Consider the following 50480-nt stretch of genomic DNA (forward strand, 5'->3'; position numbering starts at 1 on the left):
TGAAGGGACTGACCCCAAATCAAAAGTGCAGACTGCTGAAAGAAAATGCCGTGAAAAAAGAAGAGTTAACTATTACAATCAACAATAAAATCTAAATCGTCGCCGCTCTAAAAATGGGAAGCCTACAACATCAAATCATCGCATCGGCAATAGACGCGACTTTTTAATTATTTCAGGAAAGCCGTACAGCCGTTTTTGAGTTGGAATGTCATTGATACTTTGTGTTATGTCTTGGAAATTCATTAATCTAGCCTTTAGTATATTTCGAACTTCTTTATGAAAAGTAAATCGTATATCCATATTATCCTGAACTGATAGCACGACAGATTTTTTTACAGCATCATATTTGAAAAAATTGAAGGAGTTGTGAGGGTTTAGGTACCAGTAATTTGTAATAAAGCTACGTCCATGTTCCTTATAAAAAAGATCCCGATTTTCTCTATCACTTACAAGTTTTATTAACGTGATTTGTATTCTGTCCACTCCAAATCTTCTTTGTAACTTTTCTTGAATAATTCTTCCATATTCAACAATATCATTATCAATATTTTGCCATTTATCTCCTACTTTTGCAGTTCCTTTCAATTCAGATATAATGAAAATCTCGAATTGAAGTTCCCTAATATTTTTGCATATCAGCTGTTCAAAAATTTGGAATAGATTGTGTCTAAATGTGTGTTTATCCTGTAGAATATATCGATCACATATTAGTATTGAATTCAGTGGGTGCTGAAAATGCCGCAAATAGCTCCAGTTATCAAGGCGAGGCTCGCAGTCAGTATTGGTCGTTATAGGAAAGGTGCCGATTTCTTGGATACGGGCTCTTGAAAAATCTTTCCAATCGGTCACTATTTTCTGGATATTAAAATATAGGTATCCAAAATCATCTTTCAGCACATCAATATCCTCACGTTCTACAAAAAAAAGCTTATATCCTGTAGTACTCGAATAAAATGATTCCAGTGCTAAAAGCATGTTGAGTTCTGGTAGGGATTGAAATATTGGCCCACCATTGGCGTTAATAGATCTAAAAAAAAATGACTCGTTTCTTTTAGAGGATATTTTGTCCACTGACATATCTGTGTAGATATCTACCTCACCGCCTTGAAACTTTTTACAAAAAGCTAAAAAATCAGCAAGGTTTTCATCCTGAGTATCTATTTGATCGTCAATTGCATCGATAAATTTTTCGTCAAAATAAACTTCAAATCTCACAGAAGCCATATCTTAATTATTACGGTATTTACTATTTTTCAAACGTATCAATTCTAATTCCCAGTTGGCAGCTTCGTCAAAGAAACCCGGACCAAAATCGTCGGACAGGCTGCCATCTTCTAGAATTTGGATTTTCTTTACCTGCTTTTCGTCTTTTGGAATGCCGTTGGGATCATGGAAATAGTAAATAACCGTGTCTTCGGTGTTAATCTGCCTTTTTGCAGTGAGATATTGTACTTTGCGGATTAAGTATTCGCTATGAGTTTCAATTACAAATTGAATATTGAACGTTTCCGCTGCTTCAAAAAACATGTCCGCAAGCAGGCTTTGATATTTTGGATGAAGGTTTGCCTCTGGCTCCTCTAAAATGAGGACATGGCCCGGGTTAAAAAAATGCAAATACCCACTTTCAGCAATAGAAAGAATTCTTATTATTATTGCAATAATCTGAGTAATTCCATATCCAACATCTACATGAGACATTCCATTGACTAAATAAGAATTTGCATCCAATTGATCATTTCTATTCATGGCCAATGAAATCCCAAACTTACCGAACCATTTATAGTAAAACTTTCTTTGAAGATCATCTTCCTCGACAATCTCAGATACCTGATATCTTTCCAGATATTGGCGAAACAAGCTATTAAGTATATGATTATCTTTTGATCTGTATGAGCGCTCATTAGCGCCCTTTATTGATGGAAGGTAGTGTATGCTACGGAAATTCGGAAGATGGAGATTAACGATTGACTTGCTATCATTGGAACCAAATACTATTTTTAAAAAATTGCAAAAAGATTCGATAGCGGAACTTGTTATGTTTGAAAATTGAGAATCTATATCTTTGTAGTATTGAAACCTTTCATCATTTTGACAGAGTAAAAATCCTATTTTTTTATGAAAGTCTCCATCAACAAGCGATACAAACATTGATTGATCTATGTTTTTATCATAGTGTATAACTTCCTCTGTTAAATTATCATAGACTATATCCTCTTGAATAAATGGTCCACTGTTATTATATAAATCATTAAAATTAACGTTTTTGGTAGTCCATCTTATATTACAGAAAGTATTAGTGAAATCGTCCAGTATTTTGGTTATATCAGAAAATGAATAATCATAATAATGAATATTGTCCGCAACAATGCTTTTTAACTCTATCTTAATATTCTTACATATATCAAGTAAAAGAGGTAAATCACAATAAATTGAAGAACTGTGATTTGTGTTTACGCCTAGGATGACTTGCCCATTTAGATGTAATATTTCTAGAAAATTAGACATTGCTAGAAGTCTTGCAATCTCGTCATTCTCCTTATATTTTGCAACGAACTTTTCTTTTACAATTTGATGAAATTTCACCAATAAGTGATTTCTGTCAAAGACATTTCTAAGTGGTATACAGTACGAAATATAAGGATCGTCGGAATCTTGGGATATACTATTGTTAGCACTACTTAGATTATGATCTCCACCATTATAGTCGAACCAAAATTTATGTGTAATGGGATAAGTAATGTATTTCTCTAACAATTCTGATTCTTTATTCAAATTATCCTTCATTAACAACAGGGCCTTATTTAAGGAGCTTTTTCCCGAACTGTTTGGCCCGGTTAAAATTGTAATAGGTGCAAAATCGAACCAGGTATAATTCTTAAACACGCGAAAATTTTGAAGACCGAAGCCTTTGAGGTGGGTTTGCATGGGATTTCGAAAAACGTAGACTTAAATTAGTAATATAATTTTAACTATAATTCCTTTTTTAAATAGTATTTTTAGATAAAGTGTAGCTGGACCCGTTGGCCCTTGACGGTAACTTTAATCTCAGGGAGAATCAATTTAAAACCCTCCAACTACTATTAGTACTCATCGACGTGTCCTGCGGGAATCATAGCATTAGACAAATATCGCTTATGTTAATCCCAGAGCCTGTATTTATGGCCTTAAATGTTATATTGGGATCAACAGTATTTTTAGAGATACCAGATTGCATTATACTGATGATTTCTGTCAAATATAACAATTTCACTTTTGCCACCAACCGCTTTGTTCCCAGCTGGTCACACTCTCACGGGCGCGCGTTATTGCTGTATATGCATACCGGTAATCGTTCTCATGAAACCAGGGATGCAGCAATACGTGGTTCCATTCACCGCCCTGGGCTTTGTAACCCGTAAGGCCGTGACCATAGCGTAGACGCATGGCCCCCATGTAAGGATCATTAGCCGGGTGTTGATTGGCACGATAATCGAAATTTTTTGCCATTCGGTCCGCTTTCAGGTTTCGGAGCATTTCACCCGGTATCTCGCCTTTCTCACTTTTAAGAGTATCCAGCAATACCTTAGTAGTGATAACCAGAGGTTGGTGATCTGGATCTTGGAATTCTATTTTGGCCGTGATAAATTCCAGATTAGCTCTTTTCTCGACACAACCTTCAATTTCACGAACCAAGCCGGTTTCACCTTTAACAATTAGGTTTTGGCTATCTATCCAGTTTTCATTCACTATCACCTGGTCACCGATCGCCAGTGTTCCGGAAAGTCCTAGCCGATCTCTTACCAGTTTGTTAAATGTGTTTACATTCTTATTGGCAGAGCCAATCATCACCACGTTGTCGGGGCCATTGGAGTCATACAGGTTCACATACCTGGTCACGCCGGCGGTAAAATTATAAAGCCTGTTTACATTCAATTTCCCCAAGGCATTTCCCGCATCACTTTTACGACGAATGTCGTGAGCAAGAGCGAGCACAGGTGAGCGACCTTCCTGACGTTTCACTTCTGTGAGTTCTGCCTGTTGACCAGTAAGATTGTATTTCTTCATGAAGTGGTTCAGGCTTAATGCCACCGATTCGGCTTCGTTTATTGGAGCGAGCTGATAACGGTCGCCGATGAAAATGATTTTGTTGGCAGGATTCCCCTGCTTCACATAAACCAGTAGATCGAACAACAAAGATCCCGGTGTCTGAAAGTTACCGTCGGCTCTGTTATTGTCACTGATCATTGACGCCTCGTCAATTACAAAAACACTATAAGCATCCTGCGTATTGACTTTTCGTTCCATAACGATTCGCTCGTCATCAGTAGGAATTACCTTGTAAATGGTGTGATGAACGGTATGTGCAAGGCTGTGCGTTTTGAAGCCCAATACTTTCGCAGCACGCCCAGTCGGTGCAGTTAAATAACAGCCAATTTGCTGCCCTTCCAGAAAGTCAACCACAGCTTTTACCAATGACGTTTTTCCTGTACCTGCGGCACCGCGCAGAACAAATACATCCTCTCCACATTCAGGGTCGAGGAAGCCCTCCAGTCGATAGAGCGCTTTTGCTTGCTCACGAGTTGCTTCGAAAGAAAGAAAATGAAAGATGGTAGAGGAAGTAGTCGCTGTCATATGGAGTGGATTTTTGTTTGGACCATGACAAAAGTAGTTGAGCATTAAACGTGGTAAAAATGTCAAATACATTTATATTGTATTTGATAAACATTAATAAAACTTTTTTACATGCCAAGAACCTCTTCATCGAGCTCCGATAAACGTCTCCGTCGCATTTTCTTTATTCATCAAAACCTGCGGACGTTACAATCCTTTTCTGCGGAAGAGCTTGCGGAGGCTTGCAAAGAAATAGATCCTGCGATCAATGAACGTACCATTCGGGCGGATATTCAATTTTTAAGGGATTTGGGAGCTGTGATACCGAAGGGAAACAAACATCAGAAGTTCTTTTACAAATTACCGTTTTCGCTCATTCATTCTTTGGAAGGCGTTAAATCTGGTGATATTTCAGAAATGCTTGCGTACCTGAATCAGCTATATCAAAAGGCACCAAAAGCTGCCTTCCTCGAACTGGATAAGGTTTTCCTAGCTTTGGAGCAAAGGGTACGTACAACGGACGCAAAAGGAGATGCCCGATTGCAATTTGAAAAAACAGAATATTCAGGACAAAACAAGATTTCAGAGCTATACGACTACATTGTCAAAGAAAAAACCATCGAACTCTTATATACACCATTTGCTCGAGAACAGCAGAAGAGAACAATCTTTCCCGTGTTTTTGAAAGAATATAATCAAAGATGGTTTTTGATTGCCTTTGATGGAGATAGATTAACCTACCAGAATTTTGCTCTTGACCGGATTGATAGTATCAAGTTATCTGACAAGAAACTGTCATTAGACAAATTCCCAGATCCGGAAAGCTACTTCACGAATTTAATCGGCGTCAGTTTAGAAGGAGAACTTACGAATATTCAGATTAGGATAAAAAAGCCTAGAGCTTTTTACGTCAGAACAAAACGTTGGCACAGCACCCAAAAAGAATTGATGGAAACGACAGAGTTTATAGATTTCCAGTTGGTAGTATATACCAATCGCGAACTCAAATCAAAGATTTGGGAGCTTGGGCGCGACGTAGAGGTTTTGTTTCCTGAAGCCTTGAAAAGAGATTTGGGAAGTTGATAGCTAACATCATTGTTCGATCTTTTTCAACTTTTTTCGAACAAACTCGACTTTTTTCAAACAGCCTTCCCGGTGTCAGCAGGCTTTCCGATCCTAAGGCAAATTTACACAGGATAGGTAAATCCCATTTCAATAAACTAGATTCACAAATCTGCCCAGCACAGGGATTCGGAAGCTTTGAAATCCAAATGAGCCGCCTGCTTTGCGCGTCTGGCCAGATGTACGATTGTAATACAATCGCCGGTTGCTGCGCACCCGATCTGGCCTTCCCCTCCAAAGTCGGTCCAGGTTTTTGAAGGAGTTTTTAATGTTTGAAAGTGTAGATAGGATCGTGATGAAAGAAGAAAAATCGAACAAGACAAAGCATGTAATTTCCCGTTTGACACCAAAAGAATACGCCAATCTGGAAGCCAAACGCGGCCGCACTACTTGTCGTAAATTAAGTGAATTCTTACGGCTCTTGATCTTTGACCGACCGGTAACTGTGATCGAACGGAACGGTTCGCAAGATCAGATGATTGATGAATTGTCAGAGCTGCGGGAAGAGCTAAACCGGCTTGGCAACAACTTCAACCAGGCAACCAAACGCCTCAATGCTGTCAACCAAATTTCAGAATTTAGAAACTGGATTGCCAGCTACGAGATTGAAAAGGCTGTACTGTTTTCAATCCTGGATAAGATCAAATCGCAAACCGATAAACTGGCAGATCGATGGTTGCAGTGATCCACACCAGCAGCCGGCTTCGGGCTGTGCTGCAATACAATGAAAACAAGCTGGAACAGGGGCATGCGGAATGCATTGCGGCAATTAACTATCCAAAGGATGCGGATGCCCTGAGCTTTGATCAGAAGCTTAACCGGATCCAGCGGCAACTGGCTTTGAACAAAAGGACAAAGGTCAATACGGTTCACGTGTCCCTGAACTTTGATCCATCGGAAAAGCTGAGCAAAGAACAGCTTGCGGAGATTTCGAAAGCCTATTTAAAAGGTATCGGATTTGAGAAACAACCCGCCCTCGTATACGAGCACCGGGATGCCGGTCACCCACATGTGCATATTGTGACGACCAACATCAAAGCTGACGGAAGCCGGATCTCGTTGCACAACCTGGGCAAAAATGAATCCGAGAAAACCAGGAAGGAGATTGAGATAGATTTTGGATTGGTGAAGGCACAAGATCGAAAAGCGCAGGAGTTTAATTTGAAGCCGGTTGGCATTAAAGCGGCGTATGGAAAGTCAGAAACCAAGAAGGCCATTGCCAATGTGCTCGAAAAGGTTCTGAACGATTACAAATTCACCACGATGGGAGAATTGAATGCAGTACTCAACCAATATAATGTTGCAGCGGACATTGGCTCAGAGGGTTCGAGGATTAGAAAGAACAATGGCATCTTATACCGTGTGCTGGACAAAGATGGCAACCGGGTTGGGGTGCCCATCAAAGCAAGCGACTTTCATTTCAAACCAACACATAGAAATCTGAAAGTGCGTTTTCTGTACAATGAGATGAATCCAAACCGAATGAAGGATTCGTTACGGATTAGGAATAGTATAGATTTTACTTTGTATGGCAAACAAAACGTGTCATTGCCCAGGCTGATCAATATTCTTCAAAAAGACGGGATCGATACGGTAATCCGAAAAAATGAAGAAGGCCTGCTGTACGGAATCACATACTGTGATCATCGTACGAGATCCGTCTTCAACGGAAGTGCATTGGGTAAGAAGTATAGCGCCAAGGGAATTGCCGAGCGATGCATAGAGGATCCTTTTTCTCTTCATCAGCAAAAGTCTCAAATGATTGGAATGGATGTCGGGCAGGTTGCTAGTGCAGGTAATGTGTATCATGCAGGAAATGTTGATTCGTTGGAGAACGATAAGTCTCTTGATTCTTTGTTGTCTCCTGGCAAGGATGGCGAGTATATGCCGCATCACTTGATGAAAACGAAACGGAAGAAGCAGAAAGGGTTTTCGATGGGGTTTTGACTTATTGAAGAATTACGCTTGCACGACAGCGCAACGAAAGGTACAAAGCAAAAAGTGACGACTTCAAATCCATCGGCTATTTACCGCGGCTGCCGCCGCTCTTAAACCGCCTCATGGATTTGCAGCCAAGGGGTGAACCCCGTCACTTTTCGCTTTGAATTAGAATAGGCGATTGCGCTGAGGTGAAAAACAATATTTGTCTGAAAGCAATGTTCGTTTCACGCAAGAAAAAATTACCCTGGCTTATGCAAGTGCATGCATTTGGGTCACTGTCAGGTATCTTTCTGAGCCTTAACAAAAAAAGGACTATCGCAAACAGTCCGGCCATCTAATTATGATAGGACTAAAAGATTTCAGAAACATCATCACCATTATTTACGAGATACACAATTGGGGCAACCGATTTGTCAGCACGCTTTGTACCAACTGAACCAGTCGACAAGGAGGTCACGTTGTAAAAAAAAACATTGTTATACCTTAGTGAGTGTATCATTGATAGTAGATTGAATGTCTTAACACTCATTGGAGCTAAAATTACTTGCGCTCCGTTTAAACTCAATTTATAGTATATTGAATCTAAAATCGAGATAGTCTGATTGAAATTGAAAAAATCTAATTCTATAATTTGATCTCGTTTCAACATAGAAAGAAAATCTTTATTACTTCTCATGCATTCCATGTAGTACGGTGCATCAGAACTCTCTTTGTTGATAAGAACATAAACATCTTCGTAGTCAATCTCTAAGTTCTCTATAACCCCAATTGCGGAAAGTCTTTCATGCCCTAAACTAATTACCAATTTATAACCGTCCTTAGGGATCGTCATAAGTTTGTCTTTTGTTGTAAGGATAGGCTGAATGCTTTGAATTTGAGTCTCTTGCCTTTCAACAACTTCATATTCACTCTGAGTGTAAGAAAAGTAAAAGTTAGTTTCGTTAAAATTATTTGATGCAACCAAGAACTTTATCAGTTCCGCATAAAGCGACTTCATCATCACTGAATAGTCAATAACAACGTTTCGAACGGGAAAGTCAAAAATGGAATTCACCTCGAAGTCTTCGCGCATTATAATTTGAAAGTTCATCCCAAGGAAAGATTCCTTTTCGAACGAATTACAATTCTTTACAAGTTGAACACAATACTTCTTTCGAGCTTTCGTAGCCACCAACAACGCTGCCAAATGGCTTGCCCTTGACTCATAACCTAACGCTGTAATAAAAATATCTATTTCAGGAAGACTACTTAATTCCTCAAAATTCACCTGGTTAATTTTGATCATGTTCGAAAAGTGATGGTGTTGTGTCGTCTCTAATAACTTTTTCAAATGAAACCTGATAATATTTCCTAATTGGAATCTTAAAATGAATATGTAAAAGATAGTTTAATCGCACTTCCTTAAGTGCCACACTATTTAGTTTAGTTAAGTCCGTTTCACCGACAATTAAAAGTGCTCCATTGTTAATTGCCTTTTTAAATGCATTTTCGTAAACATTTACTTTGTCAATTTCCGGAATTTTGACATAACTGGGAAAAGAGGTTGTATTCCAGCTACGACTCAGATTCATTCTGTAAGAGAAATAGTCCCCAATTTTTTTGATCAACTTAATAACACTAACTTTATCATCCTCTTGGGGTATCGCTTCGACCCTTTGAAAAAACAAGTCGTTCACCTTCTTTAAGGCCAAAGCCTGATTTACGATCGGAATCCTCTCATTGGGAAAATCTGGACTTATGTACTCCGCTAAGTACTCCATCAATTTTTTCAAGTACCTTGGATTACCATCCATAGCATTGAGAATCATCTCTTTACCATGGTATTGAACAGGGATTTTTCTAGTATTGAATGTATTTTTCTTACCGTCCGTCTTTATATTGATAACTCGATTAAAAATAATTTCCTTTAGCTTCCGAACAAATTGGGAGGAGGTTCCACGATTGATTGACTTTGAACCTAACTGATATACCTTGTTTTCATTTAGAAATGACTTAAATTTCGGATCCAAATCGGCCAATTTAAGAAATATAAATCGCTCAATTTCAGGGTCAGACTTAATGTCAAAGTTTTCATTTCTAAATATATTGTTTTCCGTTTCTGATGTTTTGATAAACTTAAATACATCCTTAAATGAATGACTACCCAGAACTAGGTCTAAATTAACTTTACTTTTAACGATTTCGGATAAAGTCTGAACCGCCAATTTTTGAGAAAATTTCTGATATTTTTTCTCTTCTTTTGAGCCACTAACATCAGAATTGCCAGGATTTGGCCATAAATGTATTTTCTCATAGTCGTGGATTTGCTGTGGCGGATCCAGAAATTCCGAAATATTAACAGAGTGAATTGGTGCAAGGGAAAGTTTAAGCATGATATTTGGAGATACTCCACGAAGATTTTTTATCATTTCCGCGGTAAATTCAGAAGCATAAACATCAAGCTCGTCAAAACATAGCGCATATTTCTGACTCGGTTTGAAATCAAATATTTCATTGACAGCTTTTAGGATTGGTTCAATATTTGAAATCAACGATTTCTTAAAATCAGTGGAAGTAACAATACTCTTTTCATTCAGTTTCTGTCTTGTAGCAAGTTTTAAGCGTGATACTTCCCTAATCAAGCTATTTATAGTGTAACAATATAAGAAATTTGTCCCTAACGTAACGTTTAATATACCTACTGCTGCCATTTCTTGTTCTCTGTCCAACCCATTATTTTTCATTAAAAAGTATACTAACTCGAGAATAGATTCTACGATGTTGAGATAATATATCTGAAACATCACATTTTCCTTTTTCGCTATATCAAGACTAGACTCTTTAAACCTTTGTTCCAAGTCATCTTGAAATATTCGCGACATAGGAATATATATTCCTGCAAAGGAAATCGCCTTTTTCAATTGTAGTTCCTTGGAGTCAAGTGGATTCCAATGATGGAGGGCCTCTGGTGTTAGCATTCGTAGCATGGTTGTCTTACCACTTCCACGCGGACCTATCACGAGGCAGTTATTCAGGCTTGTCAATCTTTCAAAAGTAGGATGTACTACGAACTTTTCCCCTACCTCGGAATATTCTAATGCCCTTGCGTTTAATTCGCGTTCTATCATCTTATTATAATATGACTGTGAACATTTCCAAATCTATCTAATGACAGGCTCTGAATATCTTTTTCTTTCAAAAGCTCGTTCAAGATGCTATTTCGAGTTTTTCGTGATATGTATTTCAACACCGTATTGCGTGAAATTAACTCCTCCCAAAGAATGTATGGAAGGGAATTAGATGCTAATTCTGGCTTTACAATTTCGATTAACTGTGGTTCTGTGAGAACACACCCGAATCCCTCTTCTTTGCTGGGATCAAGTTCCCAACCATGTGCTGGATCATACAGATATGTCTTAATTATACCCGGATTAATACAGTGGTCAAGATTATTTGAAGAATGAAATTCAACGACATGAAACGCATTTTGAACGTAGGTTTTTAAGCTAGATTTATAGCACGAAAAACTTCCTGACGCCAAAATGTTCAAATTTTTTGGATAAATTCTTTCCTGTGTAAATCTAAAATCATGTTTATGTCCGTGAATAACTAAGTCCACTTTTGCCTTAACAATATTTTTCATGAGTTCTTCGCTTCCTTCTATAACATCACTAGTATCGCTAATCCCGGTTTCGTGTATAATAGGATGGTGATGAACCATCAAAATTTTTTTGCTTCGCAAAGAATTCTCGATTATTTTTTCGATTTTTTCAGATTCTTCTTTCAGTATCTTCCCTCTGCTTGCTTGTACTTCATCCCAATGATCGAAGCAAGAGTTTAAGACCATGAAAAAGATGTCATCCCCTTCATGGTCAACATAATAATAACCTTCATTCAAAAGTGATTTCAAATATTCAGGTGATTTATCATCGACGTAGACCGGAAAGTTCGAATCAAATATTTTTATATAACTAAACGAATCCCCCTTTGCTCTCGATGCAACATCGTGATTTCCTATTGTACCAATGAGCAATTTGGCTTTCAATTCATGTGACATAAGTTTAAGTTGTTCCCATGAACTCTTTAAGCCTTTTTCATCAACTATGTGTGCATAGTCGCCAGGGCAAAGTAGAAAATCAACCTTTATGTCGTCAGATCTAATCAATTGTCTCAAAGCCGCGAAAGGATTTTGGCTAACTGGATTATCTGGCATTAACGGAAAGTAATATCCACCCTGTGGTTTTTCTGACTTTTCGTGGCAATGAATGTCACTAATAATTCCTAATCTAATCATTAATAATTCTTGATTATCGTTTCCGAAAGATTTCTAGATGGTCCAGTAAAGGATAAATTATTAGTTTTGCTTAAAGTTTGATGATACCCATAATCATGCAATTCAGAAATTAACTCTTTATTATCACCTACAAAAAGTAAATATTTAGCGTTTTTTTTATTTATTTCGTTTATTAAATTCAATAAAAATGCGACTTCGGTGGCTCCGAACTTTTTACTGTTGTATCTGTTGAATGGTATGTTCTCACCCAAATATGGTGGATCTAGACAGAAAAAGTCATTCTCGCTAATATTATACCCCTTGTCTGTAAAGCAGTGGGAGTCAAGCTTTGTCTCATCTTTTAAGATACTCGCACAATTGAAAACATTCTCTACGTCAATAAACGTTTTATACTGTCTATTTCCATATGGGACATTAAAATCTCCATTTTTGTTAACTCGGTAGATCCCGCCGAAGCTGGTTCTATTTAAATACAGAAATCGGGTTGCTTTGTCCAAGTTAGCTGTAAATCTCTGATCTCTTACTTTATAGAAGGTTTCTCTGTCATTTTCTAGCTTAGAAAGCTTAGTTACTAGTTGATTCGTATTCGCTTTTACCTCCTGAAAGGTGGTAATCAATTCCGAATTTATATCACTTAGATAGGCGGTCTTTGTAATGAGTTTGCTAGCTTTTAGATAAAAAAATATAGATCCGGAGCCAAGGAATGGTTCGTGATAATTATTTATTTTTTCAGGGAAAAGCTTAATTTGTTGCTTCAAATACCAACTTTTGCCGCCAACAAATCTAATAAATGGTTTTATTGTTTTCAATGTGTTATTATTGATGTATTCATTAGCTGATATCGGTAGACCCTACTATCCTATGCTACTTAAACGCAATGTAACAAACTGAACAGCGATTACAAAGTCAGGTAAATCTTAATTCCCTCAGAATTGTGCGGTCATATGAGCAAAGTCTTTTCGCCGTAAAAGTTTGTACTACGGATTGATAAAAGACAATTTACTCTCAGAAGTGTATAAATCTCGCGGCAGGCAAATATTGTTATAACGAACCTGGTGGCTACGGAAGCTTTCTTTCTTATTTCGTATACGACAAATTTTAGACCTAGCGACGAATGAAACAAACTTCAAACATCCCCCCGAAACAGAAATTTGCTCCCCATTAATCCACTCCGCATCATCGAAAGCAAGAATTTCAACCGCTTACGTAATATCTTCGGGCTGGCATGGGGGACCAAGCGGAGCATTGGCAACAAACATTTTCATACTTGCTGCCAGGGGTTGAGACCGCACTGGTTACAATGAAATAACTTCACCCAACCGCCATCTTCGCCATATCCTTCCAGATATAATGCGGAGCTGACTCGCGCAATGCCCAATTAATACTCATTGGCTTCGCTCCATAATGATCGATATAATCCGCCAGGCCCAGGAAGACATAGGCAATCGTATTATTGAATTTATCATCGTTCTTCTCCCGCACAAAAAGAAGAATCGATTTCCCCGTTTGCTTTTGCTTTACATATGACAGCCCCTTGCCTGTTTCAGGACGGGCGGTGTTCTGAGACTGCCAGTGAAATATCCTTTCACTGACTGCATAATCGTTATACAATGTGGTCGGAGAATAATTTCCTTCTGTCTTTTCCAGCGTTATGAGCAGCAGCTCCGCATTTTTCGCTTCCAGGTTTACGACCCCTTCCCGGTTGCTAGATTTCCTTTCGAACGTGCTTTCTCCGAAAGCTGCCAAGATCTGTTCTCTCGAATATCGGCTATGCACTTTGAGCGGTTGAACGAAAGGCAGATCAGCGTCCGTTTCAATGTGCGCAATTCTGTCGATAACAAGTTCGAGCAGCTCGACCATTTCTTTCACTAGCTGTTCATTTCTTCCAATTTTTGCAATACTTGCCGAAAGGTCTTCTGCTCCGCCTGGGCTTTGCCAAAAGTCGTAGTGAAGCATGGTTAGCATTAACTTTTCATGACCGGGCAACGCATCTACATCTACCTGAAACTTCTGCTTCGCCATCCTTAGAATGAATGACAAATAGCTGAATGAATTACAGCAAAGCCATTTTTTTAGGATCGTGCGCTTCGTCTCCTCCTCATTGATTGGCAAGAGATCGTCCAACCGATTCGCCAACTGACAGAGTTTGCTCCAAGTCGCTCGCTTGTAAATCGCTTGCAGCGGAATGTTATGGAAAGCGACAAAGTTTTTTAGCGATAAAGGCATTGTGGTTTGATGCCGGAAATTGGCAATCTTGGTAACGAGCTGATTGGTATTGAGCTGGGTCGCCGACCTTATGTTTTTTAGAATGATTTCCTTTGCCTTCTTTTCCAAAACAATGGAGCATCCCAATGGCAAATGTGGGAAATCACGTTCGAGCTCTTCCAGCGTGGAAGTATTGGTTTTACCTATGAGCGCTCTGAATTTACCTTCAAAATCGTATTCTGGCCGGGCATTGCCGACAAAGTCAAGAACAGTCAAGCACTCCTTACCTTCTGACAGTCGCAAACCCCTACCAAGTTGTTGAAGAAACACGGTCAAGCTTTCGGTAGGCCGTAAAAACAGCACTGTGTCAATTTCTGGGATATCGACACCTTCATTGAAAATATCAACCACGAAGAGGTAATTGATATCCTTTCGCAACAATTTAGATTTAATAGTGGATCTCAATTCTTCGCGGTCACCTCCGCTAATAAGGTAATCCGCTTTTAAGCCCGCCAATGTAAACTTTTCTGCCATGTAAATGGCGTGTTCCCGAGTTACACAAAAACTCAGTGCCCTGACATCCTCATAGTCTGTGAGATAGTTTCTGCAATGATTAATTATTTCTCCCACCCGAAGATCATTATGGGTGTAAATTCTCGTCAGCTCGCTTGGAAGATAGCGTCCATTCTGCCAGGTTGCATTAGATAAATCTGTACTGTCGCTAATTCCAAAATATTGAAATGGACAAAGCAGTTTCCTGTTCATTGCCTCAGGCAATCTGATTTCCGCTGCAATTGTATCACAAAAATCCGCCAGAATATCAGCCCCGTCGGTACGCTCGGGAGTCGCGGTTAAGCCAAGAAGCACCTTCGGCTTAAATTTATTTAGAATTGGACGGTAGCTATTAGCGGCAATGTGGTGCACTTCATCAAAGATAATGAAGTCATAATAGCTTTCCGAAAGCGGTAGCTCCTCAATGCGATTTGCAAGAGTCATCACGGACGCAAACACAACATCGTAGTTGTCTGGCTCGATGCCGTCAACCCAGAGGTCGCCAAAGTTGTTGTCGCGCAGAATGCCTGCAAAAGTTGCCCTTGCCTGCATCAATATTTCCTTTCTGTGTGCGACGAAAAGCAATCTTGCGTTTGGTTGGGTTTTCAGAAAGTTTTTGAAATCAAATGCCGAGACTCCCGTTTTGCCTGTACCGGTCGCAGCGACAATCAAGTTTCTATATCTATTATGAATTTCCCTTTCTGCTAAAAGCTTTTCTAAAATTTCTTCCTGGAACGGTAAAGGCTTTATATCAAAGAAAGAAGTCCCTTCGACCTGGCCTTTATTCTTCTCTCTCCCGAGGGCAATTTTTAGTTTCTCCGAATGTTCCCCTGACCTAAAATATTCGAGTTCTCCGTCTTGCCAATACGTTTCAAAAGTCTTCGCGAATTTATCTATGATGTGACCAACTTCCTGAGTCGTTACTTTCAAGTTCCACTCCAGTCCGCTGGTTAGCGCGCTCCTTGAAATATTGGATGAGCCAATGTAGCCGGTATTGAAGCCGGTATTTCGGAAAAACAAATACGATTTGGCGTGTAGCCGCTCGTTTTCAGTATTGTATGAGACCTTCACTTCACAATTGGGCAATCCGGCTAAAAACTCCACTGCTTTCAAGTCGGTCGCGCCCATGTAGGAGGTCGTGATGATTTTAAGGGAATTACCGCAACGGGTAAATTCTTCAAGTTCCTTCCGGAAGATTCTAATACCCGACCATTTAATGAAGGAAACAAGGAAGTATATCTTATCAGAAGACAGTATTTCTTTTTTCAACTCACTTTCGAGCGAAAGCCCGACATTGGAACCCGTGAATAACTCGCTTTGTGCTAAACCTGTAAATGGTGTTATTTCCTTGATATGTTTTTCAAAATCGGAGAAAGGCGCATCCATTTTCGCGAATACAGCATTCAGGATTTTTCCATTTAGGGAGATTAAATCCTCGTCAAAATCAGCGTACTCAAGCTCCGTTCGAAGAACGCTTATAATCTTATTTGATACTGTAATTTGACGATCAATACTATCATCTCCTGATATCAAGCTGAGACCGTAGTTCAAAAGGCGACTTACATGCTGACTAAGCACGCGAGCGACCTCGCTCTTTTCGACAGGTGTTTCCTTTACAAAGAATTGTTGTTTATCGAGGGAGCTTATCTTTGAATCGATAAGCTTGGTAATTAAATTCTCGTAAAGGCCTTGCTGCATGGGGCGGGTTTAGTAATGGTATTTAGATAAAGTTGTAGAAAGGAATTAGTTACCCAAATATTAGTTATGTTAGTCATTCTTCAATACTCACCATATGTCGATAAAAATCCTAACCATTCTAACTCTACTGGCATCCACGCTCTCCGCTTTCTCTCAGGAAAAAATGGTAAGTGTAAACGGCGTTAATTATCACGTTCTTACGAGAAGCTTGGAGCAAAGAAAGCTGGCTCAGCCGGTCTTGGTTTTTGAAAATGGTATGGGTATGGGGCTAGGAAATTGGGATACCATAACGGATTCGCTTGCTAATGGCGCTCCTATTTTTCTTTATGACAGGCAAGGCGTGGATAAATCAGAAAAGGTTTTCCAGCTGCCTACTCCTCAGAAGATAGCAGCGAACCTCAAATCACTTTTGCAGGAACTGAAAGTTGAACCGCCGTATATATTGGTCGGTCATTCCATGGGTGGTGTATACACGCGGGCTTTCGCAGGATATTATCCCGATGATATTGCGGGGCTCGTGTTTGTTGATCCCGCAGATTTTACAGAAACAAAGGCGGACTGGAATCAGATTTTCAGGGCAATTGGTGTTTCTGAAAAGCGAATTGACGAAATGCTTACTAAGCGATTATACACTCCTTCGAAAGTAGATTCGTCGCGCTACGCCGTATGGAGCGAGGGACAAGTTTTAACTGATTTGCGAAAAACCGACTTCGCTGAGCTTAGTAGCTTACCCATTCCACAGGTGCCCATCCTGTTTTTTGTCGGAGGAAAACTTGAAGTTTCAATGGAACGCCGGAGTAAGGATTATGATCATGAGCGATTCTTTGAAGTAAAAAATAGCTCCAATATGCTAAGATGGAGGCGCTTTATTCACGCTTCCAGTAAGGGTGGCGCACTGATCTATTTAAGCAACAGCGGGCATTTTGTGCATCGAGACGACGCGGCAATGGTGATTGGGAATATAAGAATGATGCTGAGAGGTTTAGAAAAATAAATCCGAAAAATTCCAGTGCCGAGTTGTTGTATCAGAGATATGCAAATAACTTAATCCCGAACCAGACGAACCGAAAGTCCGGAAGAAACTGGGATATCCCAACGGAATGCTTTTGTTAAATTTTCCTTATTGCTACTGGGAGGACCACCATAGTGAAAGTTCCATCCCCAGGCCGTATCACCGGAATTAGCAGGTGACGACGTCCAAAAAATACCGAGAACACCTTGGGTCATATAACTGCCATCAGGTTTTCGATGACCTCCTGCGGGCGCATCGAACCCGCTGCTGTTAGTGCCGTTACCGTCTTCATTCCAGCCTTTGCTGCTTTTTAGCGCTTCACCGGCCTTGCCTGTTCCTCCAAATTGGCTTACCAGCATTGCCCATTCTCTATCTGTCGACAAATGCCAACCGCTTGGACAGGCTTTTTTTGCCGCCTCCCAAGTGTACAGTAAGCCAAGTTCTTTTCTATTATTTTCATTGTCTTCATAAGCATAGCTACCTTCAATTTTATAGTTTAGATTCTGTGCCATCCAGGTAACAATTTTTCCTGTCGAATCTTTAAAGCTGATTGTTTTATACGTTTGACCATCTCGCGAGTCAGTGAAGGTCCCGGTAGATTGGGCAATTCCTACTTGTGTAAAAAACAAGGTAGCAACTACGGTAAAGATGTGTTGTTTCATCATTGTGATTTCAGGTTTAGTTTTGTATAGTTACTTACTTTAAGAAAAAGACTCACTATTAACCGCATAACAAATTGATAAACAACTCCTATGCCCATTCACGTAGCTATTACCCGTAAAGTACTTCCTGGAAAAGAGGAAGAATTCAAAGAAGCGTTGCGACATTTTTTGGGAGATTCTTTTATGCATGGCGGCGTTCATGGTGCGGCGATGATGACTGCTTTACCGGGCAGCGAGAGCCGCGAAATAGGAATATTGAGGACTTTCGCCAACCAGGCCGAGTGCGATGCTTTTTATAATTCAAAGCTTTTCAAAGACTGGGAAGCCTTTGCATCGACATTGACCGAAGAGCCAGTCTATCGGGAGCTTACCGGGCTGGAAGCCTGGTTCCGCTCACCTGTTCCTCCCCCAAGGTGGAAAATGGCCGTGGCAACACTTTGCGGAGTATATCCTACCAGCCTGTTCCTGACTTATGTTCTTGGCCCGTTCATTCAGGGGCTCCATCCTGCATTGAGAACTTTGATTGTGGCCGGATGTATGGTTGGGCTGCTTACTTGGGTCGTGATGCCGCAGGTTACGAAAGTGCTGAAACCGTGGCTTTCTGGAAGCTTAAACAGTAGCAAGTAAAGATAATAGCCCCTTTTGCAACTCAGCGTAACGAAAGGTATAAAGCAACAAGTGACGACTTCAAATCAATAGGCTATTTACCGCGGCTAGGCGCCCCCGGCTATCGCCGCTCCTTAAACCGCCTCATGGATTTGCAGCCAAGGGGTAAACCCCATCACTTTTCACTTCGTGAGAGGTAAGCGATTGCCCTGAGTTGAAAATTGATCTAAAATATCAGAACAACTATAAGCAATTGATGGGAAAATTGAGGCATCACAATCACTGCAAAAATTTCAGCTATCCTTTCGAATTGCGTTAATACTATCTAATGCAGTTTTCGCCAGGGTACTGCCCGGGTATTCTGCCAGCATTCGATTGTACAGAACAATGGCCTTTTCTTCTTCTCCGATTTGAGAGTAACAAAAGGCGATATTATTCAATGCCATTTCCCTGTAAGAGATTTTTGACGAGCTCAGGAGAATCAAGTATCGATACTTATCTATCAAGGGATACTTACTTAGGATATCGTAGCTAGACTGAAATCCTAAAATCGCGGCATCAAAATCACCTGCTTTGATATCCCTTAACGCTTGTCGAAGATGCTTTATGGTAAAAAATTGGATCAAACTGGACCCGGCGAGGTAGGTCATAATTCCAAAAAAGAAGGAATGCGTAATTCCTAGAATGTAATACAAACCTATTAACAATGCTGTGAATCCTAGTTGTGGTACCAAGGAAATCCACGCTAGTCGATTTGTGGTAGATACACTCATATTAGAGAAACAATTAACGACCCGGTACAAGTTGTTAGGAATACTTGAAAATTTGACAACTCAGCATTAAGCTTAACAAAATGATAAAGTAAAGCCTCATAGTACTTTAATTAAAACAGACCTGGACTTGGAACAAGGCAAGAAAACACTTCGACTTGACAAGGTCAATCAGGTGCTATGGTTATTTGCAAAGGAAGTGAGAGTGGTAGATATTAGTTCGGACTTGATGAAAACGAAAGTCGTCGACTGACACACAATGCATGGTCAAATCGCTACATTAAAATGTAAGCAAAAATGTTTATATTAGATACATGGAAAAGCAGTTTGAAAAGTATAAAGGCATTCATCCGGGGATCATTCTTGAGCGGGAGCTCAAAAAGCGATCAATCAAGCAGCGTCCTTTTGCCATATCTATTGCAGAACATCCCCAGAGCTTTAATGCTATTGTCAAAGGAAGACGCAGCCTGAGCACAGCACTGGCACTTAGAATTGAAAAGCGGTTAGATCTTGACGAGGGCACATTTGTAATTCTCCAAGCGTACTATGACATCAAGAAGGAGAAGGAGAAACAAGCAAACCAGACTCCTAATTTGACGATATTGAGAAAGTCTTTGTTCTGGGATACTGACATTAGCCGCATTGATTGGGAGAAACAATCAAAGGCTGTTATTGAAAGAGTCTTTGAACGCGGGGATCAGGATGAGAAAGAAGAAATAACAAGGTTCTATGGGAAAGCAAAGATTCATTCGGTGATGTTTGCTGTTAAGAACACCCTTTACCACGTTCTCCATAAATAGATTTCTTCAATTCAAAGAGAATTCGCATGGCAAACTTTCGGCAACAAATGCCAATCACTGCCGAAAGTTTGATTTTGTATCGCACTTTCTTACTGCAACAGAATTACAAACTTTTGCAAAAATTCGTATTTTTACCCCAGCAACATCGCAGTTACGACCACTAAAAACCGCAGGCATTTTCCAAACTTTGAACACCAAAAACCACCCGAAAACTCACTCAAAAACCAGCGAAAATCACCCCTAAACTAGTCAATTTTCGCTAAAAGAATTATACATAACAAATATACTGTTGTACTATATGTATAAAAAATAGTGAGTCTTTCGTGTAGTTCATGTCAAATAAAGGAGATAAAACCTTGATTGAGAGCCGATTAAAGGCAAAGTTCGAGACCCGTCTCCCTCCAAGTTGTTGGCAGCCCTTCTCTTCCAGGACATTCCCTAAGCCTTTCTAGAAAACCTGCGTTTATTATATTTACATTCAATCCTATCCAAAATGCAGATAACGTTCCCATGCCTATTCATGTAGCTATTACCCGTAAAGTACTTCCTGGAAAAGAGGATGAGTTTAAAGAGGCTTTGCGGCATTTTTTGGGGGATTCTTTTTTGCATGGAGGGGTTCATGGTGCGGCAATGATGACGGCTTTGCCAGGGAGCGAGAGTAGGGAAATTGGCATATTAAGAACTTTCGCCAACCAGGCTGAGCGTGACGCTTTTTATAACTCAAAGCTCTTCAAAGACTGGGAAGCCTATGCATCCACGCTGACGGAAGAGCCGGTTTATCGGGAGCTTACCGGCCTCGAAGCCTGGTTTCGCTCGCCGGTTCCGCCTCCAAGATGGAAAATGGCAGCGGCAACGCTTTGCGGTGTATACCCAACGAGCCTGTTTCTGACTTATGCTCTGGGTCCGTTTATCCAGGAGCTTCATCCCGCATTAAAGACATTGATTGTAGCCGGATGTATGGTGGGGCTGCTTACCAGGGTTGTGATGCCGCAGGTTACAAAGGTTTTGAGACCGTGGATACAAAGCTCAGACACACAAAGTGCCCAAAAGTAGAATAAAAGGACTGTCACCAACAGTCCTCCAATCGCTGGTATTTGATGCGTGACGGCCATCGACCGCGGAGAACAATAAACATTATAATTCGTAGACGCAAAAATCCGACCTCTCTCACCAGCCTCACCGCCCACCACCGATCGTAATGCTACTTCGCAAGCTGCAAGTCTGCAATGCTCTTAATCCGATTCCGCTCCAAAAAAGCATCAATTGTCTCGAAATGTTCGATAACCCGCTTGTCCTTGAATTCGAAAACTTTTTGAGATAAGCCTTGTAAAAAGTCGCGGTCGTGGGAAACGAGCACCAATGTGCCGTCAAAATTGCGGAGCGCTTCTTTTAAAACATCCTTTGATTTCAAATCCAGGTGGTTCGTAGGCTCATCGAGGATCAATAAGTTGACAGGCTCCAAAAGCAGCTTCACCATGGCAAGCCGCGTTTTCTCGCCTCCCGATAATACGGTTACTTTTTTGTCAATGTCCTCACCATGAAACATAAACGCACCCAAAATGTTCTTGATCTGCGTTCTTACATCACCTTCTGCAACTTCGTCCACAGTTTGGAAAATAGTCAGACTTGGGTCAAGTAGCGAGGCCTGGTTTTGCGCAAAATAGCCGACTTTGACATTATGCCCCAGCTGGCAGGTTCCTTCCACATCAAGTTGCCCCATGATGGCTTTAATCATAGTCGATTTCCCTTCTCCGTTCCGGCCTACAAACGAGACTTTTTCGCCTCTGGAAATGGTCATGCTCGCATTTTTGAACACCACCTGATCACCATAAGATTTGGAAACGTCTTTCACCGTCACCGGGTAGTCGCCCGAGCGTGGGGAAGGTGGGAAACGAAGTTTCAGGGCTGAATTGTCGATTTCGTCAATTTCGATGATTTCCAGTTTCTCCAGCATGCGCTCGCGGGAAGAAACCTGGTTGGTTTTGGAATACGTTCCGCGGAAGCGTTCGATGAATTGCATGTTGTCTGCAATCATTTTCTGCTGTTCCTGATATGCCTTGATCTGGTGCGAGCGGCGCTCTTCGCGCAGCACCAGATAATGCGAATAATTGGCTTTATAATCAAAAATACGTCCCATTGTCACTTCAATGGTGCGGTTGGTAATGTTGTCGATGAAGGCCCGGTCGTGGGAAATCACCATGACTGCATTGGCCTTATTTACCAAAAAATCTTCCAGCCAGATCACCGATTCAATGTCAATGTGATTGGTAGGCTCATCGAGCAAAATGAGGTCAGGCTTTTGCAAAAGGATCTTGGCCAGCTCTATGCGCATACGCCAGCCGCCGCTGAATTCCTTGGTCTGCCGATGAAAATCTTCGGGCCGGAATCCCAGTCCTTTCAATGCTTTCTCCACTTCGGCGTCGTAATTGACTTCTTCGAGCTGGTAATATTTCTCACCAATTTCAGTCACCTGCTCGATGATGGCCATATATTCATCGCTCTCGTAATCCGTGCGGGTTTCGAGGGCGTGGTTCAGCTTTTCCATTTCGGCGCGCATTTCAAAAACCTGCTTGAATGCTTTGGCCGCTTCCTCGAACACGGTGCAGTTGTCTTCCGTCAGCAAATGTTGCGGCAAATAAGCGATCACCGCATCCTTAGGCGCACGCACGTGGCCGCGATTGGCTTTTTGCTCACCCGCAATAATTTTCATCATGGTGGATTTCCCCGCTCCATTCTTACCCATCAGGGCAATTTTATCGGTAGGATTTATCACGAAGGAAACTTCGCTAAAAAGGACAGAACCGCTAAATTCAACGGCCAAATTCTCAACTGTAATCATCGTCTCATTTTTTGAAGCCGCAAAGGTACGAGGATAGCATCATTGACCAATAACATTGAATTAATTGTTCGGGCCGGACGTTTTTAAGTTGAGACATTATTGCTGATTCAGCTGATTTAAATACAAAAAACCAACACAAAATTATGGACGTTCGCACAACATTATCAGTAAATGAAAGCTTTATGGAAATGCTGACCGATATCAAAAACCGCGGGGCAAAAGCAGAAATGATCCTGGACATCAACGGACTGGAACGCGCTCAGGGAGTCATTCAGGAGATTCACGCCGACGATCCAAACCCTTACATTGAACTAACGGACGGGACCAAAATCGCAGAAAAGACAATCGCCGCCCTCAACGGCATTTTCCGGCCGGAATATTCGGGCTGTTAATAGCCGGGATGGCGCTTTTGCTTGGTGACGATATTGATTTTCCTATCCTGCAAAAAGAAGTCTGAGTTAGAACCAGGGCCTAATATTGTTGAAAAGCCAGCATGTCATCACCATGCCAAATGTAATTTTTGCTGTGAAAATTTATAAATTATACCGAACATTGTAACATGTCACCGCACGTTATATAGTGGATACTCCTGTTTTCAATGTGTCAATTATGAAAAAGACAACGATTTTTCGTTTGCTGATTACAGCGCTCATCTTCATTTCCGCCGCCAAGTCGCAGGCTCAGTATAGTATTGGCATCCGAGGAGGTGTCAATTTTGCTGATTTTCAGCCTGGGACCATTTTTGAGTATGACACGAGAATTGGCGCGAACGTCGCATTGCTTTTTAACAAACCCATAAATCCCATCCTAAGCATTCAGGTTGAGCCAGGTTTTTCGCAGCGTGGTGCACAATATGAAACTTCCGGGGAAGGCCCTTTGAACGGGTCCATCCTGAGCAGTAAAGAAACGGGCAAATTTCTGTCCAACTTCATTGAACTTCCAATTTTGTTGCAATGGAAACCGCGGATTGGAATATTGGAAGGCATTGTTTCCATTGGGCCGGAACTTCGTTACCGCGTTGGCAAAATGAAGTTGAAGTACACTTCCAAAATAACTTACGATGGTGAGGTAACCAAGGAGGAGTCAGGTAAGGTCAATTTGGAGGGCGGTTTTGGGGAAAGAACATTCGACTACGGCCTCGCAGGAGGAGCAGGCATTGCTTACCCTGCAAGATCCTTCAAGATTTTCACGGAAGCACGCTATCACCTCGGACTCCGGCCATTGGTAGAGGAGCTGAAAATGCACAACCGCGGCGCATCAATTCACCTCGGCGTGCTTGTTCCAATGGGAAACTAAAAATCAATGAGCGATATAACTACAAGCAAAATAAAATGTCTGATTATTGATGATGAGGAACCAGCGCATGAGGTGCTCAAATTTCTGATCGCAAAAGTGCCGTGGCTGGCCTTTGAGGGCAGTTGTTATAATGGCATTGAAGCGATCGAGATTGTCGCGGCCCGAAAGCCCGACATTATATTCCTCGACGTAAATATGCCTGAGCTTTCAGGCCTCGATCTGCTGAACATTATCCAGTCGCCCGAGCTGCACGTGATCATGACCACCGCTTATCCCGAATACGCGGTCGACGGATTTACATTTGACGTGACCGCTTTTCTGCTGAAACCCATCGGATTCGACCGGTTTTTAAAAGCCGTCACCAAAGTGAGAAAGCTCATCACAGGCGGCCAAATCCCTGAGCCAACATCCCCTTTGCCAGAAATGAAACCAGAAAGTCCTGCCAATGACGAATATGTCTGGATCCGGGCTGACCGTAAAATGTATTGTGTTTGGTTTAAAGATATTTTCCTGATCGAGGGCTTAAAGGACTATGTTAAAGTGCATTATACCGGCGGTGTGCTCGTCACATTAATGTCGATGTCGGCGATGATGGAAAAGCTGCCGTTCCCACCATTTGTACGCACGCACCGCTCCTACATTGTCAACCGTAATGCAATCCGCATGATCGAGGGCAACACCATTACACTGCAAAATGGCAAGGAAGTCGCCATCGCCGTCTCGCCTACCCGCGATGAGATATTCAGACAGCTGACAGCGAAATAAGCATGGGAAATAGCATCAGGACTGAACATTCGTTTTTCGAATCTCTCATTTTCCCACCAACACCGGCCGTACGGATCGCTCATCACGTCTGTTTTTGGATAGGCTTCGTTGTGCTGCATTTTGCCTATTCACTCCCTACCCTTTCCAACGTCGTTGCCGATCCGCGCTTCACACTGGTGGGTGTGATTTATTTTTTAAAGTTTATCCCAAACTACTATTTCTGTGTAGCACTATACAACTTTCTTAGCAGGTATTTAAAGGGATTTTTGCTGGGATTGGCCGTTTTTTTCGGCACCATTCTATCTCTGCATACTTTCAACACGCTGATTTTCATGTTTGTTGATATGGCTTATGGCCTGGAAACGATGCCGGAACGCTTTCGCTTGATCGGGGGATTGCATTTAAAACTGCTTCGGCTCGAAGATCCCCTGACCTGGACCGTACTTGCCTACGATCTTTCAGAACTAGAATTGCTACTGTTCACAGCGTCGGTTAAAGTTGGGCTATATGCAGCCCGGCAAACCATTCTGCGGCAAAAACTGCAAACCGAAGCATTGGGCATGGAGCTGAAAGTTTTGAAGACACAGATCAATCCGCATTTTGTATTTAATGTGCTGAATGCCGCTTATGCCAAGATCCTGCCCATTTCGGAAGAGGCTGCCGAGTATTTACAAAAGTCTTCGGAAATCATTCGTTTCGCTTTGTATGAAGCCAATGAAGAATTTATTAAGCTAGAGAAAGAAATGGCCTATCTGAATCAATATGTGCAGCTGGAATCGATCCGGAATACGCATCGCTGCAAAGTGAGCCTGGTTCAGGAAGGAAGGATCCTGGAATCGCACGAAATCCCGACGCTATTGCTGATTACACTCGTGGAAAACGCATTCAAGCACGGTGTACATGCTTCAAGGCATCCTTCTTTTGTTGATATAAAAATATTTATCCATCCCGATAAGCTGGAATGCAACATTATCAACAGCGTTCCCCAAAGATCTGCCGAAGCGCAACCAGCACCTGAACAACCCACTGGCCTGGGCCTCGCCAACCTGAAAAAACGACTGGAAATCTACTATCCGGATCGTTACCATTTTGAGACGATTGCAAAGGACCATACATTCAAAGTAATTCTCTCAATGCCACTCACAGCCGCCTAGCGGATCGACGAAACGGCTTCTGAAATCGACGAAATACCGGCACCCTATTTCGTCTAGTTTTTAACATACTTGATCTAAGAAGATTTCAAATCCGCTGTATTCCGGATTGATTTGTACAATCTAAAAACCAGTACAATTCAATCCTCAGCTCCATGAAAAAATTCTCCGCTCTGCTGATCTGCATGCTTCTCATAACAAGCATGCTACGCGCGCAATACATTGTAAAAGGAAAGGTTGCTGATAAAAATAACGCGGGAGCAGCTTACGCAACGGTGGCTCTTCTGGCAGCTGCCGATTCAAGCATTGTAAAAGGCGGATTGACCAACGAAAACGGTGATTTTCAAATAGATCACCCTTTGAAAGGTGCGTATAGGATCAGTGTTCAATACGTAGGTTTTGCAAAAGCATTTACCAATCAATTTATATTAAACGACACAAATAAAATCCAGGAATTCCGTCAGATCACATTGGCTGACGAAGCTGCTAACCTGGAAGAAGTTACTGTGAAGGGCCAGCGTAGTTTGGTAGAAAATAAGGGCGACCGGATGGTCCTGAATGTGGCTAACAGCGTCATAGCCAAGGGAAATAAAGTAGAGGATCTTTTGAAATACGCTCCTCTGGTCCAATCCTCGCCGATGGGAATCAAGGTTGGCAACAAAAGCAATGTTCTGATATTGGTAGATGGCCGGCAAACCAGCCAGACTTCCCTCACCAACTTCCTGCAAAGTTTCTCTGCGGAAGACATCCTGAAAATCGAAGTCATTCCAAATCCATCTGCCAAATACGATGCAAGTTTCGGGGCTGTCATTAATATTATTACAAAAAAGAGTCTGGAAAGAGGCTTTAACGGTCGGTTAAGCTTGATTTATTCCAAAGGTGAATACGGGCGTTTTTATCCCGATGCCTCGGTGAATTTCAGATCGGAGAAATGGAATGTCTTCACTTCTGTCAATGGCACGCTGGAAAATATTGGCTCGGAAGACGAATTGATCCGCAAATTTCCCGGCGGATTTATGGACACCAAAGCATTGACCAATTACAAAACCGACGGACTTTCCACATTCAGCGGCATTGACTATACGCCAAACAAAAACAACACCATGGGCATCCGGCTCAATAGCGGCTCACGGAACAGCGACTATACAACCAACATGAACACCGGCTTTAAATCTTACCCAGCAAGGCTGGACTCGCTGCTGGACGTCAGCCGGTTGACTACAGATAAAACCCGGAACTATGACATTAACTTCAACTACACCGGAAAGCTGGACAGTGCAGGCAAAGAGCTAACTTTTAATGTCACGAAAAGTTATTTTGACAAAAAGAACACGCAACACCTCATTTACCAGGAACGAAGCCTCGAAGGCGTTTCTTCCGGCGACCCGACCAGGGCCAGGATCCGCAATCCAAAAGACGAAAATAACCTCATTGCGCAGGCTGATTTAACATTACCCACAAAACGCGGACGTTGGGAATCGGGATTGAAATACATCGTGATCGGAAACAACAATACGCTCACGCAGGAAAACGAAATCGAGGGCCAATACGCGATCGACCCGGATTTTAGCGTTTCCGGCATTTATAAGGAACATTCCTATGCAGCCTATGCGGGTTACAACAATGCATTCAAAAGCGGCTGGACTGTACAATCGGGATTGCGTTACGAAAATACCAGTCAGGAACTCACCAGGTCCGACGTGAGCCGGCAATATGCAGGATTATTTCCAAGTTTAGGCCTGAACAAAAGCTTGAAAAATGGCGATATGGTCAATATTTCGTACGCCCGCAAAATTTCCAGACCATCACTCACTTACCTGATTCCTTATCGCTGGCTTTCAGACCCTTACCTTGTTTCAGTAGGAAATCCCAATCTTCGTCCGTCTTACGAGCATACCATTGATGCCGGGTTTTCCAAAGGCGGACTTTCGCTTTTCATCAATTACACGCGAACAAAGGATTACATTTCGGATGTCATTTACACAGATCCGGAAACCAGGTCATTTGTAAGTATTCCCGAGAATTTGAAGCATGTAAACAGCGCCTACGCAGGCCTTTCGTGGAACCAGGAGCTGTTCAAATGGTGGTATACCAACTGCTCCGTCGTCTTAAATGCCTCCCGGACCAAAACACCGATCGCCAACATTCCCGGCGTAAATTTCAGCGGATTTGGCATGAATTCTTACACCAATAACACATTCACTTTGCCAAAAGGATACAAAATCGAATTGCTCTTCATTTATAATTCGCCTTATCGGTTTGCGATTATGCAAAACAAGCAAGTGTATTTTATGTGGCTCAGTTTCAATAAAGCAGTCCTCAAAAATGGCAATGTAAAAATCTCCATCCAGGATGTATTCCGGACGCAGGCATACCGCTACGTCACCTCGTACGGGCCTGTCTACACGTCCACGCGCTCCTACGCCGACAATCAGCGGATAAGGCTTTCATTCAATTACAATTTCGGAAAAAAGACTGTAAAGCAAGCCAAAAACAGGAGCTTAGGCAACGAAGCCGAAAAAAGCCGGATGGGCGGAGGGGTTATGTGAGGTTTTGGCGGCGCCCCGCCACCGCCACCCGCCAACCTGACTAAACTTTCGCTCCCATTCTTTCGAAGCCTTCCCAAAGTACCTTCACATCGAAAAGCGCCGATTTTTCAGCCGTATCAAACGGAACGTCTGAATGATAAAGCGCCAGGTCATGAACCATTTTAAGCGACCGCGCCAACTCCTCGGAACCCTGACATTCCACGAGATACAAAAAATCGGCTTGTGATTGCGTCAGCGGCGTGCTAACATTTGATACGTTACGTGCATCAACCGTTGTGTTGACTGAATGTTGGTTCGAGCCAACACCTTTTCCATTTGACGCTTGCATAGTTAAAATGGATTTGGTTAAAGAAAGGAGAAGTCACTGCAAACGTCAACAAAGCGAACTTTGGTAGGTCCAGGGACTTTCACCCTTCTGCTTCTCCAGTGCCATTTTTGGCCTACATCTCAATTTTCTGTTCATAATGAGTATTGTTAAACGTTTGCAGGGCAAATATAGGAGAAAGTTTTGATGGGTCGGAGATGAATGAATTAACGGTAAAAATCCCGCAATCAATGCCGTTTGATAAATGCTTTGAGTAAAATAGAGCAGTGGCAAACTTGAAAGACCAAATAAGAAATAAAATACTACAGAGATTAATCAATCCGATAAGTGAATCGCGATCGAAAAACTCGAGAATCACAACCATTTTCCTGACGTCAGGAAAATGGTTAGTATAGGCTCAGAATCCGAGAGACCTGTTCAAGATATCGCACTCACGAGATATGCTTGTTACCTGGTAGCCCAGAATGGTGATACACGGATTTCGGAAATTGCTTTTGCGCATATTTTGCAGTGCAAACACGACGTGCAGAGATCATTGAGCAACGAAGGCTGGACCGTGAAGGAAAGAAGGTTTTGATAGAAACGAAAAAGAATAAGAAATAGACTCTCAAAGCATCTTCCTCATCATAATATCCGTCTGCTCGTCTGCTCCGAATTTGAAGATGTGTTTGTCGAAGGCGGTGAAGCCGTTCTTTTCGTAAAATCGGATGGCTTTTGGGTTTTCTTCCCATACGCCCAGCCAGAGATATGCTTTTTGTTCGAGTTGGGCGGTTTCGAGCGCTTTGTCGTATAATAACTGGCCTACCTTTTTGCCGTGAAATTCACTTTTGACATAAATTCGCTCGATTTCGAGAGAGGTCGGATCTTGCAGCTCGGTCTGTGCTTTTCCCGTATTTAATTTCATGTACCCGACGGGACTATCACCGAGCCAGGCTATGAAAAAGTGTGATTCGGGATTGTCGAGTTCGGCGGCCATTTTAGCATCACTGAAATTTTCGGTCAGATAATGCTTCATATCCGCCTCGGTGTTGGCTGCTGCGAATGTTTCGAAAAATGTTTCCCTGCCAATCTGCTGAACCGTAGTCAAATCGTCAGCGCCAGCCTTAACTATCGTAATTTGATCCATTTCGTTTCTTATTTTTTCATGAAAGTTTCATTAATACCAGCCCTGCCGTGATGAACAATGCAGCGGTGATCCGCATTGCGTTGGCTGGCTCGCCCAGCAGAAAAGTGCCGACGATAAATGCCCCAACAGCGCCTATCCCCGTCCAAACGGTGTAGGCGGTGCTCAATGGCAATGTCCGCATAGCCATGGCCAGCAAGGCGAAACTCGCGATCATTGCGACGAGGGTAATTGAGGTAGGAATAAGCCGGGTGAAACCTTCCGACTGCTTCATGAAGTAAGCCCAGACAACTTCCAGAAGCCCGGCTGCAATCAAATAAATCCAAGACATGACTTTGACCTTTTTAGGCCGGGCCGTCCCGATTCGGTTCCCAATACGGGGGAGGTCGTCCTCCTGCATGGCCGCTGTGCAAAGGCTGAGCGGCGGGACAAAAATACCGTTTTGTCAAAAATTTTACAAACCTTCCCGCTATAACGCTGCCTCAAAACAATATACATTGTAATTCGTGGATGCAAAGATTTTGCCCTTCTTCCCATTTTTTCCAGGGGAACCCGTAACGAAGCCGGCAAACCACGAGTCGTGCCGCCTTTCGAGTTTAATGTCTGGGGAGGGCATATCCCAAAGCAGCTTTCCTGTGTTAACGTCCACAGCAAGCAGCGACTTGGTGTAAATGTAATACACCACGCCATCCTGGTGGTAAAGGTCACTGGTTAATGCGCTTGCCTTCTGGGTCCAGCGCGGTGATCCGGTGTTGGCATCCACACAATAGAGTGTCGCATTGTCTCCGTTGAGCAAAAGTTTGTCTTCGACAAGGATAAAATCATTGAAACCTGTGAACATGTCCGACAGGCTTCGCCTCCATATTTCTTTGCCGGTCATCAGATCAAAACATCCAACCGTCGTCAGCGAGGTTACATACACTTTATCACCATTCACAATGGGCTTCAGACAAGCCGAAGCACCACCATTATCGGGACGGATGGCTATTCTTTCGTAAACCCATTTCTTCGCGCTGAGATTATACAGGCCAAAATAACCACGCGTGTGATTGTACTGATCCTTCGGGCCCGGCTCCGTGAAAGGCACCACCAGATAATCACTACCATTCCGGCTAAACGCTTCCATATTCAGCATTGAGCCCCGGTAATACAGGGAATCTGAGTCGATATAAGCGTATTCATCACGCATAACAGGTTTCACGATTTCTTTAAGCGCACCGGTCCTTACATCGCCTGCAAAAATCGTTGGTTCTATCCGGCGTTTTTTCTGCGATTCCAAGCTCCTGCCAGGCATAAAATACCGCTCTCCTAAAAATGCCGGGTAAGGTCTTAATGATAATTCCGGGTTTCTGGTTTTCCAGATTGTTTTGCCTGTCAGGGTGTTAATACAATAGGTTGTACTGGCGTCATGTAGCAGCATACTTCCGGGATAAAGTCCGATGCTTTGCCGCAGCGTGCCAATGGATTTATTTTCAAATTCGTCCCAGACCCACAAGTTTTCACCCGTTTCCAGGTCTTTCAACTGCAAGAATCGCTCTCCAACCACTTTCTGGGCTGATTCACGAACACCCACAGCTAACACGCCGCGATCTTCTACAATGTATCCCCTATGCAGGCCGGAAGAACGCGGACCATTGGAAGTCGATGATTTCCAAATGTGAGGTTGCTGGGTTATCACACCATCCTTGTCGATTTGGGTTGTGATCTTTTCGGGAGCGCAGGCGACCAGTCCAATGAGAAGAAAAATAGCTAATAACCGGCCCTTCGTGATAGCGGGCACCCGTTTTCTGGCTAATGCGATCCTGTTCATAGCTCCCATGATTGATTGTTCAATGCAAAGGAACGATATGCAGAAAATTAGCTTCTTGTCCCCCGACATAGTTTCACGTTGTCGTACAACAAGATTTTTTCACACTAAAACAATATCATTTGCCGCTCACTGACCCAGCATTCACCTTTACACCCTTAAACATAAACGCATTATCACTGATCCTGAGCTTTTTACCGCTGGAAGTCGTTACATTTTTTAGCACAACCTGTTTGGTTTTGATAAATGGAAATTTTTCCTGGTAGGAATCACTTGTCATCTCCGGATTGAAATTGGCAAAAATGGCTGGCCCTTCGTAAGCTTCGGGGTGTGCGGAATCTTCGATGCGCAGATTCTCAATCGTAATTTTTTCGGGCATGTAACAGATGTAGCCGAAATCGTGCTGCCCTGAATTGGACCCGCCTATCAGGCTGGCACTGACAGGCTTGCCATTTACCGGCACAAAAACGCAGTTCCGGATCACCAGCTCGCCTTGCCAGGTGCTGCCATAATCCGAACGCAGGTTGACAATGTTTTTGCCACGGATACACGAATTTTCCACCAATAACAGTCCGGTTCCAATAGCATTGATGCCCATGTGACCGAGCGTGGAATTACGGATGGTGGCGTTGGCAACGCCCTGGTGTGCATCGAAGCGAGAAAGCGTGCAATGGTCATAAAGCAGGTTTTTGCAGAAATTAGAGCCTAATATGCCCCAGTATTTACTGTCATTGATGTCATTCGTCTGGCTGCAATTGACAAAAGAGACATTAAGCGCCCGGTTCACCGAAAGATCATAGCTGCCCATCGACACAGGTTTATCAGCTGTTCCAATGGTGCTGTAAGTTTTGTGTCCGGTCAGGATGGTGTTTTTTACGGTAACATAGGAGCAGTCGCCAATGCTGATAAACCCATTGTAAGGCGCGCCTTGCTCGCTTTCGCCTTTAATATGATGTTCCAATCCTTCCAATGTCACATTAGAGCGCCGAACGGCAATGTTCCGGCTGTAATAGTTGTATTTGGATTCTGCTTTGTTGGCAATTGTAGTAAAGCGTCCGCCACTGATTTTCAATGGTTTTTCATCAATCGGGAGCGCGGTAATCTCGGTTATTTTATCAAAATCCCAGATAATAGGTGCGTTCATATCCACGTTGCCATTTTTATCGACAACAAAAATATCCGTCTGCGAAGAGCCATTGTTTTGGTTGAGACCGTAACGAATGTATTGCTTCACATTTGCATTCGTAACCGTGATAAGACAGGGGCCGGGCAGTGTGGTATTGATCTTTTTCTGGTTTCTTTTTAGTGACCTGATCATTTCCAGTTTAAAGGGTTTAAGCGCCGAGCTAACCATAAATACGGAGGCATCACGTTTTTCCGCCTCGGTATCATCAATAATGAAAGCCGCTTTGCCAAAATCAGTTTCCGTCCGGATAATGGCAGTGAGGTGTTTTCCGCCAATGTAGTAAGTGGCGCCGTCGTCGGCTTTCACGCGCAAACCGTGCAAATTGGCAAATGCATGCGTCGCGGCAATGGCGTCGATGTCGTCCGTCTTACCATCACCTTTGGCGCCGAAATCACTATAATGCACCACTCCGGCGGCTTTAAACCTGGCCGCCTCTTCCTGCGCCCTGGCCGTCCATGCACCCAGGATGAGCATTAATAATAGTGTGTATTTCATGTTAAAAATCAATGATTGTTATGAATAGGAAAGAAAATTTGAAAGCAACCTTACCCTTGTCCTGCTTCTGAATTTCGTGTCCATAGCTCCGTTAAAAATCCTTCATCGATTTTTGAATGTCGTTCATCGATTATAAAAGAACAGCGGCAGGTGCGCAGGTACCTTTCGGGAAAATCGGTCAGGTCGAGACTGGTTTTAATTCAACCCCAAAACTGTTCTGCAAATGCGACGCTCAGGTTTGTTACTGATTTGCCTCTGTTTCTGCTCCTGTTCCCTTCTGCGGGCACAAGATGGCGCGCCTAAAAACAAGCAGGTTCAGCTTTCGGGAGGGCTTAATGCTTATGCTGGCCTGTACACGTCCAGCGGCATCGCCGGGCGCAACCAACCCAATCCGTTTGGACTGAGCGGGGCCGTTACATTAACCCTTCCCGGCGGCATTTCCTTGCCATTTTCTGCTGTGCTCGGCAACCAGGGCGCCAGTTTCCGTCAGCCGTTCAACCAGTTCGGCGTGAGCCCCACATACAAATGGGCCACTGCGCATGCAGGTTACCGCAATGTATCTTTCTCGCCATTCACGCTTGCAGGTCATACTTTTCTGGGCGGAGGCATTGAGCTGAATCCCGGAATGCTGCGGATAGGCGCTGTGTATGGCCGTTTCAACAAAGCCATTTCTTCCACACTTTCTGATCCTAATGTTATCCCGTCTTTCAAACGCACCGGTTATGCGGTGAAAGTAGGTTATGGCAAGCCCAACAATTACGTGGACCTGGTTATGCTCCGGGCCCGTGATGATACCAACTCCATCGACCGGGTGCAGATGTCGCCCGAGAAATACACCACCCCAGCCGAAAATATGGTTATCGGTCTCACTTCACGACTGCTTTTGATCAAACACATCCTGGTTGAAGCAGACCTGGCGGCGAGTTCCTATACGCGGGACCTTTCTGCATCTGAGGTGGCGGCCGAGGGTAAAAATCCGATGTTCAGGCTCCTAGGCAAGCTGATCACGCCGAGGCTTTCCACCCAGCTAACCCAGGCGACGCAGGCGGCATTGGGTTACCAAAGCAAATGGGGATCTGTCAAATTTCAGTACAAACGCATTGATCCTAATTTCCAGACCATGGGCGCCTATTATTTTCAGAGTGATATTCAGAGCTATACGGGCAATGTCACATTGAATTTACTCAAAGGAAAAGCACGGTTAGCTGGCAGTTACGGAAAGCAGTTTGATAATCTGGCCCAAAATAAAAACGCGCGCACAGGCCGCTCCATAGGTTCTATGATGGTTTCTTTAAACCCCGACCCTACCCTCGGATTCGACGTTTCGCTCTCCAATTACGGGCTGAGCCAGCGCGCGGGAATCCGGCCATTGATCGATACGCTCCGCATTGCCCAAAACAATTTATCAGCAACTGCTAACGTGCGTTATTCCATTTTTGACAAGGATTTTTCCCACATTTTCACCCTTACCGGCTCACATCAGCAACTGTCCGACCTGAATGATAACACGTCCGTACAAACCGAAAATAACAGTCAGAATGCCAACCTGGGCTATTTTCTGCAAGCCAGTCAAAGTGGGTTCGGAGCGAACTTAATGCTCTCCTACACGCAGACGAGCCTTCCGCAAACCTTGCCCGGGACCACGGATCAGAAAGTAAAATTCTACGGCCCTACACTGGGGACGAATTATAGTTTTTTAAAAAAGAAACTGAACACTTCACTCAACTTCTCCTATCTGTTCAATAAGCAGTTTGGGGAAACAGGAAAAGTGTTAACAGCCTCCTTGAATGCAGGTTACCAGCTTGCAAAAAGGCAAAGCCTGAACATTATGTTCAATTATCTCAATTCGAACACGGGCATTCAAACAGAAAAATTCAACGAACTCAGAGGAAATATCGGCTATGGAATTTCATTCTAAAAAATATAGCGCTTTCACAAAACGGAGCATTGGCTTCGGGATGATGCTATTTCTGTGTCTGGGATTTTATGCGGGTTTTGCCCAAAATCAAATCCGCATCACCACCAATGTTTTGCCGCCTTACAGTCCTTATATCCAGGATTATCCCGGCACTGGCAACCGCGTTCAAGTTTTTATTTCCAATCTTTCGGGTCGGGCGTTATCGGTGCGGCTTTTGGGCAAACTGGAAGGCGATAATGGTGTCGTCATTCGTACTTCGCAGCATTACCGTCCGTTGCGCCCGCTGGAATTACGGCCAACGGATGTGAACAGAATGATTACGCGGGCTGAACTGGAAGGGCTTTTCGACCTGAATCAAATTGAAGTCGAAGGGTTGAATAAAGACCAGCTTTACCGCGGCTTACCCCTTCCCGAAGGCAACTATCAATTGTGCGTTCAGGCTTTTGATAATGCCACCACCCGCCCGTTGTCCGCCGAATTCCCCATGGGCTGCAGCGGATTAATCCCTGTCCGCATCATTGAGCCGCCTATCCTGATTTCACCGATGGCCGATGAGGAAATCGCCGTCAAAATACCGCAAACTCAGCTTTTCACCTGGTCGGCGCCAGTGGGCATATTGCCTAATCAGGTGGAATACAGCATCCGGATCGTGGAGCTGCCCGAAACCAATGTTGATCCTAACGTATATATAGATGCGATGGTGTTGCCTAGGTCCGGCGTGGAAGTGAACAATCTCCGAACAACGACATTTTTATACAGCCCGCAGCAGCCGCCTTTGCAAAAAGGAAAACGTTACGCATGGCGCGTGCAAGCGAAGCCCATCGGACAAAGGCTCAATTTCCTGAACGACGGAAAAAGCCCTGTTCAATCATTCATATATGGCCAGCAAATGCCGCTTGGGGTTGATCTGGAATACATTACCATTACCAGTCCTGCGGCAAAACGCAATGCAAGTATCGAAGTAGGCAGTAACAATCCGTTTCTAGTAACCTGGAAGCTGGATGAAGAATTTGAAAAAACATTACGAAAAGCATTTGAAGCGCAACCAAAAAAATCAATTGTAGAGCAGTTTGCTGAACTCAGTTATCGCGTAGTGATTAAAACGGACGAAAAAAGAGGCCAGGGCACCGTGGTGCTGGACCGGCTGGTCCGGGGAGAGCAGCTGAGCATGGAAAAATCGGAGCTGCCAGCAAACATGCCGACCGGGCAAAATTATGAGGTCCGGATTGAGTTACAGGGGATGTCGGAAGCGAGAAGAAACCGCGCGCAGCTGGGCGAAGCGCTTTTAGTCTCAAAACCAAGATCTTTTACACTGATTGAAAGAAACAAAGGAAATGAGGCAGATAGCCTGACGATCCGGGGTGTGCTGGCTTATCGTTTCCCGGGCGAAAGCGGCACACCGCACATTCTTCCGAACACGCAGGTTGTTCTTATGAAAATTTTCCCGAACAGGTTCCGGGCAACCGTTGCTTATGGCAAATCCGACGGTTCGGGTAACTATACCATTAAAATTCTCAAAACCTCAATCCAGGGGCTGGGCGATTCGACGGCTTACACCCGTTTTATGGTCGATCCGGTGAATCCGTTTATCCAGCGCCTGGCCGAGCCGGGCTACTACCAAACCAAGGATGACAACACTTTCCAGGTGTCCAGCGCCGAGCAAAAAGGCTATGAGGTTCAGAACATTACCTGGCTGGCGGCCGGCTATAACCTGGACGTAACAGCCAGGATTTCATATAAAAACTGGCCAGGCACGCCGGGCATCAACCTGGAAGGAAAACACCTCGTCATTTACCGGAAACCAGGCATTGCCAAAGATTTTGACAAATACAGGCTTCCGTTTGAAGGTTCAGTAAACCAATCGTCCGGGCCCGTAACTGCAACCGTGCAAGCCGGAATAAACAGCGGTTACCAGCCAGTTGGCGGCATCGGTAATAAGGTAAATGTGAATGTAAATGCATCGTCGGATGAGCCCGGCAGTTCCGGAAGCGGCAAATCCGGTGAAGCTGCGCTGCGTATGCAGGTGATCGCAGAGCTCGAAAAAAAGGGTTATCAGTTCATCAGCATGGTGGCCTTGAACAAGAAGGATACTGAATACGGCGCGATGATCAATAACCTCGTTTATGGCGGCGTATCTTACGATGCTTACCAGATTTATTGCCCGGATTGTGGTCTTGCGCCGGATGACGCCGACCCAATTATCAAGACAAAACCTTCCGAAAAGCTGCCTGAAACGCCCGCACGCATTGAAAAATACACCTATAACATTCAAACCGACGAAGCTCCTACCATGACTTTTACCGGCAAGCTCACATACAAGTTTGCGGACGCGGGCAAGGAAGGCGCGCAAGTGAAAGCATTGCCCAACACGCAGGTGCGTTTGCAAGTGGTTTACAAAGCAGCCGGTTCAGATAAAACCACATTCGGCACCAGCTACGGCAATTATGCCGAGTTTTCGGAATTCCATCATGATTTCAGCCAGACTCTCGATACCAAAGTAACGGGCTCCGACGGCTCTTTTACATTCACTGTTAAGATGACCAAACCTATGGAACTGGGAATGCTTGCGCCTACCAAAGAAACTGGCCAGGGAGAATTCAAGATGCCGTCCGTAGCCTACATCCGCGGCATCCGCGTCGTGGTGGACAATCCCTATTATGCAAGCCCGACGGAAACATTCGGCATTCAACAAGACCAGGTGATGAAACCGCAGGGCTCCTATGATTTCGGGCCGGTAACAGCAGTAGCCAGAAGCTATACGCTTATTGCCCAAGCGAAATCGGATACCACCGGGGTATCAAAGGTGAAAGAACAAAAAGCAGGCATCCAAAATAACCTGTCTGGCATTAAGGTGTCTGTGCTGCGCCTGACCAAAGACACCGAAAAACTACCCGGCCCCGACCGCCGGCCGCCAGCAGACGAAGGTGCAGGCGAAAAAACGACCGCAATATTCAAATTGAAGAAATATAAGGTGATTGCAACGACCGAAACCAATGCAGAAGGAATCGCCAGGTTTCCAAGAATGGTCATGGCGAACGGCGAGGCGGATGCTTATTTTCTTTCAACCGAGGCGTCCGTGGACGGAATAAATAACTATCAGCTGGTTTCGCTCAAACGCATCACTGTCAGCGAAAAATGGGGATCGACATTTTCTCCGTATGCCACGCAGGAGGAGATACAGCGGTCGGAAAAAGCAGGTAAAACGGAGTACAACGGCACCAAGATCGATTGTAAAACGGTTTGGGAATTGTCACACATGGACAACCCCAATTTCCCCACAACCTGGACCCCTTATGGCAGTTACAGTAATGAAGAGTATGAGAAAATGGTTGTTACCCAGCATTCGCCGGAATACCGTTGGGTAAGCCACCTCGCTGATTGCAAAACGGTTAACAATTACTGGCTCGGCGAGAAGCTACATGATATAAAAGTAAACGACAAGGTGCTGCTCCCGCAATCTTACTACGATCCCGTATTTGCAGACCAGTACAAAACATTCGAATCGGACCCTGTCATCCGCCACCTAAAACCCGGCAACCCCACGGTGAATGTGCGGGTGGTGGATCAATCCAATCCGACCCAGGGAATCAAAAACGCAGTTGTTGATTTGTTTTATTTCGAAAAAGAAAAAAACGTTACAACACAGCTTACGCAATTTACCGGTGAAGATGGCTGGATTCTGACGCCATTTATGCTCAAACCCGGCAACAGCGCAATCATGCGCATCAAAGCAGAAGGTTACGTTTACATTTCCGGGACAAAAACGGCGAAGGATGCAAATGTAGTCTATATCGGCGACGTGTTATTAGGCCAGAACAGTTACTACGACCGCGTTTTAATGGAGCCTAACACGGTCATCACCGGCAGGGCGATAGACATTGATGCCATTCAGAAATCGACTGTTGACGTGTCCGGCAATAATGCAACTATGGATGTGAAAGATGCTGCCACCAAAACAACAACACCAAAAACGACAGTTGGTAAAAATGCAGCAAACGGCAATGTTAGTTCCGTACCGGTACAAACGCAGCCTTACAATCAAATGGTCGTCAGCTCGGACCCGTCGCTGGAAGCTTATGCCCAGGCCGATGACGGAAATATGGTGAAGACCAAATTTGAGAACGGGACCTGGAAATATTTGCTAAAAACCCCTTCCACTGCCTCGGTACTGAAAATTTTCCCCGTTAACATCAGCTATTTTGGAGAAGAAAGGAACATTAAAACGCAGCTTCCCAAACCAGTCCTGGCATCGAACAGGTATACCATCAACGCGGGCGACATTAATATTTACGAACGGGACCACCGCATTATATTCAAATTGCAAGATGAAATAACCAAAAAGGGAGTTCCCAATGCATATGTGCGGCTTTTTGGTAAGAAATCGAAAGGTTTTGAGTTTGGGGCAAGTGAAACCGATGGCATCGTGGAAACGCGCTTCAAGAATGTTTCCATTGACAACCTGTATGTCGAAATCGCGGCGCCGGGTTATGTGACCAGGACAGTGGCTGTGAATAACAGTGAAACGAAAACAGCCGAAACCAAAGTCGTAGTGCTTCAACCGGCCAGGACGGTCAAAGGAGTTGTAGTAGTCAACACGGGAAAAGGAACAGAAATCCCGCTCGAAGGAGCCGAAGTGTATGTGGCTTCTGGTGGCAATGCGCCCGTGAAATACAGCGCGGTAACGGGCAAGGATGGCTCTTTTTCAATGGATGTAGCCAAAACCCTGGATGGCAGCACGATCAATATTGAGGCCATTTTTGACCCGAAAAATGTTACCAATCGACCATTGCCTGCGGGCACTACATACGTGGGAGCGGGCAGCAAATTGCTTATGCCGCAGCAATCCGGCCAATCATTAAAATTGACATTAACGGCTTTTGATAAATTCAAAATCGCGTCGCTGTGGGGCTTTCCGGTCACTATCGAAAAAATAGACCCGAAAACGATGGGGGTTACGGGCGAAATCGATTTGTCGGACAGCGGATTAGGGCCATTCGCGATTGTAGATAAGAGTATAAGGGTGCGTTTTGAGAATGTGGCTTTCAAAGCAGACCCCCAGAATCCGGGTTTTGGAATTCCGGTAGAAGAAACCGTGGCGCTCGAAACGAACGTCCTCAATAATCTCCTTTATCATACAACGCCGGAAGTTGACATTAAAAAGACCAGGTATAACATTAAACTTTCCTCTCCGGAAGGGCTGCTTTTCAAACTCAAAATTGTAAGAACGCCTGGCACGTCAACCGGCAAGATCTTGGCCAAAGCGCAGGTGCTCGATAACTCGTTCAACTTTTCGTCCCACCTGCTGTATTACGACAAAGGCCAGTTCTTCCTGTACGACCCCGAGGTTTCCGGGCAGCCAGCGAATAAACCAATGGTTACCGCATTCGACGCGGCAAAAAGCAACATTAAGTGGACCAATTTTGGGATTTGCCAGGCAAATGGTAAACCCATGACATTGAGGCTGCTTGACTTCGAAGCGGTCAGCAAGTTGGAAGGCTCGCGGCTGATCGGCGATGAAATCCATCTCAATCCTGTTATGACCTGTCCCCTGAAAAACGCCCAGCCGGAAAAACTGGAAGTAACGATCGGTGACCTGGTTTTGAAGAACAACACCGTAGATGTAAAAACGGGAGAAACGCCACTCACCTTCCCGCTGGCCGGCAAATGGAGCGTAGAAATCCGCGACTGGAAGCTCGATTATAAGAAGGGTGGTTTTTATTCCAAATCAGGCGTTGTAAAAACAGGGAAAGTGGATATCCCTATTACCGAATTTAACCTGCGCAACGATTTTTATCAGCTGATTGTAAATCCAAACGGTACTTTCGACCTGGCCGGCGTGGCAAAAATGAACCTGAAAGGCGAGCCGCATTTTGCATTCGATCCGCAAACCGGATCGGATATGAAAGGGCACTGGGCTATGGTAGTTGTTCCCAAAGACGGCCTGCCTGCCGCGGAGCTTCCTGCCAATGCGGTTCCCGGCCTCTCGAAGAAAATGGATTTTGAAACATTATCACTCCTGGATAATGGCGAAGACGTGGTGTCATTTGGCTCGGGCAGCAAATCGTTCCGGTTTTTCAACATCATTGACGTGCGCCCAACCACCATTGAAACCGGCACCGATTACTTTGCATTTGATGCGGGGATGTCCACTGCCATCCCCAATGGGCCGCAGGATGTTTCAATGCGATTTGTTTATTCCAAACCACAGGGCACTGTGAAGCTCAAAACCGTTGTCCCGGGCGGATACAAGCTGCAAACCAAAGGTTATCTCAATTTCGAGGCCGGCCAGCATGTTGCTGCGGACAAAAGCCAGTCCACCGCTATCTTCTTCGGCGAAGGTGTGATAGCCATGCGGGGTAAGATTGAGGAACCGGATAAGCTGAAACTGGATAATGTTCTTTTGGTACACAACAAAAATGAAACGCACATTACCCACGGCCGCAATGTGGACCTGACCAATCCTGCCACATTGGCCAAATGGAACGACAACCTTTCAGACCTCACAGATCCGGCAAAAGATGAAGTGAATTATAATGAAGGCGGTGATTTCAAAAGGCTTAGCGTCGGACTTGGCGGCAATGGTCTTAGTAAAGTGTTTGTACACCAATCTGTAACCAATAAGCAATGGGAGCTGCTCAAATTCTCCGGGTTACCACAGGGTTTTTCCAAAATGCTGGGCGAAGAAGAGAAAAACCGGCTTGCGTTTACTGCCTACGGTGAGATCAAAGCCGAAGGCCAGAAGATTAAGCTCGATGGCATTGATACGGGCCTCGGCGGGCTGAGCCTGGTATATGATCACGAGAAAAAACGGCTAACCGGCTCAATGCAGCTTTCAAACATCCCGGTGCCGCCAACAATGACTTTCATGAATGGGATGGCGCAAGTAAGGTTGGACGGTAACGGATTTTACGTGGTGGCAACCGGAGAATTGCAGAATGTGCCGCTCATTGTGCCGGTAACCATGCGTGCCGGGTTAATGCTGGGCGTGTACAACAGCAATGATCTCGGCGAAGCGCAGCAGGTGCTTTTCACAAACAGCCACCGCAAAGCATTACCATGCTCGTTCAACGGTTTCAAAGGAATTTACGCCATCGGCGAAGTGCCCGTTCCTTTGATCAAATCCTTTAATTACGAGCTTTCATTGCCAGGCGTGGGCGGATATAAAGTGGGAATGGACGCCTTCGTGGACGGTTATGTGTTCAGTAATTACAGCGATGGCGCATTCACAACAGGCACAGGACTGGGCATTGGCGCACATGCTTATGCGTATGGAAGCATACTTTCGCTGAGCGCAGGCGGTGAAATCCACGTCAATGGCGGTGTGGACGGCACATTAACCCTCGACCCGGGAGCGAAGAGCGTTACAGTTGATATGAATTCCAGAATCGGGGCCGGATTTTCGGTGACGCTGACAGAAGGCCTGACCGGCGGTACTACCGGAACATCCGCTGATTTCTGTCTTACATTGGCCGGCAAAGCTCAATATAAAATCGGAAGCAGTCCCGATCTCTCCATCACACCCGGCTGCATGTTTACAGCATGCACAGGCGGTTGCACAGTAACAGAACAATAATCAAAATGCTGATATGAAAAATCTACTATATAGAGCGCTGATCCTCGTTTGTTTTTACCCGGCTGCCTTGCATGCGCAAAAGCCGCAGGCTACTGCCGGTCCGTATGGGGTGTTTATCCGGATTGACAAATTGTTACACGGCCCGCAATATGTGGTGGAGCGGCTGGAAACCGGGAAAGTAACCGCCAAACCCGATTGGCAACCCGTATGCACTACCGAAAAAGGCCCTACGAGCGCAAGGGACCTTATCGCCCGGCTGACATTGCTTTCAACCAAAAACCCCATGTACGAGATCCCAAACGATTCGCTTACCGCTTTGCTATATACGCGCTATCGCAATGCTGCACACGCGGATTCTCTGGGTGCATATGGCGAAAATCCGCAATATCTGGAAGCATTAGGGCTCGGTTTCCTGGATACGGATGTAATGCAGGGCAAGCGTTATGATTATCGGGTCCGCGCATTGGAATCGCGGGTAGGGGTTTTTCATAACCCGGGAACAGTTTCAGTGCCTGGTTCAAAATTCGCTACAACTGCCACGGCTGTAAATCAAAATGCGAACGGGCAGGTTGTTAACATTCAATATCTACTTAAAAAACCCAATCCTTACATTGCCGGCGCGCGCGTTCTGCGGGCCACTTACGGGCAGACCGACTTTGCAGAATGCGGTGCGGAATGGGGTTTTAGAAAAGGAAAAAAAGATTCGCTTTTCCTCATTGTCACTGATCCGAATGTGCGGCGCAAGATGCTTTATTCTTATGTCGTTTATCTCAAAGATTTTCTGGGAAATGAGAGCAACGCGTCGGACACCATTACCATTGCCAATCTTCGCCCCCAGGAGGAAATCCCTGTTATTCACCACATTAACGCAGTTTCACAAGAAGCTGAAAATGCAATTGCCATTTCCTGGAAGCTTTCTTCGACCAAGGATCTTCGTTCGGTTGAGATCTGGCGCAGCGAAAAATTTGATGCAGGTTTTCAAAAAATCGGCTTAGCAACCCCAACGGATACGGTTTACTACGACAATCGTGTGGAGCCGGTGCAGGGATATTATTACCAGATCCGGCTAAACGGCACTTACGACATTTCCGGCGAATCGGTGAAAGTTTCCGGAATGCTGAAAGCGAGTCGGCCAGCATTGGTTTCCCCCACGCATTTTCAGCTGAAAGAATCCAGAGACACGCTTACTTTTCGCTGGCAACCGGCTGATTTTGATACACATGGCTATTACATTTATTTCGCCGCCGGTCAAACGGACTCCCTGCAACGCTATTCCGACATTATCCTGGCTGGTAAGGAGTTAAAATATCAGGTTCCGGTCAAAAAGCTGGCTTTGGGCACAGGTTACCGGTGGGCAGTTGTGGCTGTAAATACAAGCTACAATATGGGACCGATGAGTGAGATCCTTTATTCGCAACCGCGGTTTCCCGAGCGGCTGGCAACGCCGATCAACCCTGAAATGATTCCCCAGAATGACCGCGCATTGCTGGTTTGGGAGAATATGAGATCCATTGACCCCTACATTTTAGGTTATATCATTGAAAGAAAGGCGGCTAATGAAAAAGCATTCAAAGCGATTTACCGGCAAAAGGATGAAGATAACAACCGGAACAATTTCGCGGACAGCACCGTGAAACAAGGCGTCCGGTACACCTATCGCATTAAGGCTTATGGTTTGAATGAAAAATTCAGCGGCCCCAGCACCGAAATCGACTATTACAAACCACTGGACGCCGTGCTGCCCGTCCACGGACTGAATGTGCTTTCGACTGATAAAGGCGTGCTGGTAAGCTGGGATGCGCCTTTGAAAAACCCTGAGAAATTTTTGATATACCGCTTTACGGAAAAAACCGAAAAGCCCAGGCTGGTTGCATCCACATCAGGGACACAAAATGCATTCATCGACCGGGAAGCAGCGCCTGGCGTAGGCTACTATTACCATATAGTGGCCGTAGAAGACGATAACCGCGAAAGTGCCGCAACCGATCCGGTAAAAGTTGATTGGAAATAAAACTGGCTACATCTGGCTTCCTGAACAATGAAAAATCGAACATTCCGTCATACTTTTTTACTGCTCCTGGTTTGCATCGGCACTGTGCTGCTTTTCCCGAAAACCAGCCTTGCACAGCGCGCCATGTTACGGGCCAATGTGGTTTCGTACCAGCAAGTGGACCTGTCCTGGGACCGGCTTCCTTCTTCGGTGGAAGTGTTTGTGGTTGAGCGCAAAGAAGACGGTTTTGGCCAGCGTTTTACTGCGATTTCGGGTAATTTATCTGGCACCACATTTTCGTATCAGGACAAAACCGTGCAGGAAAACCGGACCTACATTTACCGGGTAACGGCCTCTTGCGACAAATCCTGCGGCGGTGAGCTGAATGAAGTCCGTGTTACCACACCTCTGGCCCCGCCTGCAAATCCCAGCAACCTGGAAGCATTTTACATTTCCGGCCGCGGCATGGCCATAACCTGGGTGGGAAACAACAGCGATGGCACTACTTTCCTGCTGGAACGTTCGGAAAACGGCGGTGGATTCAATTTACTTACACGAGTTCCATACAGCAGGTCGCTCAGCTATAATGACGGAACGACAACCGTGGGCAATAATTATTGTTATCGGGTAAAAGCGGTCAATGCAGGAGGAGAATCAGGTTACTCGAATGAAAGCTGCGTGAGCCGCGCGCTTCCCAAACCAGCAGCGCCGTCGGGCCTTTCCGCAACGGCTGTCAGTTCCAGCCAGATCGATCTCACGTGGTTGGATAATGCTGATAATGAGACAGGATTTGAGTTAGAGCGGTCTTCGGATGGAAATAATTTCAGCAAACTGGCAGACATACCAGCAAACGCGACAAGCTATTCCAACACAAGCCTTCCCACATTAACCAAATTTTGGTACAGGATTCTGGCCAAAAATGCGATCGGGAGTTCGGGATTTTCGAATGTAGCTGAAGCAACTACATTTGATGTTCCGCCCGGCGCTCCGACAAGTCTCACGGCCAAAACCATTAGCAGCAGCCAGATTAACCTTTCCTGGAAAGACCAGGCCACGAATGAAGCCAGGTTCGAACTGGAGCGCTCTACAGACGGCACCAACTTTTCCAAAATTGCGGACATTGAGGCAAATAAAACGACCTACGAAAATACGGGACTGCAACCGGCCACTAAATATTGGTATCGCGTGCGGTCGGTCAATGGTTCAGGGCCGTCGGGCTTTTCCAACATTGCCGACGCTACAACATTGGACGTTGCACCAAATGCGCCGGGAAGGCTCAGCGCCACAGCGGTAAGCCATGACCAGATCAATTTGGAATGGGAAGATGTCTCAGGCAATGAAACGGGTTTTCAGATCGACCGGTCAACCAACGGGACCACATTTACAAAAATCGCTGACCTCGCGGCCAATGTGAAAAGTTATCAGAATAAAGACCTGAGCTCTGAGACAAAGTACCATTACCGGATTCGGGCTGTGAATGCAATCGGCCCATCGGCATACAGCAACGTCGCAGATGCGACCACACGCAAAGCGCCAATTCCGGATAAGCCCAAAAACCTGACCGCGACGCCGGTGGACTATGATCTCGTACAGCTGAAATGGGCTACATTATCGTCCAATGCAACGACGGTGATCATCGAGCGTTCCCGCAAGCCGGACGCAGATTTCAAGCAGATCGGAAGCCAGGCGGCAAACACAACACAATTCCCCGATCGTGAGATTTTGGATGTGTACGACTATTATTATCGGATCAAAGCAGTAAACAGCGCGGGCGCATCACCGTATAGCGACGTTGTGAAAGTAGCTGCCAGTCAGATCATTACTGGCACAGAGCCGCAAGCGCAGGCCAACCTGATCTTTATATACGATAAAATCCTCCATATCACACTCGACCGCCCGTCAACAGGCCAGATGACATTGTACAACACTCGCGGCATGGCAGTGAAATCAGCGGCTTTGTCCCAAAACATGATCCTGGACCTCTCCCAGCTTCCAGCCGGCATTTACATTGCCGTCCTGAATGGTGAAAAGACATTGGTAAAACAAAAAGTACTTCTTTATTAAATCATGAAAAAGAACCTGTATCTGATAGCATTATTGCTGCTTGCTGCCTGTCAGCCCAAAAAAGTAGAGCCTGCCGACATTGGGCGGATCTGGAAAGCAACGTCCGTAAAGGAAAATGGCGTGGTGGTATTTACCGAAGGAAATACGGGCAGCGCCAAACCAGGCTACGCCCGCTTCCGCCTCGACCTGACCAGCAAGGAGCAAGTCCGCTTTACAGACGTCGACGGCCGCACATTATCTGGTCAATGGTCCCTTTCGCCTGACAACAACCGCCTCATCCTCGAAAACCTGTCTCCCCCACCCACCGGATCAGCCGGCAACATTGAATTTTACATTACCGACAAACCCACGCAGGAGAGGCTGTTGCTGAAACGGACGAATGAGAGCAGGAAGACGGGGAATACGGTGAATGAATATGAGCTTGTGCCGGAGTGAGTTTTGCGTATTAAAAATTCCAGCTTCTGAATGAATAAAATATCTACAATCCCCTCCTTACCAAAATAGTACAATTCGCTTGGAAGTGAACTTTGGGAAGAATACATTTGCAGCGTCATTTAAATTTTAAATAGTCTAAATAAGCAAATGAGAACCTTTCTACCAGTTTTATTATTTTTGCTCATAACATGCCTTTCCTACGGTCAGTCAGGTAAATTAAAGGGCGTTGTGCTGGACAACTCCAAAAAGAGCATCCCGGGTGTCACCGTTCTGATCAAAGACACGAAAATCGGGACGCAATCCGACAGCGACGGCGTCTTTGAATTATCCAATCTGAACGATGGAAACTATACTTTATCGATTTCATCTATTGGGTTTAAAACCAAAGAATTGCCAGTTACGATCGCGCAAAACGAAGTTGATCTGAATACCATCACATTGTATGAGGGCGACGAAATATTGCGGGAAGTGCTCGTGCAAGGTGAAAGTGAAAACAAATTTTCAAGAAATCAGACGGCCTATGTTGCCAAATTGCCGTTGCGCGATTTCGAAAACACGCAGGTTTACAGCACCATCACCAACTACCTGCTTAAATCACAGATCGTTACAAACTTTGACGATGCATTGAAAAACGCAGCTGGAGTGGAAAACCTCTGGACGTCCACGGGCCGTGGCGGTGACGGAGCAGGATATTACTCGCTGCGCGGATTTTCGGTCCAGCCTAAACTGGTGAACGGCCTACCCGGACTAACCAACGGAACCATTAACCCGGCCAACATTGAGCGCATTGAGGTTTTGAAAGGACCTTCTGCTACGCTTTTTGGCAATGCGGTCAGTTCTTACGGCGGGCTTATTAATGTAGTAACCAAAAAGCCTTATGTAGGAACGGGCGGTGAGCTTTCATTCACAACCGGTTCTTTCGGACTGAACCAGGTAACGGGTGATTTTAATACAGCATTAAGCAAAGAAAAAGGCATTTATTTTAGATTAAACACCTCATATGCAACAGAGCGCAGCTTCCAGGACGCTGGTTTTCGGAAATCGTTCTTCGTAGCCCCTTCCCTGTCTTATAAGGTGAACAATAACCTGTCGTTTTCTTTCTATGGCGAGATTACACAGGCGGAACAAACGAACCCCATGTTCCTTTTCCTGAACCGCACCGCGCCTACGGAGTCCAAAAATATGAAGGAGCTGAATTATAACTACAAGCTCTCTTTCACGAGCAACGACCTGACATTGCAAAACCCAACGCAGAATTACAGGGTCGAAATGGATTACAAACTTTCGGACACATGGCAGTCGCAAACATTGATTTCCAAAAGCGCCACTTCTACGAAAGGCTATTATTCCTATTTGTTTGACTACGGCATATTGGGAAATGACACTTTCTCGCGCTTTCTGAACAAACAAAATGAATACACCGGAACATCCGATATCCAGCAAAATTTCATTGGCGATTTCAAGCTCGGCACATTGCGGAACCGGGTTGTGCTTGGGCTGGATTATTTCACAGCCACGGCCACAAGCAACGGCACGGGTTATGCATTTTACGGTAATGTAACGCCGGAAGGTGGTTCGAGCGGCGATGATCCGTTTACACCAAAAGTGGTCGAAACCACTGCTTACCCGCTTTCAACAGCTGCTGTGGATGCCGTGCTGGCGCGTCAGGGCGTGAGTAATGCAAAATCGAAATATAACATTTACAGCGCTTACGCGTCTGATGTGCTGAATCTGACCAATAACTTGTCTGTAATGGTAGGTCTGCGTCTGGATCATTTTGATAATCAAGGCGATATAGCAACGGGAGAAGACAATTACAATCAAACTACATTGTCTCCGAAATTGGGACTTTTGTTTGAGCCGGTTACGGATAAGGTCTCTATTTTTGCCAATTTCCAGAACGGCTTTACCAACGTGGCGCCTGCACTTGTGGGCAACCCGGAAGCCGGCCCGCAAACGATCAAGACTTTCAGACCTGAGCAGGCCAACCAGATTGAGTTTGGTATCAAGACGAACATTATCAGAAACAAGCTGAATGCAACGATCAGTTATTACGATATCCGTGTGAAAGACCAGGTGATGACAGACCCTACGTCGCCGTTCAACAAAATCCAGGATGGTGAAATTTACAGCAAAGGGTTTGAAATAGAAGTAAATGCTAACCCTGTGAGAGGCCTGAACGTGCGCGCCGGATATAGCAACAACGACAGCAAAACCACCAAAACGGACTATACCGACATTCTGGACAAGCGTCCACTGGGAGCCGGGCCAAAGACACTTTACAATTTCTGGGCTAATTACGAAGCTCCGGGCGGTAAGCTGAAAGGGTTTGGCCTTGGGCTGGGCTTCAACGGCGCTAGCGAGCGTTATGCGATAAACTATGTTTCGACAGGAGATTTCATGCTGCCCGCTTACACCGTTGCCAACGCCTCCCTCTTTTTCCAGGCAGAAAATTACCGCATAGGCCTCAAACTGAACAACGCTTTTAACAAAGAATACTACAAAGGATGGTCAACGATTGCCCCACAAACTCCGCGGGCCTTGCTGGCAAACTTTACTTATACTTTTTAAGGTTTGAATTAATATAAAAAAGCCTGCAAATCGATTGCACTGCCCCCAAAAAGTTAGACACTTCTTGGGGGCATTTTTATGGGCAGAAACAGAAAACATAGTGCAGAATTCCGGCTAGGTCTTATCAAAGCATACTTACGGGGTAATTCAATCAATGGCTTA

At 44.5% G+C, this 50480-nt stretch carries 34 protein-coding genes; 18 read left to right on the plus strand and 16 right to left on the minus strand.

Annotation, left to right across the window (positions count from 1 at the left end):
- Window positions 1-135 precede the first annotated feature (135 nt).
- From L0660_RS25795 to L0660_RS25805, 3 genes are all read right to left on the minus strand, one after another.
- The gene (locus tag L0660_RS25795; protein ID WP_235161991.1) at window positions 136-1224 is read right to left on the minus strand and encodes a hypothetical protein; all 1089 of its coding nucleotides are present in this window, start codon (window positions 1222-1224) and stop codon (window positions 136-138) included.
- Window positions 1225-1227: 3 nt separating this feature from the next.
- Entirely contained in the window at window positions 1228-2925 is a 1698-nt protein-coding gene (locus L0660_RS25800; protein WP_235161992.1) for an AAA family ATPase, read from the minus strand.
- A gap of 321 nt (window positions 2926-3246) precedes the next feature.
- Window positions 3247-4683: an ATP-dependent RecD-like DNA helicase gene (locus L0660_RS25805; RefSeq protein ID WP_235161993.1), complete on the minus strand. Its 1437-nt coding sequence runs from the start codon at window positions 4681-4683 to the stop codon at window positions 3247-3249.
- A 39-nt stretch (window positions 4684-4722) separates the two neighbouring features.
- Between L0660_RS25805 and L0660_RS25810 the strand changes: the two genes are divergently transcribed.
- The 3 genes from L0660_RS25810 to L0660_RS25820 all read left to right on the plus strand — a co-directional run bounded on the left by L0660_RS25810 (window position 4723) and on the right by L0660_RS25820 (window position 7659).
- On the plus strand, window positions 4723-5673 hold the full coding sequence (locus L0660_RS25810) for a YafY family protein (protein WP_235161994.1): 951 nt from the start codon (window positions 4723-4725) through the stop codon (window positions 5671-5673).
- Window positions 5674-5980: 307 nt separating this feature from the next.
- Entirely contained in the window at window positions 5981-6397 is a 417-nt protein-coding gene (locus tag L0660_RS25815; protein WP_235161995.1) for a plasmid mobilization protein, read from the plus strand.
- Entirely contained in the window at window positions 6385-7659 is a 1275-nt protein-coding gene (locus L0660_RS25820) for a relaxase/mobilization nuclease domain-containing protein (protein WP_235161996.1), read from the plus strand. The genes L0660_RS25815 and L0660_RS25820 overlap by 13 nt, the downstream gene beginning before the upstream one ends.
- Window positions 7660-8002: 343 nt before the next feature.
- Here L0660_RS25820 and L0660_RS25825 read toward each other — a convergent pair whose 3' ends face one another.
- The 5 genes from L0660_RS25825 to L0660_RS25845 all read right to left on the minus strand — a co-directional run bounded on the left by L0660_RS25825 (window position 8003) and on the right by L0660_RS25845 (window position 16381).
- Window positions 8003-8938, minus strand: coding sequence for a hypothetical protein (locus L0660_RS25825; protein ID WP_235161997.1), 936 nt, complete (start codon window positions 8936-8938; stop codon window positions 8003-8005).
- On the minus strand, window positions 8925-10760 hold the full coding sequence (locus L0660_RS25830; protein WP_235162018.1) for a hypothetical protein: 1836 nt from the start codon (window positions 10758-10760) through the stop codon (window positions 8925-8927). The genes L0660_RS25825 and L0660_RS25830 overlap by 14 nt, the downstream gene beginning before the upstream one ends.
- A complete protein-coding gene (locus tag L0660_RS25835; protein ID WP_235161998.1) occupies window positions 10757-11926 on the minus strand; it encodes a metallophosphoesterase in 1170 nt (389 codons plus the stop codon). The genes L0660_RS25830 and L0660_RS25835 overlap by 4 nt, the downstream gene beginning before the upstream one ends.
- Window positions 11926-12735, minus strand: coding sequence for a Dam family site-specific DNA-(adenine-N6)-methyltransferase (locus L0660_RS25840; protein WP_235161999.1), 810 nt, complete (start codon window positions 12733-12735; stop codon window positions 11926-11928). Before L0660_RS25840 ends, L0660_RS25835 begins: the two co-directional genes overlap by 1 nt.
- Window positions 12736-13237: 502 nt before the next feature.
- Complete coding sequence (locus tag L0660_RS25845; protein ID WP_235162000.1) at window positions 13238-16381, minus strand: DUF3427 domain-containing protein; 3144 nt, start codon at window positions 16379-16381, stop codon at window positions 13238-13240.
- Window positions 16382-16475: 94 nt separating this feature from the next.
- On the opposite strand from L0660_RS25845, the gene L0660_RS25850 reads away from it, so the two are divergent.
- Complete coding sequence (locus L0660_RS25850; protein WP_235162001.1) at window positions 16476-17375, plus strand: alpha/beta fold hydrolase; 900 nt, start codon at window positions 16476-16478, stop codon at window positions 17373-17375.
- 50 nt (window positions 17376-17425) lie between these two features.
- Here the strand turns inward: L0660_RS25850 and L0660_RS25855 are convergent, their stop codons facing one another.
- Window positions 17426-18058, minus strand: a complete 633-nt coding sequence (locus L0660_RS25855) for an FISUMP domain-containing protein (RefSeq protein ID WP_235162002.1) — start codon at window positions 18056-18058, stop codon at window positions 17426-17428.
- Between the two features lie 87 nt (window positions 18059-18145).
- On the opposite strand from L0660_RS25855, the gene L0660_RS25860 reads away from it, so the two are divergent.
- Window positions 18146-18682, plus strand: a complete 537-nt coding sequence (locus L0660_RS25860) for an antibiotic biosynthesis monooxygenase (protein ID WP_149640379.1) — start codon at window positions 18146-18148, stop codon at window positions 18680-18682.
- A 272-nt stretch (window positions 18683-18954) separates the two neighbouring features.
- On the opposite strand, the gene L0660_RS25865 is transcribed toward L0660_RS25860, so the two are convergent.
- Window positions 18955-19434: a tol-pal system YbgF family protein gene (locus L0660_RS25865; protein WP_149640380.1), complete on the minus strand. Its 480-nt coding sequence runs from the start codon at window positions 19432-19434 to the stop codon at window positions 18955-18957.
- 311 nt (window positions 19435-19745) lie between these two features.
- Here L0660_RS25865 and L0660_RS25870 point away from each other — a divergent pair, with 311 nt between their 5' ends.
- A complete protein-coding gene (locus L0660_RS25870) occupies window positions 19746-20231 on the plus strand; it encodes a DUF6922 domain-containing protein (protein ID WP_235162003.1) in 486 nt (161 codons plus the stop codon).
- A 510-nt stretch (window positions 20232-20741) separates the two neighbouring features.
- Window positions 20742-21284, plus strand: a complete 543-nt coding sequence (locus L0660_RS25875) for an antibiotic biosynthesis monooxygenase (protein ID WP_235162004.1) — start codon at window positions 20742-20744, stop codon at window positions 21282-21284.
- Window positions 21285-21432: 148 nt separating this feature from the next.
- Here L0660_RS25875 and L0660_RS25880 read toward each other — a convergent pair whose 3' ends face one another.
- Window positions 21433-23070 (minus strand): ABC-F family ATP-binding cassette domain-containing protein, encoded by a 1638-nt coding sequence (locus tag L0660_RS25880; protein WP_235162005.1) that lies wholly within the window; start codon window positions 23068-23070, stop codon window positions 21433-21435.
- A gap of 143 nt (window positions 23071-23213) precedes the next feature.
- Between L0660_RS25880 and L0660_RS25885 the strand changes: the two genes are divergently transcribed.
- From L0660_RS25885 to L0660_RS25905, 5 genes are all read left to right on the plus strand, one after another.
- On the plus strand, window positions 23214-23462 hold the full coding sequence (locus L0660_RS25885; protein WP_235162006.1) for a hypothetical protein: 249 nt from the start codon (window positions 23214-23216) through the stop codon (window positions 23460-23462).
- 217 nt (window positions 23463-23679) lie between these two features.
- Window positions 23680-24366: a porin family protein gene (locus L0660_RS25890; RefSeq protein WP_235162007.1), complete on the plus strand. Its 687-nt coding sequence runs from the start codon at window positions 23680-23682 to the stop codon at window positions 24364-24366.
- A gap of 6 nt (window positions 24367-24372) precedes the next feature.
- Window positions 24373-25131, plus strand: a complete 759-nt coding sequence (locus L0660_RS25895) for a LytTR family DNA-binding domain-containing protein (RefSeq protein ID WP_235162008.1) — start codon at window positions 24373-24375, stop codon at window positions 25129-25131.
- Between the two features lie 2 nt (window positions 25132-25133).
- Entirely contained in the window at window positions 25134-26285 is a 1152-nt protein-coding gene (locus tag L0660_RS25900) for a sensor histidine kinase (protein WP_235162009.1), read from the plus strand.
- 152 nt (window positions 26286-26437) lie between these two features.
- Window positions 26438-28831: an outer membrane beta-barrel protein gene (locus L0660_RS25905; RefSeq protein WP_235162010.1), complete on the plus strand. Its 2394-nt coding sequence runs from the start codon at window positions 26438-26440 to the stop codon at window positions 28829-28831.
- A 40-nt stretch (window positions 28832-28871) separates the two neighbouring features.
- Here L0660_RS25905 and L0660_RS25910 read toward each other — a convergent pair whose 3' ends face one another.
- From L0660_RS25910 to L0660_RS25930, 5 genes are all read right to left on the minus strand, one after another.
- Window positions 28872-29159 (minus strand): hypothetical protein, encoded by a 288-nt coding sequence (locus tag L0660_RS25910; RefSeq protein ID WP_233794966.1) that lies wholly within the window; start codon window positions 29157-29159, stop codon window positions 28872-28874.
- Window positions 29160-29763: 604 nt separating this feature from the next.
- The gene (locus L0660_RS25915) at window positions 29764-30282 is read right to left on the minus strand and encodes a GNAT family N-acetyltransferase (RefSeq protein WP_233794965.1); all 519 of its coding nucleotides are present in this window, start codon (window positions 30280-30282) and stop codon (window positions 29764-29766) included.
- A gap of 16 nt (window positions 30283-30298) precedes the next feature.
- A complete protein-coding gene (locus L0660_RS25920) occupies window positions 30299-30610 on the minus strand; it encodes a multidrug efflux SMR transporter (RefSeq protein WP_233794964.1) in 312 nt (103 codons plus the stop codon).
- A 138-nt stretch (window positions 30611-30748) separates the two neighbouring features.
- Window positions 30749-32089 (minus strand): PQQ-binding-like beta-propeller repeat protein, encoded by a 1341-nt coding sequence (locus L0660_RS25925; RefSeq protein WP_233794963.1) that lies wholly within the window; start codon window positions 32087-32089, stop codon window positions 30749-30751.
- Window positions 32090-32204: 115 nt separating this feature from the next.
- Window positions 32205-33767, minus strand: coding sequence for a hypothetical protein (locus tag L0660_RS25930; protein ID WP_235162011.1), 1563 nt, complete (start codon window positions 33765-33767; stop codon window positions 32205-32207).
- Window positions 33768-33990: 223 nt separating this feature from the next.
- Between L0660_RS25930 and L0660_RS25935 the strand changes: the two genes are divergently transcribed.
- From L0660_RS25935 to L0660_RS25960, 6 genes are all read left to right on the plus strand, one after another.
- The gene (locus tag L0660_RS25935; protein ID WP_235162012.1) at window positions 33991-35685 is read left to right on the plus strand and encodes a hypothetical protein; all 1695 of its coding nucleotides are present in this window, start codon (window positions 33991-33993) and stop codon (window positions 35683-35685) included.
- Window positions 35669-43258 (plus strand): hypothetical protein, encoded by a 7590-nt coding sequence (locus tag L0660_RS25940; RefSeq protein WP_235162013.1) that lies wholly within the window; start codon window positions 35669-35671, stop codon window positions 43256-43258. Before L0660_RS25935 ends, L0660_RS25940 begins: the two co-directional genes overlap by 17 nt.
- A 13-nt stretch (window positions 43259-43271) precedes the next feature.
- Window positions 43272-45269, plus strand: coding sequence for a hypothetical protein (locus tag L0660_RS25945; protein ID WP_235162014.1), 1998 nt, complete (start codon window positions 43272-43274; stop codon window positions 45267-45269).
- A gap of 27 nt (window positions 45270-45296) precedes the next feature.
- The gene (locus L0660_RS25950; protein WP_235162015.1) at window positions 45297-47312 is read left to right on the plus strand and encodes a fibronectin type III domain-containing protein; all 2016 of its coding nucleotides are present in this window, start codon (window positions 45297-45299) and stop codon (window positions 47310-47312) included.
- A 3-nt stretch (window positions 47313-47315) separates the two neighbouring features.
- Window positions 47316-47747 (plus strand): hypothetical protein, encoded by a 432-nt coding sequence (locus L0660_RS25955; RefSeq protein WP_235162016.1) that lies wholly within the window; start codon window positions 47316-47318, stop codon window positions 47745-47747.
- Window positions 47748-47894: 147 nt separating this feature from the next.
- A complete protein-coding gene (locus tag L0660_RS25960) occupies window positions 47895-50318 on the plus strand; it encodes a TonB-dependent receptor (RefSeq protein WP_235162017.1) in 2424 nt (807 codons plus the stop codon).
- Window positions 50319-50480: the final 162 nt, after the last annotated feature.

Origin of the sequence: Dyadobacter sp. CY351 (assembly GCF_021502625.1) — a bacterium.
Taxonomy (GTDB): Bacteria; Bacteroidota; Bacteroidia; order Cytophagales; family Spirosomataceae; genus Dyadobacter; species Dyadobacter chenhuakuii.

Coding starts and splice junctions, on each gene's coding strand:
- L0660_RS25795 (WP_235161991.1), bottom strand. CDS start 1,224: ATGGCTTCTGTGAGATTTGAAGTTTATTTTGACGAAAAATTTATCGAT.
- L0660_RS25800 (WP_235161992.1), bottom strand. CDS start 2,925: ATGCAAACCCACCTCAAAGGCTTCGGTCTTCAAAATTTTCGCGTGTTT.
- L0660_RS25805 (WP_235161993.1), bottom strand. CDS start 4,683: ATGTATTTGACATTTTTACCACGTTTAATGCTCAACTACTTTTGTCAT.
- L0660_RS25810 (WP_235161994.1), top strand. CDS start 4,723: ATGCCAAGAACCTCTTCATCGAGCTCCGATAAACGTCTCCGTCGCATT.
- L0660_RS25815 (WP_235161995.1), top strand. CDS start 5,981: ATGTTTGAAAGTGTAGATAGGATCGTGATGAAAGAAGAAAAATCGAAC.
- L0660_RS25820 (WP_235161996.1), top strand. CDS start 6,385: ATGGTTGCAGTGATCCACACCAGCAGCCGGCTTCGGGCTGTGCTGCAA.
- L0660_RS25825 (WP_235161997.1), bottom strand. CDS start 8,938: ATGATCAAAATTAACCAGGTGAATTTTGAGGAATTAAGTAGTCTTCCT.
- L0660_RS25830 (WP_235162018.1), bottom strand. CDS start 10,760: ATGATAGAACGCGAATTAAACGCAAGGGCATTAGAATATTCCGAGGTA.
- L0660_RS25835 (WP_235161998.1), bottom strand. CDS start 11,926: ATGATTAGATTAGGAATTATTAGTGACATTCATTGCCACGAAAAGTCA.
- L0660_RS25845 (WP_235162000.1), bottom strand. CDS start 16,381: ATGCAGCAAGGCCTTTACGAGAATTTAATTACCAAGCTTATCGATTCA.
- L0660_RS25850 (WP_235162001.1), top strand. CDS start 16,476: ATGTCGATAAAAATCCTAACCATTCTAACTCTACTGGCATCCACGCTC.
- L0660_RS25855 (WP_235162002.1), bottom strand. CDS start 18,058: ATGATGAAACAACACATCTTTACCGTAGTTGCTACCTTGTTTTTTACA.
- L0660_RS25860 (WP_149640379.1), top strand. CDS start 18,146: ATGCCCATTCACGTAGCTATTACCCGTAAAGTACTTCCTGGAAAAGAG.
- L0660_RS25865 (WP_149640380.1), bottom strand. CDS start 19,434: ATGAGTGTATCTACCACAAATCGACTAGCGTGGATTTCCTTGGTACCA.
- L0660_RS25870 (WP_235162003.1), top strand. CDS start 19,746: ATGGAAAAGCAGTTTGAAAAGTATAAAGGCATTCATCCGGGGATCATT.
- L0660_RS25875 (WP_235162004.1), top strand. CDS start 20,742: ATGCCTATTCATGTAGCTATTACCCGTAAAGTACTTCCTGGAAAAGAG.
- L0660_RS25880 (WP_235162005.1), bottom strand. CDS start 23,070: ATGATTACAGTTGAGAATTTGGCCGTTGAATTTAGCGGTTCTGTCCTT.
- L0660_RS25885 (WP_235162006.1), top strand. CDS start 23,214: ATGGACGTTCGCACAACATTATCAGTAAATGAAAGCTTTATGGAAATG.
- L0660_RS25890 (WP_235162007.1), top strand. CDS start 23,680: ATGAAAAAGACAACGATTTTTCGTTTGCTGATTACAGCGCTCATCTTC.
- L0660_RS25895 (WP_235162008.1), top strand. CDS start 24,373: ATGAGCGATATAACTACAAGCAAAATAAAATGTCTGATTATTGATGAT.
- L0660_RS25900 (WP_235162009.1), top strand. CDS start 25,134: ATGGGAAATAGCATCAGGACTGAACATTCGTTTTTCGAATCTCTCATT.
- L0660_RS25905 (WP_235162010.1), top strand. CDS start 26,438: ATGAAAAAATTCTCCGCTCTGCTGATCTGCATGCTTCTCATAACAAGC.
- L0660_RS25910 (WP_233794966.1), bottom strand. CDS start 29,159: ATGCAAGCGTCAAATGGAAAAGGTGTTGGCTCGAACCAACATTCAGTC.
- L0660_RS25915 (WP_233794965.1), bottom strand. CDS start 30,282: ATGGATCAAATTACGATAGTTAAGGCTGGCGCTGACGATTTGACTACG.
- L0660_RS25920 (WP_233794964.1), bottom strand. CDS start 30,610: ATGTCTTGGATTTATTTGATTGCAGCCGGGCTTCTGGAAGTTGTCTGG.
- L0660_RS25925 (WP_233794963.1), bottom strand. CDS start 32,089: ATGAACAGGATCGCATTAGCCAGAAAACGGGTGCCCGCTATCACGAAG.
- L0660_RS25930 (WP_235162011.1), bottom strand. CDS start 33,767: ATGAAATACACACTATTATTAATGCTCATCCTGGGTGCATGGACGGCC.
- L0660_RS25935 (WP_235162012.1), top strand. CDS start 33,991: ATGCGACGCTCAGGTTTGTTACTGATTTGCCTCTGTTTCTGCTCCTGT.
- L0660_RS25940 (WP_235162013.1), top strand. CDS start 35,669: ATGGAATTTCATTCTAAAAAATATAGCGCTTTCACAAAACGGAGCATT.
- L0660_RS25945 (WP_235162014.1), top strand. CDS start 43,272: ATGAAAAATCTACTATATAGAGCGCTGATCCTCGTTTGTTTTTACCCG.
- L0660_RS25950 (WP_235162015.1), top strand. CDS start 45,297: ATGAAAAATCGAACATTCCGTCATACTTTTTTACTGCTCCTGGTTTGC.
- L0660_RS25955 (WP_235162016.1), top strand. CDS start 47,316: ATGAAAAAGAACCTGTATCTGATAGCATTATTGCTGCTTGCTGCCTGT.
- L0660_RS25960 (WP_235162017.1), top strand. CDS start 47,895: ATGAGAACCTTTCTACCAGTTTTATTATTTTTGCTCATAACATGCCTT.